The 56,966-nt window shown below is 69.0% G+C and carries 51 protein-coding genes and 1 pseudogene (1 of these 52 only partly in view); 31 read left to right on the plus strand and 21 right to left on the minus strand.

Annotated features, from left to right (window positions below):
- From rpsK to rplQ, 3 genes are all read left to right on the plus strand, one after another.
- Positions 1-41 carry the 3' end of a 30S ribosomal protein S11 gene (gene rpsK, locus HW274_RS02960; RefSeq protein ID WP_003781888.1) on the plus strand. It extends 361 nt beyond the left edge of the window, so only the last 41 of its 402 coding nucleotides appear in the window; its start codon lies off the left edge, out of view; it ends in the stop codon at positions 39-41.
- A gap of 157 nt (positions 42-198) precedes the next feature.
- Positions 199-1,200: a DNA-directed RNA polymerase subunit alpha gene (locus HW274_RS02965; protein ID WP_003789324.1), complete on the plus strand. Its 1,002-nt coding sequence runs from the start codon at positions 199-201 to the stop codon at positions 1,198-1,200.
- Between the two features lie 30 nt (positions 1,201-1,230).
- Positions 1,231-1,947, plus strand: coding sequence for a 50S ribosomal protein L17 (gene rplQ / locus HW274_RS02970; RefSeq protein ID WP_075253463.1), 717 nt, complete (start codon positions 1,231-1,233; stop codon positions 1,945-1,947).
- A 438-nt stretch (positions 1,948-2,385) separates the two neighbouring features.
- Here the strand turns inward: rplQ and HW274_RS02975 are convergent, their stop codons facing one another.
- Entirely contained in the window at positions 2,386-4,215 is a 1,830-nt protein-coding gene (locus tag HW274_RS02975; protein ID WP_075253464.1) for a tetratricopeptide repeat protein, read from the minus strand.
- A 177-nt stretch (positions 4,216-4,392) separates the two neighbouring features.
- Between HW274_RS02975 and HW274_RS02980 the strand changes: the two genes are divergently transcribed.
- Positions 4,393-5,121, plus strand: a complete 729-nt coding sequence (locus tag HW274_RS02980; RefSeq protein ID WP_075253465.1) for an MgtC/SapB family protein — start codon at positions 4,393-4,395, stop codon at positions 5,119-5,121.
- A 45-nt stretch (positions 5,122-5,166) separates the two neighbouring features.
- Here the strand turns inward: HW274_RS02980 and HW274_RS02985 are convergent, their stop codons facing one another.
- The gene (locus HW274_RS02985; RefSeq protein WP_075253466.1) at positions 5,167-5,922 is read right to left on the minus strand and encodes an ROK family protein; all 756 of its coding nucleotides are present in this window, start codon (positions 5,920-5,922) and stop codon (positions 5,167-5,169) included.
- Between the two features lie 48 nt (positions 5,923-5,970).
- Between HW274_RS02985 and truA the strand changes: the two genes are divergently transcribed.
- From truA to HW274_RS03010, 5 genes are all read left to right on the plus strand, one after another.
- On the plus strand, positions 5,971-6,870 hold the full coding sequence (gene truA / locus HW274_RS02990; protein ID WP_075253467.1) for a tRNA pseudouridine(38-40) synthase TruA: 900 nt from the start codon (positions 5,971-5,973) through the stop codon (positions 6,868-6,870).
- A 258-nt stretch (positions 6,871-7,128) separates the two neighbouring features.
- Positions 7,129-7,572, plus strand: a complete 444-nt coding sequence (gene rplM, locus HW274_RS02995) for a 50S ribosomal protein L13 (protein WP_003789346.1) — start codon at positions 7,129-7,131, stop codon at positions 7,570-7,572.
- A gap of 43 nt (positions 7,573-7,615) precedes the next feature.
- Positions 7,616-8,110: a 30S ribosomal protein S9 gene (gene rpsI / locus HW274_RS03000; RefSeq protein ID WP_003789348.1), complete on the plus strand. Its 495-nt coding sequence runs from the start codon at positions 7,616-7,618 to the stop codon at positions 8,108-8,110.
- Between the two features lie 309 nt (positions 8,111-8,419).
- Positions 8,420-9,781 (plus strand): phosphoglucosamine mutase, encoded by a 1,362-nt coding sequence (gene glmM / locus HW274_RS03005; protein ID WP_075253468.1) that lies wholly within the window; start codon positions 8,420-8,422, stop codon positions 9,779-9,781.
- A gap of 102 nt (positions 9,782-9,883) precedes the next feature.
- Entirely contained in the window at positions 9,884-13,081 is a 3,198-nt protein-coding gene (locus HW274_RS03010) for a BTAD domain-containing putative transcriptional regulator (protein ID WP_075253469.1), read from the plus strand.
- Between the two features lie 16 nt (positions 13,082-13,097).
- Here HW274_RS03010 and HW274_RS03015 read toward each other — a convergent pair whose 3' ends face one another.
- The 4 genes from HW274_RS03015 to HW274_RS12760 form a co-directional block, all read right to left on the minus strand.
- A complete protein-coding gene (locus HW274_RS03015) occupies positions 13,098-13,931 on the minus strand; it encodes an ABC transporter permease (protein WP_075253470.1) in 834 nt (277 codons plus the stop codon).
- Entirely contained in the window at positions 13,928-14,968 is a 1,041-nt protein-coding gene (locus HW274_RS03020) for an ATP-binding cassette domain-containing protein (protein WP_185989130.1), read from the minus strand. The genes HW274_RS03015 and HW274_RS03020 overlap by 4 nt, the downstream gene beginning before the upstream one ends.
- Before the next feature lie 58 nt (positions 14,969-15,026).
- Positions 15,027-16,034 (minus strand): ketopantoate reductase family protein, encoded by a 1,008-nt coding sequence (locus HW274_RS03025; RefSeq protein ID WP_185989131.1) that lies wholly within the window; start codon positions 16,032-16,034, stop codon positions 15,027-15,029.
- Between the two features lie 92 nt (positions 16,035-16,126).
- On the minus strand, positions 16,127-16,249 hold the full coding sequence (locus tag HW274_RS12760; protein WP_260679164.1) for a hypothetical protein: 123 nt from the start codon (positions 16,247-16,249) through the stop codon (positions 16,127-16,129).
- Positions 16,250-16,342: 93 nt separating this feature from the next.
- On the opposite strand from HW274_RS12760, the gene HW274_RS03030 reads away from it, so the two are divergent.
- Together HW274_RS03030 and HW274_RS03035 are read left to right on the plus strand one after the other, a co-directional pair.
- Positions 16,343-16,783 (plus strand): helix-turn-helix domain-containing protein, encoded by a 441-nt coding sequence (locus HW274_RS03030; RefSeq protein ID WP_185989132.1) that lies wholly within the window; start codon positions 16,343-16,345, stop codon positions 16,781-16,783.
- 61 nt (positions 16,784-16,844) lie between these two features.
- Positions 16,845-17,876 (plus strand): alpha/beta fold hydrolase, encoded by a 1,032-nt coding sequence (locus HW274_RS03035; protein WP_260679165.1) that lies wholly within the window; start codon positions 16,845-16,847, stop codon positions 17,874-17,876.
- A 428-nt stretch (positions 17,877-18,304) separates the two neighbouring features.
- Here HW274_RS03035 and coaA read toward each other — a convergent pair whose 3' ends face one another.
- Positions 18,305-19,288 carry a type I pantothenate kinase gene (gene coaA, locus HW274_RS03040; RefSeq protein WP_185989134.1) on the minus strand — a complete coding sequence of 328 codons (984 nt, stop codon included), beginning with the start codon at positions 19,286-19,288 and terminating at the stop codon, positions 18,305-18,307.
- A gap of 173 nt (positions 19,289-19,461) precedes the next feature.
- On the opposite strand from coaA, the gene glmS reads away from it, so the two are divergent.
- Positions 19,462-21,366 carry a glutamine--fructose-6-phosphate transaminase (isomerizing) gene (gene glmS / locus HW274_RS03045; protein ID WP_185989135.1) on the plus strand — a complete coding sequence of 635 codons (1,905 nt, stop codon included), beginning with the start codon at positions 19,462-19,464 and terminating at the stop codon, positions 21,364-21,366.
- Positions 21,367-21,435: 69 nt separating this feature from the next.
- Here the strand turns inward: glmS and HW274_RS03050 are convergent, their stop codons facing one another.
- Positions 21,436-21,915 (minus strand): holo-ACP synthase, encoded by a 480-nt coding sequence (locus HW274_RS03050; protein ID WP_185989136.1) that lies wholly within the window; start codon positions 21,913-21,915, stop codon positions 21,436-21,438.
- A gap of 198 nt (positions 21,916-22,113) precedes the next feature.
- Here HW274_RS03050 and HW274_RS03055 point away from each other — a divergent pair, with 198 nt between their 5' ends.
- From HW274_RS03055 to HW274_RS03095, 9 genes are all read left to right on the plus strand, one after another.
- Complete coding sequence (locus tag HW274_RS03055; protein ID WP_185989137.1) at positions 22,114-24,024, plus strand: bifunctional ADP-dependent NAD(P)H-hydrate dehydratase/NAD(P)H-hydrate epimerase; 1,911 nt, start codon at positions 22,114-22,116, stop codon at positions 24,022-24,024.
- Between the two features lie 121 nt (positions 24,025-24,145).
- On the plus strand, positions 24,146-25,462 hold the full coding sequence (gene alr, locus HW274_RS03060; protein WP_185989551.1) for an alanine racemase: 1,317 nt from the start codon (positions 24,146-24,148) through the stop codon (positions 25,460-25,462).
- 80 nt (positions 25,463-25,542) lie between these two features.
- Positions 25,543-26,181, plus strand: a complete 639-nt coding sequence (gene tsaE, locus HW274_RS03065; RefSeq protein WP_185989138.1) for a tRNA (adenosine(37)-N6)-threonylcarbamoyltransferase complex ATPase subunit type 1 TsaE — start codon at positions 25,543-25,545, stop codon at positions 26,179-26,181.
- Positions 26,178-27,227: a hypothetical protein gene (locus tag HW274_RS03070; RefSeq protein WP_185989139.1), complete on the plus strand. Its 1,050-nt coding sequence runs from the start codon at positions 26,178-26,180 to the stop codon at positions 27,225-27,227. Before tsaE ends, HW274_RS03070 begins: the two co-directional genes overlap by 4 nt.
- Positions 27,228-27,236: 9 nt before the next feature.
- Entirely contained in the window at positions 27,237-27,995 is a 759-nt protein-coding gene (tsaB, locus tag HW274_RS03075; RefSeq protein WP_185989140.1) for a tRNA (adenosine(37)-N6)-threonylcarbamoyltransferase complex dimerization subunit type 1 TsaB, read from the plus strand.
- A gap of 23 nt (positions 27,996-28,018) precedes the next feature.
- A complete protein-coding gene (locus HW274_RS03080) occupies positions 28,019-28,624 on the plus strand; it encodes a GNAT family N-acetyltransferase (protein ID WP_185989141.1) in 606 nt (201 codons plus the stop codon).
- A gap of 387 nt (positions 28,625-29,011) precedes the next feature.
- Positions 29,012-29,764, plus strand: a complete 753-nt coding sequence (locus tag HW274_RS03085; protein WP_178384973.1) for a succinate dehydrogenase cytochrome b subunit — start codon at positions 29,012-29,014, stop codon at positions 29,762-29,764.
- A 12-nt stretch (positions 29,765-29,776) separates the two neighbouring features.
- Positions 29,777-31,777, plus strand: coding sequence for a fumarate reductase/succinate dehydrogenase flavoprotein subunit (locus HW274_RS03090; protein WP_075253482.1), 2,001 nt, complete (start codon positions 29,777-29,779; stop codon positions 31,775-31,777).
- On the plus strand, positions 31,774-32,544 hold the full coding sequence (locus HW274_RS03095; protein WP_003789384.1) for a succinate dehydrogenase/fumarate reductase iron-sulfur subunit: 771 nt from the start codon (positions 31,774-31,776) through the stop codon (positions 32,542-32,544). The genes HW274_RS03090 and HW274_RS03095 overlap by 4 nt, the downstream gene beginning before the upstream one ends.
- 91 nt (positions 32,545-32,635) lie before the next feature.
- Here HW274_RS03095 and HW274_RS03100 read toward each other — a convergent pair whose 3' ends face one another.
- The gene (locus HW274_RS03100) at positions 32,636-33,322 is read right to left on the minus strand and encodes an HAD-IA family hydrolase (RefSeq protein ID WP_185989142.1); all 687 of its coding nucleotides are present in this window, start codon (positions 33,320-33,322) and stop codon (positions 32,636-32,638) included.
- Positions 33,323-33,472: 150 nt separating this feature from the next.
- On the opposite strand from HW274_RS03100, the gene tsaD reads away from it, so the two are divergent.
- Entirely contained in the window at positions 33,473-34,519 is a 1,047-nt protein-coding gene (tsaD, locus tag HW274_RS03105) for a tRNA (adenosine(37)-N6)-threonylcarbamoyltransferase complex transferase subunit TsaD (protein ID WP_185989143.1), read from the plus strand.
- Here tsaD and HW274_RS03110 read toward each other — a convergent pair.
- Complete coding sequence (locus HW274_RS03110) at positions 34,503-35,225, minus strand: TetR/AcrR family transcriptional regulator (RefSeq protein WP_185989144.1); 723 nt, start codon at positions 35,223-35,225, stop codon at positions 34,503-34,505. The genes tsaD and HW274_RS03110 overlap by 17 nt on opposite strands.
- 120 nt (positions 35,226-35,345) lie before the next feature.
- Here HW274_RS03110 and HW274_RS03115 point away from each other — a divergent pair, with 120 nt between their 5' ends.
- Together HW274_RS03115 and HW274_RS03120 are read left to right on the plus strand one after the other, a co-directional pair.
- Complete coding sequence (locus HW274_RS03115) at positions 35,346-39,182, plus strand: ABC transporter ATP-binding protein (protein WP_185989145.1); 3,837 nt, start codon at positions 35,346-35,348, stop codon at positions 39,180-39,182.
- Between the two features lie 384 nt (positions 39,183-39,566).
- A complete protein-coding gene (locus HW274_RS03120; RefSeq protein ID WP_185989146.1) occupies positions 39,567-39,812 on the plus strand; it encodes a hypothetical protein in 246 nt (81 codons plus the stop codon).
- A 158-nt stretch (positions 39,813-39,970) separates the two neighbouring features.
- Here HW274_RS03120 and HW274_RS03125 read toward each other — a convergent pair whose 3' ends face one another.
- Entirely contained in the window at positions 39,971-41,203 is a 1,233-nt protein-coding gene (locus HW274_RS03125; RefSeq protein ID WP_185989147.1) for a glutamate--cysteine ligase, read from the minus strand.
- 73 nt (positions 41,204-41,276) lie between these two features.
- Entirely contained in the window at positions 41,277-42,545 is a 1,269-nt protein-coding gene (locus tag HW274_RS03130; protein WP_185989148.1) for a class I SAM-dependent methyltransferase, read from the minus strand.
- 347 nt (positions 42,546-42,892) lie between these two features.
- Here HW274_RS03130 and HW274_RS03135 point away from each other — a divergent pair, with 347 nt between their 5' ends.
- Together HW274_RS03135 and groES are read left to right on the plus strand one after the other, a co-directional pair.
- Complete coding sequence (locus HW274_RS03135; protein ID WP_396027393.1) at positions 42,893-43,543, plus strand: vancomycin high temperature exclusion protein; 651 nt, start codon at positions 42,893-42,895, stop codon at positions 43,541-43,543.
- 251 nt (positions 43,544-43,794) lie between these two features.
- Positions 43,795-44,091 (plus strand): co-chaperone GroES, encoded by a 297-nt coding sequence (groES, locus tag HW274_RS03140; RefSeq protein WP_070661353.1) that lies wholly within the window; start codon positions 43,795-43,797, stop codon positions 44,089-44,091.
- Between the two features lie 183 nt (positions 44,092-44,274).
- Here the strand turns inward: groES and HW274_RS03145 are convergent, their stop codons facing one another.
- Entirely contained in the window at positions 44,275-44,577 is a 303-nt protein-coding gene (locus tag HW274_RS03145) for a WhiB family transcriptional regulator (protein WP_185989150.1), read from the minus strand.
- 436 nt (positions 44,578-45,013) lie between these two features.
- On the opposite strand from HW274_RS03145, the gene guaB reads away from it, so the two are divergent.
- On the plus strand, positions 45,014-46,576 hold the full coding sequence (gene guaB, locus HW274_RS03150; RefSeq protein WP_185989151.1) for an IMP dehydrogenase: 1,563 nt from the start codon (positions 45,014-45,016) through the stop codon (positions 46,574-46,576).
- Between the two features lie 130 nt (positions 46,577-46,706).
- Here guaB and HW274_RS03155 read toward each other — a convergent pair whose 3' ends face one another.
- Positions 46,707-47,489 carry an exonuclease domain-containing protein gene (locus tag HW274_RS03155; RefSeq protein ID WP_185989152.1) on the minus strand — a complete coding sequence of 261 codons (783 nt, stop codon included), beginning with the start codon at positions 47,487-47,489 and terminating at the stop codon, positions 46,707-46,709.
- Between the two features lie 150 nt (positions 47,490-47,639).
- Here HW274_RS03155 and HW274_RS03160 point away from each other — a divergent pair, with 150 nt between their 5' ends.
- The 3 genes from HW274_RS03160 (at position 47,640) to HW274_RS03170 (ending at position 50,192) form a co-directional block, all read left to right on the plus strand.
- Entirely contained in the window at positions 47,640-48,764 is a 1,125-nt protein-coding gene (locus HW274_RS03160; protein ID WP_185989153.1) for a GuaB3 family IMP dehydrogenase-related protein, read from the plus strand.
- A gap of 166 nt (positions 48,765-48,930) precedes the next feature.
- Positions 48,931-49,197, plus strand: a complete 267-nt coding sequence (locus tag HW274_RS03165; protein WP_010614584.1) for an HPr family phosphocarrier protein — start codon at positions 48,931-48,933, stop codon at positions 49,195-49,197.
- A gap of 101 nt (positions 49,198-49,298) precedes the next feature.
- Positions 49,299-50,192, plus strand: a complete 894-nt coding sequence (locus HW274_RS03170) for a GRP family sugar transporter (RefSeq protein WP_185989154.1) — start codon at positions 49,299-49,301, stop codon at positions 50,190-50,192.
- Positions 50,193-50,236: 44 nt separating this feature from the next.
- Here the strand turns inward: HW274_RS03170 and HW274_RS12955 are convergent, their stop codons facing one another.
- From HW274_RS12955 to HW274_RS12965, 3 genes are all read right to left on the minus strand, one after another.
- Entirely contained in the window at positions 50,237-50,506 is a 270-nt protein-coding gene (locus HW274_RS12955; protein ID WP_396027383.1) for a hypothetical protein, read from the minus strand.
- 150 nt (positions 50,507-50,656) lie between these two features.
- Positions 50,657-51,034 (minus strand): hypothetical protein, encoded by a 378-nt coding sequence (locus HW274_RS12960; protein ID WP_396027384.1) that lies wholly within the window; start codon positions 51,032-51,034, stop codon positions 50,657-50,659.
- Between the two features lie 237 nt (positions 51,035-51,271).
- Entirely contained in the window at positions 51,272-51,418 is a 147-nt protein-coding gene (locus HW274_RS12965; protein WP_256692593.1) for a hypothetical protein, read from the minus strand.
- A 155-nt stretch (positions 51,419-51,573) separates the two neighbouring features.
- On the opposite strand from HW274_RS12965, the gene HW274_RS03180 reads away from it, so the two are divergent.
- Positions 51,574-51,852 carry a hypothetical protein gene (locus HW274_RS03180; RefSeq protein WP_260679166.1) on the plus strand — a complete coding sequence of 93 codons (279 nt, stop codon included), beginning with the start codon at positions 51,574-51,576 and terminating at the stop codon, positions 51,850-51,852.
- Positions 51,853-52,000: 148 nt separating this feature from the next.
- On the opposite strand, the gene HW274_RS03185 is transcribed toward HW274_RS03180, so the two are convergent.
- The 4 genes and pseudogenes from HW274_RS03185 to HW274_RS03200 all read right to left on the minus strand — a co-directional run bounded on the left by HW274_RS03185 (position 52,001) and on the right by HW274_RS03200 (position 56,817).
- Positions 52,001-53,293 carry a low temperature requirement protein A gene (locus HW274_RS03185; protein WP_185989155.1) on the minus strand — a complete coding sequence of 431 codons (1,293 nt, stop codon included), beginning with the start codon at positions 53,291-53,293 and terminating at the stop codon, positions 52,001-52,003.
- 146 nt (positions 53,294-53,439) lie between these two features.
- A pseudogene (locus tag HW274_RS03190) lies at positions 53,440-54,620 on the minus strand (IS1634 family transposase); the annotation flags it as partial.
- 193 nt (positions 54,621-54,813) lie between these two features.
- On the minus strand, positions 54,814-55,044 hold the full coding sequence (locus HW274_RS03195) for a hypothetical protein (RefSeq protein WP_060956631.1): 231 nt from the start codon (positions 55,042-55,044) through the stop codon (positions 54,814-54,816).
- A gap of 30 nt (positions 55,045-55,074) precedes the next feature.
- Complete coding sequence (locus HW274_RS03200; protein WP_185989156.1) at positions 55,075-56,817, minus strand: sodium:solute symporter family protein; 1,743 nt, start codon at positions 56,815-56,817, stop codon at positions 55,075-55,077.
- Between the last annotated feature and the right edge of the window lie 149 nt (positions 56,818-56,966).

Below are 56,966 nucleotides of genomic sequence, written 5' to 3' on the forward strand. Positions count from 1 at the left end.
CCTTCAACGGCTGCCGCCCGCCCAAGCGCCGTCGCGTCTGAGCTTCAAGGGACGACGGCGCAGCCGGTTGCTGCGTCGTCGTCTCACCACGTTCCGCCCCCACGGCGGGACGCGGAGTAGGGCCGGCCCGGTCGGGCCGGCTGCTCCACCCATGAGGAACGGCGTCATATAGCGGGCGCCGCGACGAAAGGAAACCACGTGCTCATTGCACAGCGACCCACGCTCACCGAGGAGGTCGTGGTCGAGGACCGCCGCTCGCGCTTCGTGCTCGAGCCCCTCGAGCCCGGCTTCGGCTACACGCTCGGCAACTCCCTGCGCCGCACACTGCTGTCCTCCATCCCGGGGGCGGCCGTGACCAGCGTCCGCATCGATGGGGTGCCCCACGAGTTCCGCACGATCCCCGGGGTCAAGGAGGATGTCGCCCAGATCATCCTCAACATCAAGGAGATCGTCCTGTCCTCGGAGAACGACGAGCCGGTCGTCATGTACCTGCGCAAGTCCGGTCCGAGCGAGGTCACCGCCGGTGACATCACCCCGCCGGCCGGCGTCGAGATCCACAACCCCGATCTGGTCATCGCCACTCTCAACGAGAAGGGCAAGCTGGAGATCGAGCTGACGGTCGAGCGCGGCCGCGGCTACGTCTCCGCCAACCAGAACAAGGACCCCAACGCGGAGATCTCCCGCATCCCGGTGGACTCGATCTACTCGCCGGTCAAGAAGGTCTCCTACTCCGTCGAGGCCACCCGTGTGGAGCAGCGCACCGACTTCGACCGTCTCATCGTCGACGTCGAGACCAAGTCCTCCATCACCCCGCGTGACGCCCTGGCCTCCGCCGGTAAGACGCTCGTGGAGCTCTTCGGCCTGGCCCGTGAGCTCAACGTCGAGGCCGAGGGCATTGAGGTCGGCCCCTCGCCGATCGACGAGGCCTTCCAGCAGGACCTGGCCCTCATGATCGACGAACTCGACCTTCAGGCCCGCTCCTCCAACGCCCTCAAGCGCGAGGGCATCCACACCGTCGGTGAGCTCGTCTCGCGCAGCGAGGCCGACCTGCTCGACATCCGTAACTTCGGCGCCAAGTCCATCTCCGAGATCAAGGACAAGCTGGCCGAGCTGGGGCTCTCCCTCAAGGGCTCCCCGGTCGACTACGTCTCGGACGACGACTACGCCAACCCCACGTTCAGCGACGAGACCCAGGCCTGAGCCGGCTCGTTATTCACCTAGGAGACAACCATGCCTCGCCCCACTAAGGGTCCCCGTCTGGGCGGCAGCGCCCAGCACGAGCGTCACCTGCTCGCCAACCTGGCTACGCAGCTCATCGTTCACGAGTCGATCAAGACCACGGAGGCTCGCGCTCGTCGCCTGCGTCCCTACGTCGAGAAGCTCATTACCAAGGGCAAGCGCGGTGACCTGCACGCCCGCCGTACCGTGCTGAAGAAGGTGACGGACAAGTACGCCGTCTACCGCCTCTTCGAGGAGCTCGCCCCCAAGTTCGAGGGCCGCGAGGGCGGTTACACCCGCATCATCAAGACGACCCCCCGCAAGGGCGACAACGCCCCCATGGCGGTCATCTCCCTGGTGCTGGAGTCGGTTGCCCGCAAGGAGATCGTGGAGGACGCGGTCGCCACCGCCAAGAAGGCCGCCCAGAAGGCCGTCGCCGACGAGGACAAGGCCGAGAAGAAGGCCACGACCGAGAAGGCTGAGGAGAAGGCCGACAAGGCTGACAAGGCCGAGTACGCCGGTGCGGTCCGTCTTGAGGAGGGCGCCACTGACGCTCCCGACGACGACCACCTGGTCAAGGGCAACGAGGACTCCATGAAGTACCACGTTCCCGGCTCGCGCTGGTACGACGCCACGGTCGCCGAGGTCTGGTTCGCCAGCGCCGAGGACGCCGAGGCTGCGGGCTTCGCCCCCGCTGGCGGCGCTGCCGCCCAGAAGGTCGAGAAGTGAGCCAGAGCTGACGCTCTGAGTGAGAACTCCGGGAGGGCCGGTCACCTGATGGTGGCCGGCCCTCCCCGTGTGTGCTGGCGGATGGTGTCGGGTGGCGTCGTCGCCGGCTGGGGCCTGGCGCGCGCCAGAGAAGAATGCGGTTTGCCCGTGTCGAGTCCAGGCGTCAGCGGACGATGACCGTCTAGACATCCCGCGATGGGGTGGGGAGGACGAGGCCAGCGGGAAGCTCAGGGCAGGCCGGTAGATCGGGGCCTTGAGCGTCGGACATCCTGATCGGGGACGTACTTCGCCGACGAGAACTGCGATGTCCTCCAGATCACTGGGGGAAGGCCGCGGTCGTATGGGGGAGAAGTACGTCCTGGGCGCAGAACGCAGTCCTCGATCCGCCCGGCTTCGAGTCCACCACGTGCGCCAGCACCGCCGGGCCGGCGCCGCCCCTCAGAAGCCTCTGATGGAGTCCTCCAAGGCCTTCTGCTCCGTGGCGGCCTCGCTCTCCCGGCAGATGCGGGCGGCGTCGGCCTCCTTGCCCGCCCACCCGAGGACTGACGCATAGGTCCGCAGCGCGCCGGCGAGCCCTTGGTCGAAGTCCTCCGGGCGCCTGCGGACCAGGCTCCGGTAGGCGGCGACCGCCTCCCGTGCGGTCTGCAGGGCCTCGCCCCGGTGACCGGCCTCGGCCAGGCGCTTGGCGAGTCGGTGCAGGCACGGGGCCAGCGCCGGAGCGTGAGTCGCCGGGTCGCGCTCGGCCAGCTCCCGGCGGATAGCCGCCGTCTCCCGGATCGCGGCCAAGGCAGCGGAGCGGTCCCCGACGTCACCCAGGCATGTGGCCAGGTTGTGCAGGCAGGCCGCCAGGTCGGGCTTGTAGGCGGTCGGATCGACCTGGGCCAGGCTCCGGTAGAAGGTGACCGCCTCCTGCACCGCAGCCAGGGCCTCATGCGCGCGCCCGGCTCGGCTCAGGTTCAAGGTGAGGATGTTGAGCGCCCGAGCCAGGTCGGCGGTATGTGGAGCCGGGTTGGTGCGGACCAGCTGCCGGTAGATGTCGATGGCCTCCCAGGCCATGGCGAAGGATTCCTGCAGCTGCCCGGCCGTGTACAGGTAGACGGCCAGGACGTACAGGGACTCAGCCAGGGCCGGGGTCTCAGTGCTGGGGCGGCTGTGCTCCAGAGCGCGTCGAATGCTGACCGCCTCCCGGGCCGAAGCCAGCGCGCGGTTCAGGCTGCCGCCATCACGCAGACAGGCGGCCTGGACCGTGAGGGCGTCGGCGAGGTCGGGCAGGTGGTTGTCGGGGGCGCTGTGGGCCAGAGCGCGAGAGAGGCTGACTGCCTCCTCGACTGCGGCGAGTGCCTCACGATGCCGCCCCACGTCGCTCAGGCGCCGAGCCAGTGTCGCCAGGGCGTGGGTGGCCTTCGGTGAGTAGAGCGCCGGCGTGCGGCGGGCCAGTCCCCGGTAGAGCGCAGCGGCTTCCTCGGCCGCCTCCAGGGCCGTGGTTCGACGCCCGACGGCGGCCCCGCAGGTGGCCAGCACCTCCAGGGCTCCGGCAAGATCGCCGGTGCAGGAACCGATCTCCTCCTTGTCGAGGCGGCGGTAGAGACCCACGGCCTCCCAGGCCAGCTCGAGGGCCTCATCGACATAGCCCACCGTGCGCAGTCTGGGAGCCAGATGGGCCAGGTCCGCCGCGAGTCGGCGCGTGTGTACATCCGGATCAGCCCGGACCAGACGCCGTAGGACAGTGAGGGCCTGCTGGGCGGTGACGAAGGCGTCGCTCGGCCGACGGGACTCACTCAGGCAGCAGGCGAGTGTGACCAGTGCCTGAGCCAACCCGGTCTCGTCGCCGAAGGGATCATCCCGGCGCAGGCTCCGGTAGAGGTCCACGGACTCCTGAGCGCTGGCCAGCGCGTCACGCAGATCGCCGGAAGTGCTCAGGTCGACGGCGAGGCGGCACAGAGCCCGTGCCAGCCCGGAGGCATGGGCGTCGTAGTCGTACCGGGTCAGGCGCCGTCGGATCCGGACCGTCTCCTGTGAGGCCGCAACGCCCTCACGCATGCGACGGGCCTCGCGCAGGCGGTCCGCCATGACGAAGAGCCCCTCAGCGAGATCTGGCAGGTACGTACCTGAATCGAGCTGGGCCAGGTCCCGGAGAACCTGGCAGGCCTCCCGTGCGGCATCCAGTGCCTCCCCCCGACGGCCCGATTCGGCCAGGCGCTCACTGAGCTCCAGCAGCCGACCGGCGCGAGCAGCCCCCTCGGGGGCGGCGTATGGGGAGGGCAACACGTCTGACAAGCCTCAGGAACAGGGGGAAGATGGTGTGCTCACGCTAAACGGTGCCTGTGCGGCGCCGCGATGGGGAGATATCACCAAAGGCGCGCCCTGCCAAGGGCTCCTTTAGAATCGGCGCTGTGCTGGCAGCGGGCCGGCAGGGTGCCGGCGGCTGCCGGCAGGACAGGCACGGTGACGACACGGAAGGGAGCCGGTGTGGACACGCTGTTCAGCCTGAACCACGTGGGGGTTCAGGTCGTCGCGATGCTCGCCACCTTCGTCCTGTGCATGACGCTGGGCGCCGAGCGCCACCTGCGCCACAAGGACGCCGGCGTCAAGACGCATGTCCTGGTGGGACTGGGCTCGTGCCTGTTCACCCTGGTGTCCGCCTACGGCTTCGCCCCGATCACCGGCTCGGATGTCGCGGTGGACCCCAGCCGTGTGGCCGCGCAGATCGTCTCCGGTATCGGCTTCCTGGGCGCCGGGGTCATCTTCGTCAACAACGACACCGTCCGAGGCCTGACCACCGCCGCCACCGTCTGGCTCAGCGCCGCCATCGGCATGGCCTGCGGGGCGGGCATGATCCCCCTGGCGGCCACGGCGGTCGCGCTGGACTACATCGTCGTCCTGTTCCTGGGCCCCCTCACCTCGCGCCTGCAGCGCCGCCGCGGCGAGGTGACCGTGCGCATCGACTACGAGATCGGCAGCGCCGTCATGCCCGAGATCCTCCAGGTCGCCACCGCATCGGGCTTCACCGCCACACTGGAGGAGACCGAGGTGACCCGCGGCGAGCACGGGCGCACCATGAACGCCGTCATGCGCTTCCACGGTCAGCGCCCCGCCGTCAACCTCATCGAGGCCCTCTCCGGCCTCGACGGCGTCGACGGCGTCGAGTGCCTCGAGGGAGGCCGGCTCGACTGAACCCGCTCCAGGGGAGGGCTCCGGCGACGGACGGAGTAACGGGAATTAGGGGCGGGCCATGTCCCAGCAGCGGGCGCCCCCGGTCATGCCGGCCTCGTTGGGGACCACGACGACGTCATCGCCGATCTTGGCCAGCTGGGCCGCCGTGATCCGCCGCGAGTTGCCGCCGCCCAGGTAGAGGCGGTCCCACAGGTACATGGGGCGCAGGGCGTCGACGACGCGGCGCACCCGGCGCGACCAGTGCGCGTCGCCCAGGCGCAGGCGCTCGTGCTCGCCGATGTAGTCGTCGTACGTCAGTCCCCAGCGCACCGGCCCCTGGGAGACCTCCACGTGCGGGGCCAGGATCCCGTTGTCGAAGACGGCGTTGCCCAGGCCCGTGCCCAGGGTCACGATCATCTCCAGGCCGTGGCCCGTGACGACGCCGGCCCCGGCGACCTCGGCGTCGTTGAGGACCAGGGAGGGGATGCCCAGGGTCCGGGAGATGGCGGCGCCCATGTCGAAGCGGCCCCAGGCCTCCACCAGGTCGGGCAGCACCTTGGAGCGCGGGCCGTCCTTGGTGATGTAGTGCGGCGTGGCGATGACGACCCCGTGGCGGATCATGCCCGGCATCCCCACCGTCACCCGGTCCGCGCCCGGCAGCTGGGAGGCCAGCGAGGCGATGGTCTCCACCAGCTTCTCCGGCGGCAGCGGGTAGGGGGTCGGGGTGCGCACGGCGCGGGAGATGATGTTGCCCTCGCAGTCCAGCACCGAAGCCTTGATGCCGCCGCCTCCGCAGTCCACGGACAGAGTCGTTGTGCTCACGGCCGCGAGCCTAGTGGAAGCGCGAAGACGGTGCGGTTCAATGGGGGCATGCCACGCATCCGCCTCGACCTGGCCTACGACGGCACCTTCTTCTCCGGGTGGGCCGCCCAGCCCGGGCTGCGCACCGTCGAGGGGGTCCTCACCTCCGCCCTGGCCACCGTGCTGCGTGAGCCCGTCCGCCTCACCGTGGCCGGACGCACCGACGCCGGCGTCCACGCCGCCGCCCAGGTGGTCCACCTCGACGTGAGCCCCGAGGCCTGGGCCGCGCTGCCCGGACGCTCCGGGCGCCTGCCCGAGGCCGCCCTGCTCACCCGGGTGGCGGGCGTCCTGGCCCGCGAGGCCCAGGAGAGCCTGGCCCGCACGCCGCGCGGGGCCGGCGACGTCGTCGTCACCGGGGCGCGCACTGTGCCGGAGGCCTTCGACGCCCGCTTCGGCGCCCTGAGCCGCCGCTACACCTACCGGATCTCCGACGCCGCCGCCCCGCGCGACCCCGCCCGGCGCGCCACCGTCCTGTGGCTGCCCGATGCGCTCGACGTCGAGGCCATGGACGCCTCGGCCCGGGCTCTGCTCGGCGAGCACGACTTCCTGTCCTACTGCAAGCCCCGCGAGGGCGCCACGACCATCCGCACCCTGCGCACCCTGCAGTGGCGCCGGGCCGAGGCTGGGGCGGACGCAGGGCCGGACGCGGGGCTCGTGACCCTGTCCGTCGTCGCCGACGCCTTCTGCCACTCCATGGTCCGTTCCCTGGTGGGGGCCGGCTTGGCCGTCGGGCAGGGACGCAAGCCGGTCACCTGGCCGCGCGAGCTCCTGGACGCCCGCACGCGCCAGAGCGCCGCCCCCGTCGCCCCGCCGCACGGGCTGACCCTGGAGGAGGTCACCTACCCGGTCGACGACGAGCTCGCCGCCCAGGCCGAGCGGGCCCGCACCACCCGGCGTCTGAGCTGCTGATCGGCGGTCAGGGGCTCACCTGGCCGCGTGGCGCGATTCACGGAACTGGGAAGCCGCACCTTTTGACCCTCCCGCGGGGCGCCCGGTACTGTTGGCAATCGTCGTGCAGCACACGTGTGCGTGTCCGCGGTGCCGTCCCACTCGCCCCGGATCGCCTGTGCTCCGACCACTCACCTGACCATGGTGGTCTCGCCGAACCGCGAACGCTTCACCGCGCTTCGGCGTGCCCACTCGCCAAGAGAAACGAAGGCAACGCCCGTGCGCACGTACACACCGAAGCCCGGCGACGTCGAGAAGAACTGGTACGTCATCGACGCCACCGACGTCGTCCTGGGTCGACTCGCGGCCCAGGCCGCCACCCTGCTCCGTGGGAAGCACAAGCCCCAGTTCGCCCCCAACGAGGACTGCGGCGACTACGTCGTCATCATCAATGCCGACAAGGTGGCTCTCACCAACGGCAAGGCTGACAAGAAGTTCGCCTACCGCCACTCCGGCCACCCGGGTGGTCTGACCGCCGTCTCCTACCGCGAGCTGCTGGCCACCCGCCCGGAGCGCGCCGTCGAGAAGGCCATCAAGGGCATGGTTCCCCACACCAAGCTCGGTCGCGCCCAGCTCAAGAAGCTCAAGGTCTACGCAGGTGCCGAGCACCCGCACGCCTCCCAGAGCCCGAAGACGTTCGAGATCACCCAGGTCGCCCAGTAAGCGCTCCAGCGCTCGGCACCCCGCGACAAGCAAAGGACATATCGTGGCTGAGACCACTGTCGACATTGACGCGCTGGACGAGGAGAACGCCCCCTCCAGCTACACCACCGAGACCGAGGAGTCCGCTCCGGGTCGCGGCCAGTCCATCACCGCACCCGGCTCCGGTCTGGGTCGCCGCAAGGAGGCCGTCGCTCGCGTGCGCCTCGTTCCCGGCACCGGCCAGTGGACGCTGAACGGCCGCTCCCTGGAGGACTACTTCCCCAACAAGCTGCACCAGCAGCTCGTGCGCGCCCCCTTCACCATCCTGGACCTCGAGGGCCGCTTCGACGTCGTCGCCCGTATCAACGGCGGTGGCGTCTCCGGCCAGGCCGGCGCCCTGCGCCTGGGCATCGCCCGCGCGCTCAACGAGATCGACCGTGAGGCCAACCGCGCCACCCTGAAGAAGGCCGGTTTCCTCACTCGCGACTCGCGCATCGTGGAGCGCAAGAAGGCCGGTCTGCACAAGGCCCGCCGCGCCCCCCAGTACTCCAAGCGCTGATCGGGTCAGGTCCTGGCCGAGCCGGCCGGACCTCTCCTCCGCTACGACGGCGGTCGTCCCCTTCCCGGGGCGGCCGCCGTCGTCATGTGTCAGGGGTGGCGGGGAGCCTCCCGGGTGGCGGCGCATCAGTCGATATGCGGCCGACAGGCGTCTGAGGCATGCCGGTGAGGGGCGCGATCTCGGGCGCGAGCCGCCGGGCCGGGGTCGGCGCAGGACATCAGACCTTGTGCGCTGGCTGAAGGTTGGGCCCCGATGTTCGGCGCCCCGTGGCAGGATGGTGCTGTTTCGTCACCCTTCAGGAGGATTTCCATGGCTCGTCTCTTCGGAACCGACGGCGTACGCGGCCTGGCCAACGACCTGCTCACGCCCACCCTGGCCGTACAGCTCGGTGAGGCCGCGGCCCGCGTCCTGACCAAGGACACGTCCGCCGCACGGAGCTCACGCAGCGGCCGCCCCCGCGCCATCGTCGGCCGCGACACCCGCGCCTCCGGAGAGTTCCTCGACCACGCCATCAGTGCGGGCCTGGCCTCCTCCGGCATCGACGTCACCCGCGTGGGCGTCCTGCCCACCCCGGCGATCGCTCACCTGACGGCCACCCAGGACATCGAGCTGGGCGTCATGATCTCCGCCTCTCACAACCCCTTCCCGGACAACGGCATCAAGTTCATCGCCCGCGGCGGCTACAAGCTCGCCGACGCCGTCGAGGACGAGATCGAGGCCCTTCTGGGCACGGTCAACGACCGCCCCACCGGCGCCGACGTCGGCCGCGTCATCAAGGGGGAGACCGTCGCCGACCAGAACTACATCAACCACCTCGTCGACTCCGTCGCCACCGACCTGTCCGGGCTGCGCATCGTCGTCGACGCCTCCAACGGCGCCGCCTCCGTCGTCGGCCCGGCCGCGCTGCGGGCCGCCGGCGCCGAGGTCATCGTCATCAACGCCTCCCCGGACGGCCTCAACATCAACGACAACTGCGGCTCCACCCACCCCGAGCAGCTGCAGAACTACGTCAAAGCGGTCGGGGCGGACATGGGTGTGGCCTACGACGGCGACGCCGACCGCTGCCTGGCCGTGGACGCCAACGGCAAGCTCGTCGACGGCGATCAGATCATGGGCATGCTCGCCATCGGCATGAAGGCCGACGGCACCCTCGGCTCCGACACACTCGTCGTGACCGTCATGAGCAACCTCGGCCTCATCCTGGCCATGCGTGAGCACGGCATCCGCACCGTCCAGACCGGCGTGGGCGACCGCTACGTGCTCGAGCGGATGCTCCAGGGCGGCTACACCCTGGGCGGCGAGCAGTCCGGGCACGTCATCGACACCGTCCACGCCACCACCGGTGACGGCGTCCTCACCTCCCTGCACGTGGCTGCGCGGGTCAAGCGCACCGGCAAGACGCTGGCCGAGCTCGCCAGCGTCGTCACCCGCCTGCCCCAGACCCTCATCAACGTCAAGAACGTCGACAAGGGCGCCGCCAGCACCAACAAGGCCGTGCAGGACGCCGTGACCTCCGCGGAGAAGGACCTGGGCGAGACCGGCCGGGTCCTGCTGCGCCCCTCGGGCACCGAGCCGCTCGTGCGCGTCATGGTCGAGGCCGCCACCCAGGAGGAAGCCGACCGAGTGGCCCGCTCCCTGGCCGACACCGTCAAGAACAACCTCAGCCTATGAGCTGACGGCGGCTTCCTCCCCGGGGCCGGTCGCGGCTGGCGCCACCAGAACGGTGGCCGGCGTCGCGACCGGCCCCCGCATGCGGAACACCGCCTCAGGGAGATGGGTGAGAATAGGCCCGTGACCTCCCCGTACCGCCTGGCTCTCCTGACGGAGCCTCCGACCTGGCAAGGCCGGCCCCTGAACGGAAGGAGCCTTGACCTGCTCGCCGTGCTCGCCGGCAGCCAGGACGCCAGGGTGAGCGACGCCGCCCTCATTGAGGCCCTGTGGCCCGACGACGCCCCGGCCCGGCCGCTGCGGGCGCTTCACGTCGTCGTCTCCCGGCTGCGCACCGTCGTGGGGGAGGGCGTCGTCGAGCGCAGTGGCGACGGCTACCGACTGGAGCTGGCGGAGGCGGAGGTCGACATCCGGGACCTGGCGGGCAGGGCGCACAGAGCCAGGGCCTGCGCCGCCGCCGGCCAGTGGGAGCAGGTCCTCGATCTCACCGGCCGACTGCCCCAGGTGCCCGTTCCCGACGAAGCCGACGACAGTGTTGGAGCAGGAGCCGCCCCTGTGGCCCTCTTGCGAGAGCGGGCCGCAGCCCTGACCGAGGAGGCCTACCGCAACCGGGGGCTCGCCCTGGAGGCCACCGGTGAGCACGAGCGGGCCGCGGATCTGCTGCGCGAGGCCTCCCAGCGCGACGGCGGCGACGAGACCGTCCTGGCCGCCCTCATGCGCGCCGAGTCCTGGGTGCGCTCACCGGCTGCGGCCCTGGAGATCTATGAGCAGCACCGCCGTCGCCTGCGTGAGCTGGGAGCCGTGCCCGGCCCGGCCATGCGCGCCGCCCACGAGGCCGTCCTGGCCGCTGAGAGCCCCGTGCGCCACGGCCTGCAGCCCGAGCCCGAGCACTTCCTAGGGCGCGAGGCGGACGTGACCGGTGTTCTCAAGGCCCTGAGCACCCACCGTCTGGTGACGCTCACCGGCCCCGGCGGGGTCGGCAAGACCACCCTGGCCCAGGCGGTGGCGGCCCGCAGCCGCCGCCCCGCCGTCTACGTCGTCGCCCTCGCCGAGGTGTCACCCGGGGCCGATCTGGCCAAGGTCGTGCTCGACGCAATCGGAGGCTCCGCAGTCGTCAACGGTGACCCGCACCGCGATCTGGCCCCCGCCCTCTCCCAGCCCGGAACCGTCCTGGTGCTGGACAACTGCGAGCACCTGGCCGGCGAGGCGGCCGACCTCATCGGGCCGCTCCTGGTTGCCTGCCCCGACCTGCGCGTCCTGGCGACCTCGCGCCGCCCCCTCGACCTGGCCGCGGAGCACGTCCACCGCCTCGAGGCCCTCGATGCCACCTCCTCCGCCGAGCTGTTCCGCGCCCGCGCTCTGGCCGCTCGCCCCGGCCAGGTCATCGACGATGACGACTTAGGCGAGCTCCTGGGGCGGTTGGAGGGCATCCCCCTGGCCATTGAGCTGGCCGCCGCGCGCACCCGCAGCCTGTCGGTCGGCCAGATCGCCGAGCGCTTGCCCGGCAGACCCGATCTGCTCACTGCCGCTCGCGACGCCCCGGCCCGTCAGCGCACCCTGACAGCGGTTATCGAGTGGTCCTGGAACCTGCTCGACGCCGCCGAGCGTCGCGCCCTGGCCCGGCTGGCCCTGCTCGCGGACGGCTTTACCCTCCTGCCTGCGGAGGCGCTCATCGGTGCGCAGGCCGCCGACCTCCTCGACGCCCTGGTCTCCCACTCCCTGCTCGTGGTGCGCGACCACGGCCTGCCCCGTTTCCACATGCTTGTCACCGTCCGCGACTTCGCTCTGGAGCAGTTGTCCGCCTCCGGCGACGAGGCCGAGGCCCGCGCGGCCCTGCGCCAGTGGGCGGTGGACCTGTGCTCCCAGATCCGTTTTCCCGTGGACGCCGGCGACTTCGGCGACGCCCGTCACCCTGAGGTGCGCCGCCACGACCGCCTCTTCCGGCAGGTCTCCCACGATGAGGCCGTCATCCTTCAACAGCTCGACCGACTCCTGGCACAGGCCGACGGCCACGGCACGGATCACCTGCCGGCGGAGCTGCGCGACGCCATCTGCCTCATCGGTGCCGCCCTCATGCGCCTGTGGAGCGTCACCTGGAGCTATGAGCGCATCGCCGACTACGGTGCGCGCCTCATCGCTTCCGCTGTCCAACCCGCCCAGGACTCACGCGGCAATGAGGCAGGCCTGAGCGTCCTGGCCCTGTGCGTCACCCTCTTCGGGCTCCTGAGCCACGTGCCCGCACAGGTCCGCTCCCTGCTGCCGGCCTCCTTCGACGGAGAGGGACCGTTCAGCCGGGTCAGGCGCTTCCTGCGTGCGAGCGACGAGCAGTGGCCCGAGCTGACCGGCGACGCCGACCCCTGGGTCGCCTGGGCGGCGACCCGCTGCCTGGCCGCCCAGCAGGAGGACGACGGTGATCCTCAAGCCTCCCTGGAGACCATCGAGGCCCTCCTGGGGCGGCTCCATGGCCACGACCTGGCCGGCATTCACCTGCTCGAGCTGCACCTCCACCGGCTGCAGGTGCTCATGTCCCTGGGGCGCTACAGCCAGGTCGTCGACGCCTGCTCGCGCGCCCAGGTGCTCCTGGAACGGGTCCTGCCCAGCTGGGGCGAGTTCTTCCGCACGACACTGCACATGGAGGGGGCCTACTGCGCGGTCTACCTCGATCCGCGCCCCGAGACGGCGGGCAGGCTGCTGGAGAGCCTGGAACCGGTCGACCTGCCGGGAACCATGCGCTTCATCGCCCGCTCCGTGCGCGGCGAGCTGGAGCTCACCCGCGGGAACGTGCGCACCGCCGCCCTCATCCAGCGCGTGAGCCTGCGCTACGCCGGGAACTGGCGCTCCATCCTGGGATCGGGCTCCCAGTGGGAGCTCTACATCCTGAGCATGTGCCTGGTCACCGACGTCGAGCTCAGCCCCGATGACGCCGTCGAGCTCGATGCCCGAGCCGTCCGTGCCCGAGCCACCTCCCTGCTGCGTGAGATCCTCTCCGATCCGGCTCCACGGCAGCGTGACATTCCCACGCTCATGGCTTTCGCGGCGGCCGTCGGCCTGTCCGCCGTGGCTGCTGAGGATGCGGGCTCCGACCGGCGGGCAGTAGGAGGCGAGCTGGTCGCCACCGCCCTGGCGGTGGGCACCAACCAGACCTGCCGCCTGCTCTCCCACGACTACCTGCGCAGCCGCACTGAGCGGCTGGACGCCCGGGCGCTGACGCAGGCCGAGGAGAGGATTCGGTCCCTGGACCGCGGCGGGCTCGTGGCTCACGCCGCCGACCTCGCCGGCCGTCTGGCGGGCGAGGTCGGCTGAGTCCCTGAGGCGCGGCTCAGGCGTTGCGCCGCTGGTAGCGCACGACCGTCAGGGGAGCCATGATGGCCAGGATCAGCAGCGAGCCGATGATCGCGGCCCGCACGTCCCCGGCTGAGCCCGCTGTTCCGTCCAGCAGGTACCGGCCGCCGTCGACGATGTGCGAGACCGGGTTGTGGCGCACGAAGGCCTTGAGCCAGCCCGGTAGCGTCGAGGTGGGCACCATGGCGTTGGACAGGAAGGTCAGCGGGAACAGGACGATCACAGTGAAGGAGGTCACCGCCTGGGCCGAGGAGAAGACCGTCCCCAGGAAGAGGAAGATCCAGGCGATGGCCCAGGCGCAGCCCGCCGCCAGGGCGATGGCGCCCAGCGCCCCGGACCAGCCGTTGGCAGGCCGATAGCCCAGGACATAGCCGGTGAGTACGGTCAGTGAGGTGCAGATGAGGTAGCGCAGCATGTCGGAGACCATGGGCCCCAGGACCGGCGCGATACGGGACATCGGCATGGTGCGGAAGCGGTCGAAGACGCCCTTGTCCATGTCCTCGCGCAGGTCCACGCCCACGCTCTGGCTCGTGGTCAAGGCATTCATGATGATGAGACCGGGGACAATCGTGGGTAGGTAGGCCTTGACGTCGCCGGCGATGGCGCCTCCGAAGAGCTCGCCGAACAGGACGGTGAACATCACCGGCTGGATGAGGATGTCGTAGAACTCTCCGGGGTTGCGCACCATGGTGATGAGTGAGCGCCAGGCCATGGTCATGGTGTCCGGGACGAGCCGGGCCTCGCTGAAACGCCAGACGCCGGGGGAGAGGGAGGTACTGGTTGGTGCGGTCGCGGTGGCGGGGACGGTCATGACTGCTCCTTGACGTCTGAAGGACGGGCGGACGGGGATGCGGGCGAGGCTGCGTCATCGTGCTTGGTGGGCTGCCCGGTCAGGGCCATGAAGACCGAGTCCATGCTGGGGCGGTCCACCGAGACGGTTCTGGGAGACAGACCGGCGTCGCGAAGGGCCACGAGCACCTCGGTGGCCACCGACGCCTCGCTCAGCGGCGCCTGCAGGTGGGTGCCCTGATCGACGGTCACCGGGGCGTGACCGGTCACCCGCTCGATGATGGAGGCGGTAGCGGCCTGGTCCTCGGGGGTCGCCGGCGTCAGCACCAGAGAGCTGCTGCCCACCCGGTCCTTGAGCTCATCGGGGGTGCCCTCGGCGATGAGCCGTCCGGTATCGATGATGCCGACCCGGTGAGCCAGGCGGTCGGCCTCCTCCAGGTACTGAGTGGTCAGCAGGATCGTGGAACCGCCCTCCACCAGGGAGCGGATGACGTCCCACATCTGCTCACGCGTACGCGGGTCCAGGCCAGTGGTGGGCTCGTCGAGGAAGATGAGCGGGGGCCGGGAGATGAGTGAGACCGCCAGGTCCAGTCGGCGCCGCATCCCACCGGAGTATCCGCTCACCCGCTTCCCGCCGGCTTCGGTGAGGCTGAAGGCGGCCAGCAGCTCCTCGGCCCGATCCCGCGCCCGGCGTCGGCCAAGGCCCAGAAGACGCCCGAAGAGGCGCAGGTTCTCCGAGCCGGTGAGCGTCTCATCGACGCTGGCGTACTGTCCCGTCACCCCGATGAGGCTGCGCACCGCGTGGCGCTCGCGGACGACGTCGTGCCCCAGGACCATCGCCCGGCCCAGGGAGGGGGCCAGCAGGGTGGTGATCATGCGCAGCGCCGTCGACTTGCCGGCGCCGTTGGGGCCGAGCAGGCCGTAGACGATGCCGGTGGGGATCTCCAGGTCCAGGCCGTCGACGGCGGTGAAGGAGCCGAAGGTCCGAGTCAGGCTATCGGTCCTGATGGCCGGTGCCTCGCCCGGTGAGAGCGATTCGTTTGCTGTTCGTGTTGCCATGCCGCCAAGGCTGGACCCCGGCGGTTTCACCGCGGCTTCACTGCGACGCCACTCGGTTTCACGCCGTTTCGTTCCGTTCACGGACCATGCCAGGTAGGTGCTGATCGTGACGGGTGGCCTTGTCTCGGGCTGCCTCGTAGCTTCTGTAGAAGATAGGCGCAGAGACTCCGTTGGTCCGGCCCTGCTCGTAGACGGTCCGGCACACGAACAACAGGTCAGCGGTGTTGCCATGCAGTGTCATGATCCGTCGGGTGAGGAGATTCCTGGCGAACATCCGCTTCATGAGGGGTGCGGACACGGCGGTCGGCAGCCGGTAGACGAGCATCTCGCTGCGGTAGCGCCTCAGATCAACGCCGCGCGAGGCCACGATCCTCGATGCTTCCCGGATCGCCTTGACCACCCGGGCGAGCATCCTGGTAGAGCCCATGAGGTGCTCGGCGGCGCGCGTCGTGTCCTCGACGTCGCCGTACATTGCTGCCACGGCACCGACACCGGCGTTGATCGCCATATGCAGCCAGATCCACTCGAGCATGTCATGGGGGCGCTCGAGGCTGATGCCGCAGGAGCCGAACAGCGCCTCCACCCTCTCGTAGCCTGGGAAACGGGCTTTGTCGCGCCGCTCCAGCATGACGTGGTCGAAGACGCAGCAGGTGAGCCGTTCTCCCGTGATGCTCCCGCCCGCCACCGGGTACCCCAGGAGGACATCGCGGCCGGCCATCAAACGGTCGAGCTCCTCGCGTTCTCCCCAGAACCCGCAGAATAGAAGCACAGGTCCCTCTATCCCACCCGTACGGAGGGCGGCCATTGCCTCGGCGATCCTGCCCTGCGGCACCGAGACCACGATGAGGTCGTAGCTCGTGTGTCCCCGGTGGTGAACGGTGTACTGGTCCTGGGACAGCGAGCCTTTCGGGTCACGCCTTCCATCGAGGATCTCGACCTCGAGCGAGCTGACTGAGGCCCTCGTACTGCTTTGCCGCACCAGGTGCTCGACGTGGTGACCGGCCTTCTGAAAAAGGTATCCGTAGGTTGTCCCGATGACTCCGAGGCCGACGACGAGGATGCTCATCGGAGCCGTGCGTGTTCCCTGTGCTGTCATGACCGTGAGTCTGCTGCCCTCCGGTTTCAGACCGCCTTCACGGTGGCTTCAGGGACGGGCGCTCAGGACTTGCGCAGCAGGACCCGGCTCATGCGGTGCTCGGCGTCCTTGGTCAGGACCAGGGTGGCCCGCCCCAGGAAGGTCGTCAGATCAGACTGATGAAGAGTGGGTTCGGTGTGATTCAAACAGGTGCGGATGCCACTATTTTTAACATGCAAACCTCATTGTGTCTGTATTGTTTGATTGACGACCACAGTGTGCTGTTTTATTATTTGTTTATGATTAACAGCAACATCGCCACCTTGCGTAAAAAGCATCGTTGGACTCAGGAAGCGTTGGCGAACAAGGTTGGTGTCTCTCGACAGACCATTGCCAAGTGGGAGGCTCCGGGTGGTAATCCCGACATTTCCTCATGTGTTCGGTTGGCGCATGTGTTCGATGTTTCGATCGACGATCTTGTCAACGGCGACACTTCATTTGTTGCGATGCTAGATCGCCCCGGTAAATACATATTTGGCACCGTTGTGATTGATCGGGACGGGAGACTTACGCTTCCAGTACGTGCCAGAAAGGTTTTCAACATTAAGGCTGGTGATGAGCTCCTACTTATTGGCGACATCGACCGGGGGCTTGCTTTGATGGATACGCAGTTCTTTGTGCAGGCTGCTCTTCATGTGGAGGGGGACCATCGTGCGGCACATGACAATACTGAAAACTAAGCGAAAGAGGGTGCGTGTGCTGATAATAATGTGCGCCGTGCTTGGCCTGCTCGGAGGAGGTGTGACTTATTATGCTCATCGAAATATGACGTATGATCGGGCTGCGGGGGCGGTTGTTCGTCGTGCTGGTTTTATTGAAAGGAAGGTGATGCTGCCGAGTGGTGCGATCATTAACTATGGTGAGGGGCCGAATAATGGTTCGCCGCTCATGTTGGTCCACGGTCAACAAACAACGTGGAGGGACTATAGTGCAGTGCTTGGAGAACTATCTCAACGCTATCACGTGTTTGCGGTCGACTGTTATGGCCATGGTGGATCGAGTAAAAATCCGGCAGATTATACGGCGATAAAGAATGCGATTGATTTCGTGTGGTTTATCCAGCATGTCGTCAAGTCTCCAGTCTTGATCTCCGGCCACTCTTCGGGAGGTCTGTTGGCGACCATCGTTGCCGCCAGGGCTCCACAGCTTGTCACCGGTTTATTGATTGAGGATGCGCCATTCTTTGCGACTGAACCTGGAAGGGCTGAGAAGACATTCGCCTGGCTCGGGTTTCGCGATATGCATCATTTTTTGCGAAGTGGTGAACGAAATTTCACTCGCTACTCGCTTGAGCACACCTATCTTGCGCAAGTTCTTGGGCAAAAGAACTTTGATGTGTTTGTTAAGCGTCCTGCCCTCGATTACATGAGGCGCCACCCCGGAGAAATACCGCGCCTTTGGTACTATCCTCCTGAGCTGCATGTCAATGAGTTCTTCGACTTGACGGCTAACTTGCAGGATGGTTCGGGCGCCTATGATTTAAGATTTGGTGAGACCTTCTATGATTTCTCGTGGTTTGCTGGTTTTAATCAGGTGGAAACGCTGAAGGCTGTTCGCTGTCCGTCAATTATTTTACATGCTGCTCATCCGTCAAATATGCGGGGCTACTATGATGGTCGTGGGGTGCTTCTCGGTGCTATGGATGATCGTGATGCGTCGCGTGTCCACTCGCTTCTCTCTCGTGGCACTCTAGTCGACAATGTTAAAAGTGGTCATGATATTCATTCTGAACAACCTGATGTTTTTATCAAGGCTGTCGATGATCTTCGTTGATCTTGTGGAAGGAGTGGGGTGGGAGTGTTTTCTGGGAATTTAGATCGGTGCCGCTATTGCGGTGTTAACGCTGGGTGAGATCGGCATCCGGTAGGTGAGAATGATCCAAGCCTTTGTCGCCGATGTGGACATCCTTGGCTCCTCGTCGAGTTGCTGACGGCGCACACTTGATGTCGGTTCGGGCATGTTCCTCTTCTGAGGCGGTCTACTCCACGAGGACTGGGATCTACTGACCAGGGGATGTGCGCACTGCACGAAGGTCCCACCTACCGGGAGTGCACCCGACCCTCGTGCAGTGCACGCCCAAGGCCAGTAGGGAGGCTACGGGCGACCCGACTCGCCCCTTCCGGCGAACCGGCTGTCGGCGTCCCACCCCAGACGGCTCGCCCCATGGGAGCCTTGCGCGCGAGGATGAGGAAGACGAGGAATCAGGACTTGCGCAGCAGGACCCGGCTCATACGGTGCTCGGCGTCCTTGGTCAGGACCAGGGTGGCCCGCCCTCGGGTGGGGGCGATGTTCTCGCGCAGGTTGACCAGGTTGACGCTCTCCCAGATCTCATTCGCTCCAGCCAGGGCCACGTCGTCGGGGATCTCGGCGAAGCGGCGGAAGTAGGAGCCCGGCTGGGTGAAGGCCGTGTGCTTGAGGGTGAGGAACCGGTCCAGGTACCAGCGGCGGATGTCGTCGGGGTCGGCGTCGACGTAGATCGAGAAGTCGATGAAGTCGCTCACCGCCAGCGCAGAGGCCCCCGGCCGCGACCCCCGCGGGGCGGGCTGGAGCACGTTGAGCCCCTCCAGCACGAGGATGTCGGGGCGTTCCACTGTCACGTGCCGGTCCGGGACGATGTCGTAGACCGTGTGGGAGTAGACGGGCGCCTGGACGCGCTTGCTGCCGGACTTCACCGCCGCGACGAACTCCAGCAGCGCACGACGGTCGTAGGACTCGGGAAAGCCCTTGCGGGCCATGAGCCCGCGTTCCTCAAGGACTCGGTTGGGCAGCAGGAAGCCGTCGGTGGTCACCAGATCCACCCGAGGCGTGTCCGGGAAGCGGGCGAGCAGGTGGGCGATGAGACGCGCCGTCGTCGATTTGCCCACGGCGACCGACCCGGCCACCGCGACGATGAAGGGCGTGGGCGGCTCGCTCACCCCCAGGAAGGCGCCGGTGCGGTGCGCCCGCTCGCGCGAGGTGGCGATGTAGTCCTCCAGCAGAGCGGTCAGGGGCCGGTAGACGGCGTTGACCTCGGCCAGGTCGATGGGGTCGCCCAGCCCCCGCAGCTTCTCGACATCGGCCTGGGTCAGCGGCAGCGGCGCCGAGGACGCCAGGGCGGACCACTGGTCCCGGTCCAGCTCGATGTAGGGCGAGGCGTCCGGAATACCCAGGTCACTCGGGTCGCTCAGCTCGGATGTCACTGACACAGTGTCGCAAATGAAGGTGCCCGGCGGACAATCTCCGAGGGGTGAATGGGACTCGTCGGGGCGGCGGTGGAGCTCCGGCGGGGAATCGAGGTCACACTGAGATCACACCGAGATCACATCGACGTGTCCCGGCGCTCGTTGTCAACGCCGCGCCAGCATGATTCGATCGGAGCATGTGTGGAATTGTCGGCCACGTCGGCCCTCCGAGTGAAACTGGTTCCTCCCGTTCCCTGACCGTTCTCATGGATGGCCTCGGCCGTCTGGAGTACCGCGGCTACGACTCTGCGGGCGTTGCGCTGGTGGGTCCCTCCGGCCTGGATGTCATCAAGGAGGCTGGCAAGCTCTCCGGGCTGCGCGCCATCCTGGAGGCCACCCCGCCGGCTCCCGCCACCGCGGGCATCGGGCACACCCGCTGGGCCACTCACGGCGGCCCGACGACGGCCAACGCCCACCCCCACCGCGCCGGCCACCTCGCCGTGGTCCACAACGGCATCATTGAGAACTTCCGCCCGCTGCGCGAGGAGGTCGAGGCCGCTGGGCGCGAGCTCCTCTCCGACACCGACACCGAGGTCGTCGCCCATGTCCTGGACATCGACTTCACCTCCCGTCTGCGCCAGGACCCGGCCGCCGCCTCCGACCCGGCCCGGGTCGCCGACCTCCTGGTCGCCTCGATGCAGGCCGTCACCGCCCGCCTCGAGGGTGCCTTCGCGCTGCTGGCCGTCACCGACCTGGCCCCCGCGGCGATCGTCGCCGCCCGCCGCTCCAGTCCCCTGGTCATCGGCCTGGGCGAGGGAGAGAACTTCCTGGGCAGCGACGTCGCCGCCTTCGTCGCCTTCACCAAGAAGGCCGCCGAGGTCGACGACGACCAGGTCCTCCTGCTGACCGCCGATGCCGTCCACGTCTGGGACAAGGACGGTAACGCCGTCGAGCCCAAGACCTGGGAGGTCTCCTGGGACGCCTCCGCAGCCGTCAAGGGCGGCTACGACACCTTCATGGACAAGGAGATCCACGAGCAGCCCGCCGCCGTGGCCGACACCCTGCGCGGCCGCGTCGACGAGCGCGGTGAGCTCCAGCTCGACGAGATGCGCATCGACCCCGCCGTCCTGCGCAGCGTCGACAAGATCATCGTCATCGCCTGCGGCACCGCCGCCTACGCCGGGCACGTCGCCAAGTACGCCATCGAGCACTGGTGCCGCATCCCCGTGGAGGTCGAGCTCGCCCACGAGTTCCGCTACCGCGACCCGGTCGTCAGCGAGAAGACCCTGACCGTGGCCATCTCCCAGTCCGGCGAGACCATGGACACCATCCAGGCCGTGCGCCATGCCCGCGAGCAGGGCAGCAAGGTCCTGGCCATCGTCAACACCTACGGCTCGACCATCGCCCGCGAGGCCGACGCCGTGCTCTACACCCACGCCGGCCCGGAGGTCGCCGTGGCCTCCACCAAGGCATTCCTCGCCCAGATCACCGCCTGCTACCTGCTGGGGCTCTACCTGGCCCAGCTGCGCGGCAACAAGTGGCCCGACGAGGTCGCCGAGTACCTGGACAACCTCGCCGCCATGCCGGACCGCATCCAACAGGTCCTGGACAACCAGGAGGCCCGCGTGCGTGAGCTGGGCACCGAGCTGGCGGACAAGTCCTCCTTCCTGTTCCTGGGCCGCCACGTCGGCTTCCCGGTAGCGCTGGAGGGAGCGCTCAAGCTCAAGGAGCTCGCCTACGTCCACGCGGAGGGCTTCGCCGCCGGCGAGCTCAAGCACGGCCCGATCGCGCTCATCGAGGAGGGGCTGCCGGTCTTCGTCATCGTGCCCACCCCGCGCCGCCCCGTCCTGCACGACAAGGTCATCTCCAACATCCAGGAGATCCGGGCCCGTGGCGCGCGCACCATCGTCATCGCGGAGGAGGGGGATGCCGACGTCGAGCCCTTCGCCGACCACATCATCCGGGTGCCCGCCACCCCCACGATCCTGTGGCCGCTGCTGACCGTGGTGCCGCTGCAGATCTTCGCCGCGGCGCTGGCCGGGGCCAAGGGGCTGGACATCGACCAGCCGCGCAACCTGGCCAAGTCCGTCACCGTCGAGTAGGGCAGAGACGGAGCCGTCGACTCGACCCTCAATGGTGCCGAGCCCGCATCCCGGGCTCGGCACCGTCGTCTACAGGGCAGGGCGTAGAGACTTGATCTGCTGCTTCGTGCGGGCCTGTGAGCGCTGAGAGGACAGAGTCAGGTCGTCGTCGTTGTCGACGTGATCGGCCTGGGCGACGACAAAGGCCTGGGCCATACCGCCGTCGTGTGCCAGGGAGAGATGCCAGTGGCCGATGCCGGCCTGGCGGGCGGCCATCGCGGCCGCCCCGGTCAGGCGCAGGCGCGGTGGGGTGCCGGGCGTGGAGGTCACCTCGATGTCCTGGTACTCCCAGCCCTGGGGCGCGTCCAGCCCGAGCTCGGCGTAGGCCGACCCCAGGGCCTTGAGAACCGCCTCCTTGGCCGCCAGGCGCGCCCCGAGTGAGGCGGCCCGCTTCTGGCAGGCGGCCAGCTCGGCTGGGGTGAAGAGCCGCTCGCGCAGGCCGGGTACCCGGTCCATGTAGCCTTCGAGGCGGGGGATATCAACCAGGTCGGTCCCTACAGCGCGGATCACTCGGCCATTGTGCCGGGTGAGCGGGCAGCGCGAGGGGTGAACGCGCCACCCAATTCTGGAAGAGACAACTTCTTGGTGCCTAGCCGTTGAGGGGCGATGCGGACCAGCGGCCACCCATGAAGTCTTGCTCTGTGAAACTGCCTGTCTCAAAACCGTGTTGGAGGAGCGAGGAGAACGGAGCGGAGGACAATGGGACGGATGAGTGACCTCAACGACCTCCCGTGTTCCCACGACGTCACCGACCCCACCACCTGCGCCTGGCCCGCCCAGGAGATCGCGGCCGCGGAGGCTCCTGTCACCGCGGGCACCGACCGCTACATGAGAGCCGCCGCCCACGCGGTGGCCCGGGCGGCGCTGCGCGAGCTGCGCCAAGGGGCCGGCACTGCAGGCACTGCGGTGGCCCCCGCCCGGCCGGTTCCGGCGCCGTTGACCTCGATGAGCCCCATGGGGTCGGCTGCCACCCCCGCCTCACCGCTGTCCCCGGCGACGCCGCTGGGAGGAGCAGGTGAGGCGGCGGGGACGCAGTCCGGCCCCGGATGGATCTCCGGGGCCCCGGTGCTCCTCCTAGTCGGCGGCGGCCACAACGGTGCCGACACCCTCCTGGCCGGAGGTCTGCTCGCCCACAGCGGCTGCGCGGTCAGCGCCGTGCTCGCCACCGAGCACCCTCATCCCGTCGCCCTGGAGGAGGCCCGCGGCCAAGGCGTCACCATTCACGGCGCCGGCTACCGCAGCCACGACGGAACCGGCCAGGACGCCGCCGAGGCCATCGCCGCTATCGACGCCTTCCTCGTCCACGGCGGACTCGTCCTGGACGGCCTCACCGGCATCGGCGCCACCGGGGCGCTGCGACCCGACGCCGCTGCCCTCATCGCCCCGCTCATCGCCGCCGGGGAGCCGGGGCGTCGCCCACTGCGCGTCATCGCCGTCGACCTTCCCAGCGGAACCGGCGTCGACGACGGTACGGTGAGTGGCCCGGTCCTGGCCGCCGACCGTACCGTTACCTTCACCTGCCTCAAGGGATGCCAGTGCCTGCCCCCGGCCCGGCACCTGTGCGGCGTCGTTGAGGTCGTCCCCCTCGGGCTGCCCGCGCCCACGAGCCGGCCCCTGGCCCGCCGCCCCGTCGACGGCGCCCTGGGCGACTACCTGACGCGCGCCGTTGGCGAGCCCGGCCCCGATGACCACAAGTACACCCGCGGCGTGGTCGGCCTGTGGGCCGGCAGCGAGTCCTACCCCGGCGCCGCCGTCCTGGCTGCCAGCGGCGCGGTACGCGCCGGCGCCGGCATGGTGCGCCTGTCCGCCCCCAGACGCGTGGAGGATCTCGTCCTGGCCGCCCGCCCCGAGGTCGTCCCCGCCGCCGGACGCGTTCAGGCGCTCGTCCTGGGGCCGGGCATCGACCCCGCTGACACCGCCAGGACCGATGAGCTCCGAGCCGTGCTCACCTCCACCCTGGCTCCCTCAGGCAAGGACCGGCAGTGCCCCACCCAAGTCCCCACCGTCGTCGACGCCGGTGCCCTGAGCATCCTGCCCGAGCTCCTCACCGAGGACCTGGGATGCACGCCACTGCACGTGCTGACCCCGCACGCAGGAGAGGCCGCCGCGCTGCTGATCGCGCTGGAGGATAAGGAGACACCGGCGCAGGAGACCCGTCGCTGGAGCCGCGAGCGCGTCGAGGCCCACCCGGGGCTCGCCGCCCGCGAGATCTGCCGCCGCACCGGCGCCACCGTCCTGCTCAAGGGGGCCACCACCCTCATCGCCGCGCCGCAGCGCCCCCTGGTCAGTGTGGACGGAGGACCCGGTTGGATGGCGAGCGCCGGAAGCGGGGACGTGCTGGCCGGGATCCTCGGAGCCGTCCTGGCCGGCGCGGCCGCCCGCTGGGAGCAGGGCGCGCCGGACGCCTCGGGGCCGGCCCCGGTCCTGGACACGCTGGTCGACTCGGTGGCCGCCGGTGTCAGACTGCACGCGCTCGCGGGGGCCTATGCCGCAGCAAGCCCGCAGGGCGCCGGGGGAGCGGGGACCGGCGGGCACCCGATCGCCGCCCTGGACATCGCCGCTGCCCTCGGCCCGGCCCGTCTCGAGCTCAACTGGCTCCAGGCGGTACCCCACGCCTGAGACGCGTCAGCCACGTGGTATCCGTCGGGCCTTCTGACCGGAGGCGTGCGCCAGGAAACAGCGGTGCTACCGGCCCCAGTGCGACAATCGCGCCGTGACCACCTCCCCGGACTCAGCCGCAATGCCCCCGTCCACCGCTCCGCGCCCCGCAGCCGCCCAGTGCGCGCGACCGCCGGCAGCCACTACCTCGCGGGCCGTCATCGACCTGGCGGCCGTGGCCCACAACGGGCGGCGCCTGGCACAGGTGGCGGGCGTGCCGTGGATGGCCGTGGTCAAGGCCGACGCCTACGGTCACGGGCTGGGGCCGGTCGCCCTGACAGCCCTGTCAGCGGGAGCCTCCTGGCTGGGGGTGGCCCAGCTCGCCGAGGCCCTGACCCTGCGCGCCCTTCTGGATGAGGCGGGCGTGAGCCGCCCGGCGGGGGAGCCCTCCGCGCAGGCCCCCCGGCTCCTCACCTGGCTCCTGCCCGTCATGGAGCCTGATCGGGCGGCCGCCGAGGACTCGCCCCTGCGTGCCGCCCTGGCGGCCGACCTGGACCTGTCGGTCTCCACCCTGCCCCAGCTCGAGGCCCTGTCGGCGGCGGCCCGGGCGCAGGGGAGGGCGGCGCGTGTCCACCTCAAGGTCGACACCGGCATGTCGCGCGGCGGTGCCACCGCCGAGGAGCTGCCCGCACTGGCCGCCGCGTTGAGGCGGGCCGCGGATGAGGGAACGGTTGACGTCGTCGGCCTGTGGTCGCACCTGTCGCGCGCCGATGAGCCGGCCAGCGGCTCCACTGAGGAGCACCTGGAGCGCTACCGGCAGGCCGAGCAGGTCGTGCGAGCCGCCGGCCTCAACCCGCCCACTCACCACCTCGCCGCCACCGGAGGACTCCTGTGGCACCCGCAGGCCCGCATGGACCTGGTGCGTGTGGGGATAGGCCTGTACGGGCTGAGTCCCGACCCCTCCGTGGCCACCGGCGCCGAGCTCGGGCTGCGCCCCGCCATGCGCCTGGAGTCCCCGCTGGTGCAGGTCAAGCGCATCGAGGCCGGACAGGCCGTCTCCTACGGGGGGACCTGGAGCGCCCCCACTGATCTCTGGGTGGGGCTCGTGCCCCTGGGCTACTCCGACGGCATCCCGCGCGCCGCCAGCTCCACCGGCCCCGTGGGAGTCGGCAACCTCATGACCTCCATCGTGGGGCGGGTGTGCATGGACCAGGTGGTCATCGACCTCGGCCCGGCCGTGGACGAGACCGGCGCGCCCCTGCCGGCAGCGGCCCGGGTCGGGGACACCGCCGTGCTCTGGGGAGCCCCCGCGGTATCAGGCCAGGAAGCCGTCCCCACCGCGGATGAGTGGGCGCAGGCCTGCGGCACCATCAACTACGAGATCGTGACCCGGTTGGGAGCTCGTGTCCCGCGCTGCTACGTCGGGGAACCCGGCACCGGCGACTACTCTCGACCCTAGACAGCAGACGTCGGATATCGCCGGTCCCCACCGGGCAGACCGGCTCCACCATTGGATCCATGCACGGAAGAGGAGGGAATATGAGCCCAGCGCCGCACACACCGCAGACCGCCCCCGGGATCACCGTCGCCACCGGCGACGCCGACGAGACCCGGGCACTGGGGGCCCGCCTGGCCCGCCTGCTGCGCGCCGGTGACCTCGTCATGCTCTCCGGCGGGCTGGGGGCCGGCAAGACCACGCTCGCCCAGGGCATCGGCGCGGCCCTTCAGGTGCGCGGCCGGGTTTCTTCACCCACCTTCATCATCGCCCGCGTGCACCCCGCCCTGTCTGACGGCCCCGACCTCATCCACGTGGACGCCTACCGGATCACCTCCCTGGAGGAGATCGACGCACTCGACCTGGACTCCTCACTGGAGCGGGCCGTCACCCTGGTCGAGTGGGGCGAGGAGAAGGTCGAGGCCCTGAGCCCCGACCGCCTGGAGATCCAGGTGCTGCGCCCCCACGGAGCCGTGCGCGCCGAGCACTCGCAACCCGAGGACGCCCCCGCCGGGGTGGAGTCTCCCGCCGGCTCAGTGACCGGGGAGCCGGTCGTGGACCTCGGCGAGGTCGACGACGGCAACCGGACGATCATCGTGCGCGCCGTCGGTCCGCGCTGGGCCGACGTCGACCTGAGCCCACTGGGCGCAGACGCCTCCTGCCAGCCTGGAGCGCCGCTGTGAACACTCTCGCCACCGTGGCACCGGTCCGCAACGCCACCCCCATCCGGCCTGCCCGACGCTCCCGGCGTCCTCGGCGCCTGATCCTGCCGGCTGCGGCGGCGACGCTCCTGGGTGTCTGCCTCCTGACCCCGGGGCCGGCCCGAGCCGTTGCCGACACCGGCCCCCGCCTCGCGCCGATCACGTCGGCCGGCGGCGTGGCGGGTTTCCCTGCCGACGCCGACTCGCGCGACGAGGCCAAGGCGCTCATGGAGAGCGAGTGCGTGGCACAGGTGCGTCAGAGCACCGGTGAGCAGGGCGAGATCACGGTGGGCGACCCGCGCAGCGTCTACACCTGGGCCTCCGGCTTCCTCGACGGCTCCCAGCCCTCCGCGCAACCCGTCGACACCGGCGACTGGGCCGCGACCGTCTCCTCGGGCGGCAAGCCGGTCGGTCTTCTCGAGGTGGTCCATGACAAGGGGCACGCCACCTGCACCCCCGTCTTCGACGACGACCTGGCCACCGACGTCGACCAGATGGGCGAGGCCCACCTCGTCCACGACCGCAACGCCAACGCCTGGTACTCGTTGAGCGGCACCACGGTGACGGCGATGGGGGAGGCCGCCACGCGGCGCCTGGCCGGCCCCATCGAGCTGCGCGACTACGGAGAGATCCTGCGTGAGCGCGCCGGGTCCAAGCCCAAGACCTCCGCCGCTCAGGGCGAGGAGCGCTCCACCACGGGGGGCTGGGCGATCTGGGGGCCGGTCCTGGCGGTCGTCGTCGTCGGGATCCTCACCGTCATCATCACGGTTCGTCACGAGCGCAAGGTGACCGCCCCGCTGCGCCAGGCTCGCAACCGCGCCGACATGGCCGAGCGCGCCGACCGGCTCAGCCGGGACGAGTCCGACACCCAGGGTGCCGCAGTACGCCGGGGCATCCCCCGCGCCGCCATCGACCTGTCCCTGCTGGGGGACGGGGCCGAGGACGACGCCGATGCGACCGCCGGAGAGACCCTGGGGGACACGATCCCCGAGAGCCGCGTCAACCTGCCACGAGACCCGAGGGCATAGGCTGGTCCGGTGCGAATCCTCTCCATCGACTCCTCCCTGGGGACTCAGCTCGCGGTCGTCGACGCCACCCCCTCCGCCGCCGGCGCACGCGCCCTGCAGGTGCTGAGCCAGGACGAACAGGCCGATACCCGCCGTCACGCCGAGTCCCTCGGACAGATGCTCTCCCAGGCCCTGTCGGCCCCTGAGGCGGCCGAGCGCCCACTGGACGCCGTGGTTGCCGCCACCGGGCCGGCCCCCTTCACCGGACTGCGTGCGGGGCTGGTGACGGCCGGGGTCGTCGGGCGCACCAGGGGCGTCCCCGTCCACGGGGTCTCCAGCCTCGACGCCGTCGCCCGCCGCGCCCTGGACGAGCTCGGGTCCCACGAGGCACAGACGGGGCCGGTCGTCCTGGTCGCCACCGATGCCCGCAGGCGCGAGGTCTATACGGCACTCTTCCGCGCCAACGGTCCCGACGACGTCACCCGCCTGACCGAGATCATCGTCTGTCCCCCGGCCCAGGTCGCCCAGCGCCTCGCTGAGCAGGCACCGGGACCGGGTGGGGGGAGTGGAGGCATCGACGTCGTGGCCGGCTCCGGCGCCTCCCTCTACCCCGAGCTGGCGGAGATGGCTTCCTACCAGAAGGCCCTGGCCCCCGTCTCCGGCGACGCCCTGACCCAGGTGCGCATCGCCCTGGCCCGCCTCGAGCGCGGCGAGGAGCTGAGCACACAGCCGCTCTACCTGCGCCACGCCGACGTGCAGATGCCCGCCGCCCGCAAGCGCGTGCGCTGACCCGGGGCGAAAAGGACACTGAGATGCCCGAGGTGACGGGAATCGGCCGGGCCCCCGGGCTGCGGGAGATGGCGGCGGGGGACCTGGAGGCCATCGCCCGCCTCGAGAGCGAGCTCTTCGGGGCCGAGGCCTGGAGCCGCGACCTGCTGGCCGCCGAGCTGGCGGCCTCCCACGGGCCGATGGCGGACCGCCGCTACGTCGTCGTTGATTCCCAAGAGGGCGATGGCGATGGTGACGCCGATGAAGCCGCGGATCGTGCCGCCGGGGCTGGGCCGAACGGGCCGCGGATCCTGGGCTACGCCGGGCTCTACCACGCCGGCGGTCTGACCAGCGCGGACCTGCTGACCATCGCCACCGTCCCGGCGGCGCGCGGGCGAGGGATCGCCTCCTTCATGCTCACCGAGCTCGTCTCCACCGCCCGGGAGGTGGGCTGCCCCGATGTCCTGCTGGAGGTGCGCCAGTCCAACGAGGCCGCCCAGCGGCTCTACGCCAGGCACGGGTTCGTCCCCATCGGCCGGCGCCGCCGCTACTACCAGGCGCCTCCGGAGGACGCCGTGGTCATGCATCTGACCCTGCGCCCGCGCCCGGGGCCGGTCGGTGCCGAGCCCGGTGATCCGGGCGAGGCCTGAGCCCGCGGGGCGACTCACCGGGAGCAAGCCCTGGTGTCCGACTGGACGGATTGCGCTGGAGCCGTAGAGGCAGATAGGCGCCACAACGGCCGGAGATAAACACGGACCGTGGGGAGAGAAGCGGTGAGTGTTGGCCACTTCACAGATTTGTCTGACACCCCCGTGACGAAAAGGAGGCCTCAGACGTCGGCGTCAGCATATTCCGCGGCGTTGAATGACGAATCGAGACCCGGTGAGATCCCCAGGATTCCGCGGATCGTCTCCCCAACATCGCTGGTGGAGCACAGATCGCGCCTACGGGAGCCGGTGCCCGGCTAGCCTTTTGCCGTGGCCAAAACATCTGCTCCTTCCTTGAAGAGGCGGACCGCCTTCTCCACGACCGTCTTCATGAAGCGCATGATGGCGATCTCGGGACTGGTGTTCCTGTTCTTCGTCCTCTTCCACGCCTACGGCAACCTGCACTACTTCGAGGGTGAGGTCGCCTACGATCACTACGCCGTGTTCCTGCGAGCACTGCTGGTACCGATCATGCCTTACGGCGGTGTCCTGTGGATCCTCCGCCTGGCTCTCATGGCCTGCCTCCTGGCTCACGCCGGCAGCGCCTTCCACCTGTGGGCGCGCAACAAGCGGGCCCGCGGCAACGACAAGTACGCCGTCAAGAAGCCCGGCGCCGAGTACTTCGCCTCCCGCTACGCCATGCGCACCATGCGCTGGGGCGGCGTCATCCTCCTGCTGTTCATCATCTGGCACCTCCTGCAGTACACCACCCTGTCACTGACGCCGGGGGGACACTACGTGCACGGACGGGCCTACCTGAACATGTACTACGGCTTCCAGCTGTGGTGGGTGTGGCTCATCTACGCGATCGCGCTGGCCGCCCTGTGCCTGCACGTGTGGCACGGCGTGTGGTCCGCCCTGCAGACACTGGGCGCGGTGCGCGGAAACACCATCCCCTTCATCCGGCTGATCGCCTTCGTGCTGGCCTTCGCGCTGTTCGCCGCCTTCATGGCGGTTCCGACGGCGATCCTCTTCGGCTATGTCGATGCCCCCATGGCCACTGGCGACTACTACCCGCAGTTCTGTGACGCGATCGGCTCCTCCGCCGAGCACTTCGCCGAATGTGCTACGGCGACCCACTGAGAGTGAACGACTATGACTGAACTCATCGACGGCCTGTACTACGAGGGCGAGAAGATCGCCGACACCAAGGCCCCCCACTCCGTCCCGATCGACCGGCGCTGGGAGCAGCGCAAGTTCGAGGCCAAGCTGGTCAACCCCGCCAACCGCCGCAAGCTGGACATCATCGTCGTCGGCTCCGGCCTGGCCGGCGGCGCTGCGGCCGCCTCCCTGGGCGAGCAGGGCTACAACGTCAAGGTCTTCTTCTACCAGGACTCGGCTCGCCGGGCGCACTCCATCGCCGCCCAGGGCGGTATCAACGCCGCGAAGAACTACCGCAATGACGGCGACTCCGTCTACCGGCTCTTCTACGACACGGTCAAGGGCGGTGACTACCGCGCCCGCGAGGACAACGTCTACCGCCTGGCGGAGGTCAGCGCCAACATCATCGACCAGTGCGTGGCCCAGGGCGTCCCCTTCGCCCGCGAGTACGGCGGCCTGCTGGACAACCGCTCCTTCGGCGGCGTGCAGGTCTCCCGTACCTTCTACGCCCGCGGCCAGACCGGCCAGCAGCTCCTCATCGGCGCCTACCAGGCCCTTGAACGCCAGGTGCACGCCGGCACGGTCAAGGAGTTCCGCCGCCACGAGATGGTCGAGCTCATCATTGTCGAGGGCCGCGCCCGTGGCATCGTCACCCGCGACATGGTCTCCGGGAAGATCGAGACCCACCTGGCCGACGCCGTCGTGCTGGCCAGTGGCGGCTACGGCAACGTGTTCTTCCTGTCCACCAACGCGATGGGTTGCAACGCCACCGCCGTGTGGCGCGCGCACCGCAAGGGCGCCTACTTCGCCAACCCCTGCTACACGCAGATCCACCCCACCTGCATCCCGCAGTCCGGCGACTTCCAGTCCAAGCTCACCCTCATGAGTGAGTCCCTGCGCAACGACGGACGCATCTGGGTGCCCAAGAAGGCTGAGGACTGCGACAAGGACCCGCGCGACATTCCCGAGGAGGCGCGCGACTACTACCTCGAGCGCATCTACCCGGCCTTCGGCAACCTCGTGCCGCGTGACATCGCCTCCCGTCAGGCCAAGAACATGTGCGACGAGGGCCGCGGCGTGGGTCCGGCCATCAAGGAGCGCGACGCCAACGGCAACGAGCGGATGATGCGTCGCGGCGTCTACCTGGACTTCTCCGAGGCCATCAACCGCCTGGGCAAGGACGCTGTCTCGGCCCGCTACGGCAACCTGTTCGAGATGTACCAGCGCATCACCGGGGACGACCCCTACGAGGTCCCCATGCGCATCTACCCAGCCGTGCACTACACGATGGGTGGCCTGTGGGTGGACTACGACCTGGAGTCCAACGTCCCTGGCCTCTACATCGCCGGAGAGGCCAACTTCTCCGACCACGGCGCCAACCGCCTGGGTGCCTCCGCCCTCATGCAGGGGCTGGCCGACGGCTACTTCGTCCTGCCCGACACCATGAACGACTACCTGGCGGACATGCTGCGCCTGGGCAAGGTCGACCCCAACGCCCCGGAGATCGCCGAGGCCAAGCGCTCCGTCGAGGAGCGCGTCGCCCGCCTCATGGCCCTGCGCGGCACCCGCAGCGTGGACGACTTCCACATGGCCCTGGGCCGCATTATGTGGGAGTACTGCGGCATGGAACGGCGCGACGCCGGGCTGCGCGACGCCATCGGGCAGATCCGGGCCCTCAAGGAGGAGTTCTGGCGCGACGCCCGTATCACGGGTCAGGCCGACGAGCTCAACCAGGCCCTGGAGAAGGCCGGCCGACTGCTGGACTTCTTCGAGCTGGCCGAGCTCATGTGCATCGACGCCCTGCACCGGCGGGAGTCCTGCGGCGGCCACTTCCGGGCGGAGTCCCAGACTCCCGAGGGTGAGGCCCTGCGGCACGACGACGAGTTCCTCTACGTCGCCGCCTGGGAGTGGGGCGGGGAGAACCAGCCGCCGATCCTCCACAAGGAGGACCTCGTCTACAAGGACATCGAGCTCAAGCAGCGGAGTTACAAGTGAACATCAAGCTCAAGATCTGGCGCCAGAAGAACCAGGACTCGAAGGGCCACTTCGAGGAGTACGCCATGAGCGGGATCGAGGAGCACATGAGCTTCCTCGAGGTCCTCGACCTGCTCAACGAGCAGCTCTTCGCCGAGGGCAAGGAGCCGGTGGCCTTCGACTCCGACTGCCGCGAGGGCATCTGCGGTCAGTGCGGTGTGGTCATCAACGGGCAGGCCCACGGGCCCATCCGCTCGACCACCTGCCAGCTGCACATGCGCCACCTGGCGGAGGACCCCTCCTTCAAGGACGGCTCCACCATCACGATCGAACCGTGGCGCTCCACCGGCTTCCCGGTGCTGCGCGACCTCATCGTGGACCGCTCCGCCCTGGACCGCATCGTCCAGGCCGGTGGCTACATCTCGGTCAACACCGGTGGGGCCCCGGAGGCCCACTCGGTGCCCGTGCAGAAGGAGAAGGCCGACGCCGCCTTCGAGGCGGCCGCCTGCATCGGCTGCGGTGCGTGTGTGGCGGCGTGCCCCAACGCCTCGGCCATGCTGTTCACCGGTGCGAAGATCTCGCACCTGGGTCTGCTGCCGCAGGGCCAGCCCGAGCGCCTGGCTCGCGTGGTGAGCATGCTCAACCAGCACGACGCCGAGGGCTTCGGCGGCTGCACGAACATCGGCGAGTGCGCGGCCGTGTGCCCCAAGTCGGTTCCGCTCGAGGTCATCTCGCGCCTCAACCGGGATCTCGGCCACGCCCTGTGGAAGGGCCAGCACGCCCACTGATCCATCCGCCTCACTTCATACCGAGCCGGGCACGTCTCGCGTTGCCCCACAGACATTCTGTTGGGGGTCGCGAGACGTGCCCGGATCGGCGTTAATGGGTGGTGACGGTGATCCCGGTGAAGTCCGCGATGCGGGGGACGTGGGAGTCAGCCTCGGGGACGCCGTCGCCCACGAGGAGGACCTGTGCGCCCGCGCGCCGGGCGGAGGTATAGCCCGAGGGAGCATCCTCCAGCACCAGGCAGGAGGAGATCGGCACCCCCAGGAGCTCGGCGGCCTTGAGGTAGGGATCGGGATCGGGCTTACCGCGCTCGACGTCGCCGGCGGAGACGGCCACCGGGGGAATGGGGACGCAGGCTTCCTCCATGCGCACCCGCATGAGTTCGATCGGCGCGGAGGTCACCAGGGCCAGCGGAACGCCGGCATCGATCAAAGCCGCCATGAAGGAAGCGGCGCCGGGAATCTCTGCCATCCGCCCTGCGGTCTGCGTGATCTCCTCACGAGCGAGGCACTGGTAGACGGCGTCCCGCTCTTCATCCGTCAGCTCCGGCAGGAACCGCCGGATCGTGTCGAGCCCGGTGCGGCCGGGGGAGTAGGCCATGATCTCGTCGAAGCGCTCACTCATGCCGTGGTCGCGGGCGAAGGAGGCCCACATCGACTCCACGACTGCCGAGGAGTCCACCAGCGTGCCGTCCATATCGCACAGAAGGGCCTCGGCGCTGCTCAAGGGCGCCTGCCCCTCGGTGGCCCTTCCCGACGATGACCACAGCTGAACGGACATGACGCCTCCTGGGACGGAATCGACGTGAGCAACACTGTCAGCCTATCGAAGGAGGCGTGAACCTGCGCCGCGACGCGGTGCTCAGCGAGTACCCGAGGCCTCGATGGGCGCCTGTTCGGCGTCCGTCTCTCCAGGCGATAGTCTGGTCCCGTGAGCGCTCCCCTCATTCTCGGTATCGAGTCCACCTGCGACGAGACCGGCGTGGCCCTCGTGCGCGGCCGCGAGCTCCTCGCCGACGTCACTGCCACCTCCATGGACCAGTACGCGCGCTTCGGCGGCATCATCCCCGAGATCGCCTCACGCGCCCACCTGGAGTCCTTCCTGCCGACCCTCGACGCCGCGCTGGAGAAGGCCGGTGTCGACCTCGGTGAGGTCGACGCCGTCGCCGTGTGCGCCGGCCCCGGACTCATCGGCTCCCTGACCGTCGGCATCTCCGCCGCCAAGGCCCTGGCCGCGAGCCTGAACCGGCCGATCTACGGCGTCAACCACGTCATCGGCCACCTGGCGGTCGATGAGCTGGTCGACGGCCCTCTGCCGGAGCGCTTCGTCGGGCTCATCGTCTCCGGCGGCCACTCGAACCTCCTGAGCATCCGTAACATCGCCACCGACGTCGTCGAGCTCGGCGGCACTCTTGACGACGCCGCCGGCGAGGCCTTCGACAAGGTCGGCCGCCTCCTGGGCCTGCCCTACCCCGGCGGCCCGCACGTGGACCGACTCTCCCAGGAGGGCGACCGCGGCGCCATCCGCTTCCCCCGGGGGCTGGCCGCGGGCAAGGACAAGGAGCGTCACCGCTACGACTTCTCCTTCTCCGGCCTCAAGACCGCCGTGGCCCGCTATGTCGAGTCCCTGGAGGACTCCGGCCGGGAGGTGCCCAGTGCTGACGTCTGCGCCGCCTTCTCCGAGGCCGTCAACGACTCCCTGACGGCCAAGGCGGTCCAGGCCTGCCTGGACACCGGCTGCGACACGCTCGTCGTCGGGGGCGGGTACTCGGCCAACTCCCGCCTGCGGTCCCTGGCCGCCGAGCGCTGCGAGGAGGCCGGCATCACCCTGCGCCTGCCGCCGCTGCGCTTCTGCACTGACAACGGCGCCCAGATCGCCGCCCTGGGGTCAGCGGCCGTGCGGGCCGGTGTCGCCCCCAGCCCCATGGACTTCGCCCCGGACTCGGGGATGCCGCTGAACGTCAGCGTCGCCCACTGACATCGCCCCCTGACGCCGGCTTCCCTCCCGTATCCGTTGCGCTCGGGGCCAGGCCGGCGGCCACTCCCCGGATGATGATCTCGATCTTGCGGTCCAGGCCGCCGCGCTCCAGCCAGCTCTCGTTGGGTGTCAGCGCCTCGGGCAGGGCCGGCCTGTCGGCGGCGGCTGCGAAGCGGCTGGTCTCCTCCAGCCCCGTGGGTCCGCCTGGCCCCGAGGGGGCCACGGGGGAGCGCATGACCTCGATCTGCGCGTGCGTGGAGATGACGGTGTCACCGACGAAGTCCAGAACCACCCCGGCCTCCTCCACCTCTAGGCCGCCGTCGACCAGGACCTGGCACGCCTGAGCCACAGGGGCGGCGAAGAGCTGGTGGGCCCACGGCACCCCCATGATGACTCCGGCCAGGCCGGGGTAGCGGTCCAGCATCACCCAGATGGCCTCGGCGTGGGCCCGCACCGCATCGGGCCAGCGCCTCCCGGCCGCTGGGACATCGACCTTAGCGGCGATCCTCTCCAGGCAGGCGGCCAGCAGATCCTCGCGCGAGGAGATCGTGCGGTACAGCCCGGAGACCGCCACCCCCAGGTGCTTGGCCACCGCTGTGAGCGTGAAGTCCGCGATGCCGATCCCGAGGGCGGCATCGACGACGTCGTCGCGCGAGAATCCCGGTCTCGGTCCGGTCGGTCGGCCCAGTCGCGCAGGTCGTGTCATGGCAGCACCGTAATGGTCCGCGGGGGCTGTTGCTCGAGGTTCAGCGGTGAGAGTAAGGTGGACCTCACTAAGTTCTGAAAGCCATTCAGAATTAGGGTCGACGGAAGGTTGGGACACCTGATGAGCACGCGGACACAGTCATCAGCTCCGGAGGCCTCGTCGCACTCATCGCCCGAGCTGTCGTCTCCGCCCTCAGCCGGCGCAGCAGCGCCTGACAACGCCGCTGAGCCGACCCCTCTGGGCAACGCCCAGCGCTCGCGCGAGGGGCAGGCCGCCATCGCCCGCCTCGGCGCCCCCGTGCGCACCCGCCTGCGGATCGGTCAGGTCCTCGTCCTGCTCTCCGCGGTCCTGGCGGTAGCCCCCTACATCGCGCTGGTCCAGCTCGGCGACATCCTGCTGCGCGCCCACCGGGCGGGGCTGAGCCCGGACACCCAACAGGTGTCAGGCGTGGTCATGGTGCTCGTGAGCGCCTACTCCACCCGCCTGCTGCTGTACTTCCTGGCGCTGCTCATCACCCACCTGGCCGACCTGTCCCTGCGCGACCGCCTGCGCCGCGACATCGTTGCGCGCATCTCCCACGCCCCGCTGTCCTGGTTCACCGCCTCCACCTCCGGGCGCCTGCGCAAGGCCGTCCAGGACGACACGACCCTCGTCCACACCGTCATCGCTCACGGCCCCGTCGAGCGCCTCAACGCCATCGTCACCCCGCTGGCCCTGCTGGGCTGCGCCTTCTGGATCGACTGGCGTCTGGCCCTGCTGGCCGTCTCCACACTCGTCCTCTACGTGCTCACCTACTCGGTGTCCATGCGCGGCATGAACGAGAAGACCGTGGAGATGGACCGCAAGCTGGCCGCCATCTCCTCGGCCATGGTCGAGTTCATCTCCGGGATCGGCGTGGTCAAGGCCTTCGGACGCGTGGGACGAGCGCACTCGGCCTACCTCGCCGCCGCGGACGAGTTCTCCGCCTTCTACCGCGCCTGGGCGATGCCCCTGGTGACCGTCACCTGCCTGTCCTTCACCTGGGTCTCCATCCCCGTGCTGCTCCTGGTCAACCTCGGCGGCGGGGCGCTGCTCATCCACGCCGGGGCCGTCACCCTGCCCCAGGTCCTGGCCACGACCCTCGTCGCCCTGGTCCTTCCCGCCGCCCTCATCACCATTGCCTCGATCTCCTGGTCCTACCAGCTTGCCGGCGCGGCGGCCCTGCGGCTGTGCGAGGTCCTCGACACCCCCGTCCTGCCCGCCGCCGACCGGCCCGGACGGCCCCGCGAGGTGCGCGTCGAGATCGACCACGTCTCCTTCTCCTATGGGGAGGTTCTCGCCGTCGACGACGCCTGCCTGACCCTGGAGCCGGGAACCGTGACCGCGCTGCTGGGCCCCTCCGGCTCGGGCAAGTCGACACTGGCCACCCTCATCGCCCGCTTCGCCGACCCCGACGCCGGCGCCGTCCGTATCGGCGGGGTGGACCTGCGGGACATGGACGAGTCCACCCTGTACTCCACCGTCTCCTTCGTCCTCCAGGACGTCCAGCTGCTCGCCACCACCGTGCGCGAGAACATCGCCCTCGGGCACCCCGAGGCCGATCTGGCGCGGGTGCGCGCCGCCGCCCGTGTGGCCCGCATCCACGACGAGATCATGGCGCTGCCGCAGGGCTACGACACCGTCCTGGGGCAGGACACGGCACTGTCCGGTGGACAGGAGCAGCGCATCGCCATCGCCCGCGCCATCGTGCTGAACACCCCCGTCATCGTGCTCGACGAGGCCACCGCCATGGCCGACCCCGAGTCCGAGGCCGAGATCCAGCAGGCACTGAGCGCCCTGGTCAAGGACCGTACCGTCCTGGTCATTGCTCACCGGCCGGCCGCCGTGCGCGGCGCCGACCGCATCGCCGTCATGGACGGTGGACGCATCGTCGCCGGCGGCACCCATGATGACCTGGTCGATGAGCCCTACTACCGGGCCCTGCTGCGCCAGGCCGGCGAGCTCGAGGGTGCCACGGGATCGAACGTCCACGAGACCACCACCGAGAAGGAAGGCCCTTCACTCGCCGACGGTGCGACTGACAGCCCGGATGACGGTGTGGCTGACAGTGCGGCTGACGTCAGGGTCCTGGCGACGTCGCCCTCCCGCATTGATGATCGGGATGGGCGGACGGGGGCCACGCGTCCGGTGCCCTCCATCCCCGGCGAATCCTCCCGGCCGGTGGACTCCCTGCTGTCCCGCTTCCGCCGGCTCATGACCGACTCCTCCTGGCGACAGACCCGAGGGTGCATCGCCCTGGCGGGAGTCAACGGAGTCCTGTCGGGACTGGCACTGCTGGTGCTGCTGCCCGCCTTTGTGGCTCTGGCGACCGGTGTGCCCCGATGGGGGCTGTCCTTCGGCGGCTGGCTCATCGTGCTGGTCGTTCTCGGTCTCGGCGCGGCCGTCTGCGACTTCCAGGGGCGGCGCATGGGTATGTCGGGGGCGCTGGGCTTCATGCACGACGTCCACCACGCAGTGGGCGACCGGATCGCGCGCCTGCCCCTGCGCTGGTTCACCGCCGACTCCGCCGGCACCCTGTCGCGGGCCGTGAGCCAAGAGATGGTGGCCCTGGGGGAGTCCGCCGCCCACTTCATGTACCTGCTCACCTCCACCGCTGCCGCATGCGTGGTCGTCGGGGTCGGCTCCTGGGCTTGGGACTGGCGCCTGGGGCTCCTGCTGACGCTGGCCGCGCCCCTGTTCGCCGGACTCGTGGGCCTCTCGCGCCGTCTGCTGGACCGAGGCAAGTCCATCTCCGAGCCCGCCGAGCGTGAGCTCGCCACCCGCATCGTCGAGATCGCCCGCTGCCAGGGGGCTCTGCGCTCCTGCCGGGCCGCCTCGGGCTACAGCCGCCTGACCGCCGCCTTCGACGACGGGGTCCGCGCCTCCAGGCGCGCCCTGTGGTGGGAGTCCGCCGGCAACCTCGTCAACGGCGCACTGAGCCAGATCGTCGTCGTCGCCATGATCGTCCTGACCTCCTCACTGGCCGCCTCCGGCGCCATGGAGCCTCTGGTGGCCATTGCCGTCATCGGCATGTGCCTGCGTTTCACCACCATGCTCGACGACATCGGAGCAGCCGTGATGGGCGTGGAGGAGCGGCGCCAGATGATGAACCACCTCGACGCCGTCATGGACGCCGAGCTCATGGCCGAGCCGCAGGAGCCCAATGCGCTGCCCGAGCCGGGCGCCGTCGAGCTTGACGACGTCGTCTTCGGCTACCGCCCCGACGCGCCCGTTCTGACCGGGGTGTCGATGAGCGTGCCCGCACGCACCATGTGCGCCATCGTGGGCCCCTCAGGCAGCGGCAAGACGACCATCGCCCGCCTCGTCGCCCGCTTCTGGGACGTGGGCTCGGGGGCCGTGAGAGTCGGCGGCGCCGACGTGCGCGACATGCCGACCTCCCAGCTCATGGAGCAGCTCTCCATGGTCTTCCAGGACGTCTACCTCTTCGACGACACTCTGGCCGCCAACATCCGCATCGGCAATCCCGCGGCCGACGACGCCCAGGTGCGCTGGGCCGCGGGGCTCGCCGGCGTCACGGAGATCGTCGACCGCCTTCCCCATGGCTGGGACACGCGCGTGGGTGAAGGCGGGCGGTCCCTGTCCGGTGGGGAGCGTCAGCGCGTCTCCATCGCCCGCGCCCTGCTCAAACGAGCCCCGATCGTCCTGCTCGATGAGGCCACCAGCGCACTGGACGCCGAGAACGAGGCCAATATCGTCGCCGCGATGCAGGAACTGCGCCGCACGTCGACCCTCATCGTCATCGCCCACAAGCTCGAGACGATCGCCGCCGCCGACCAGGTCGTCGTCCTCGACGACGCCGGGCGTATCGCCCAGCAGGGACACCACGATGAGCTTGTGTCCGTCGAGGGGCCCTACCGCAGCTTCTGGGAGCAGCGCACCCGGGCCCGCGGATGGGAGCTCGTATCGAGGCAGGAATGATCGCCCCGGGAATCACTGATCGTCGGGCGAGACTCGGGACCGTGCCGACTCGCAATAGCAGTGGGGAACGGGCCCGGATGTCAGGCTGACCTCTCAGTTATCGGCGGACTTAGCGGCTCAGGGGACCCATGAGGCCGTCAGAGGAGGACCGAGAAGGAAATGAGGTCAAGGGTGCGAATGTGGGATGCGCTTTATTGAAGCACAATGTTTTAGAGAATTATGGCGGCAATGGCGTGATGACTTGGAAGGTATGTGCTGCGGGCGGAGAGGAAAATGCTCTGATGTGCTCCGGGCATTGAGCTCCATGTTCTGTTAAGACGTCAGCGCATGTTGTTCTCTCTTGCATTCTCCGTTGTTCGTTCCACAGGAGGATAAGGTGAATTCGTGTCCACCTCCTCCGCTGCGGCGCACGTCGATCCCTCCGCCTGGGTCCTCACCGCCTCCTCGGCAGTGCTCCGAGCACAGCTCGGAGCACTGGTCGTGTTCGTGGTCGCCTGGATCGTGAGCATGTGCCTGTGGGCGGGGTACCCGGTGGGGCTCATGTCGCAGCACCGCAGGCTGCCCGTGATCGCGATCATGGGCATGGTCGACCGCGCTGTCGGACTGCTGCTGAGCCTGGCTGACCTGTAGGGATACCTCTCCGTCCCCAAGCCGATCCTGGCGATCGACTCCGCGGGTGGTGCGCAGGCGGGAGAGGAGGTTCTCCCACAGTCACACGAGGATCCCGCTTCCCGCCCGGCTGGGGAGCCCCGACGCCACCGACCACAGGTGGGTCGCCGGCGCTTCGCTCAGGACTTGGCCGCCAGCGAGAGCACCTCGGTGGGACGCAGGGGCCTGCCCGCCCGGGCCTCGGCCAGCAGCAGCCTGACGGCCGCCTCCCGCTGTCCGCCGTAGGCCCTGACGGCGGCGATCTGACGCTGGTAGGAGGCCCCCGTCTCCAACGTGGTGCGCACGGACTCCAGCTCCGCGGCGCAACCGAGATCCTCGGCGACGGGAGCGAGCTCGGTGAGCATCCGCTCAACCGTGTCTCCCACCAGCTCCTCCTCACCGGCGGAGTTGACGATGAGGATCGCGTCCATGCCGTAGCGGGCGGAGCGCCACTTGTTCTCGGCGACGTACCAGTCCGGCAGCGCATCGAGCTCCTCACCCCGGTCCAGGGTGCGGGAGAAGGACTCCACGAGGCACTGGGTCAGTGCCGCCATCCCGGCCAGCTCGGTCAGGTTCGTGGCGGCATCGCAGGCCCGCACCTCGATGGTCCCCAGGCGCGGCGAGGGGCGCACGTCCCAGCGGATCTCGGTGAAGTCCTCGATGACCCCGGTGTGGACCAGGTCCCCGGTGTAGCTCTCCAGCTGCTCCCAGGTGCTGAACTGCTCGGGGGCGCCGGCGGTGGGCAGCTGCTGGAACATCATGGCGCGGTTGTCCGCGTAGCCCGTGTCCGCCCCCGCCCAGAATGGCGAGGAGGCGCTCAGGCACTGCAGGTGGGCGGTACGCGTGAGCAGGGCCTTGAGGATCGGAAGGACCTTGCTCCGGTCCTCGACGCCGACGTGGACGTGGGTGCCGAAGATGAGCATCTGGTGACCCCACAGCCGGGTGCGGTCCACCAGGCGCGCGTAGCGCTCGGCATTGGTCACCTTCTGCACCAGCGGGTCGGCGAAGGGGTGGGTCCCGGCCGAGGCCAGGTCCACGCGCAGGGGATCGGTGACGGAAAGAACGCGGTCGAAGGCGAAGGCGATGTCCTCCATGCACTCGGCCACGGTCCTGCGGGCCCCGGAGACCAGCTCGATGGTGTTGAGCATCATCTCGCCGTGCACATGCGGATCCTGGCCCACCTTCTGGAGGATCTCCTCGGCGCACTGGCGCAGGTCGAGGCTGTCGCGGTCGATGAGGGCCAGCTCCCACTCCACCCCCAATGTGGAGCGGGCCGAGCCGGCGAAGGGGAGGGACTGGGGGCGGTGGGCCGGCGACGGCTGAGCGTCGGCGGACGCGGCGCTCGGGCCTGTCGTGTCAGTCGTGTCCTGCATGTCCTGGTCTCCTCGGGTTCCTCGGGGCTTTCGCGGGTGCTGACAGGGGTCTGTTGTCGCGGGAAGGGTTCTGTTACGTCGGTGAGTGAGCCGACGAGACGCCGGTGATCGGTTCGACGACGAGAACGGCGCCCTTCGCCTTGTCTCCCACCCGGGTCAGAATCCAGGTCTCCGACTCCTGACCGCTGAGCCTCAGCGAGGCGCGCAGGGCGTCGGGGGAGACGTCGACTCCGCGCTTGAGGATCTCCAGACGCCCGATACCGAGCTCGCGGCCACGGGAGCGCAGGGCCTTGAGCCGTAGCGGCAGGACCTCGGTGAGACGGAAGGAGCGCACGAAGGGGGCAGTCGCCTCATCGGGCAGGCGCTCTCCCGTGAGGTAGCCGATCCGGGGCCCCACCGGCCTGGCGTCCAGGGTCTCGCACAGGTGGGCGATGAGCCCTGCTCGCACGGCGGCGCCGTCGGGAACGTGGATGATGCTGCCCAGTTCATCGGGCGAGCCGATCGGGTCGACCTGGACCGGCGGCTGCGAGGGGTCGGTGGTGCTTGGATCGACCAGCGTGCAGGCGTTCGTGCCGCCGCCCCCTGAGCGCAGGATCAGTGCGGAGCGCCCGGGACCCTCCGGCGCCAGCGGCCCGCACCAGATGGCCGCCTCGACGACGTCGCCGTCCACGCTCACCCACTGGGTGTGGGAATCCGGCGGCAGCGCGGCGTGGTCGATGCCGGGAGCGACCTTGACACCGACAGCGGGCACGGACTCGCGCAGCGCGAGCACCTGAGACAGGGGCGGCGACCACTGCTCGGGGTCGGTGATGCGCCGCCCGTCGGCGCGGCGGGCGGGATCGGCGAAGACGGCGTCGACCCCGCGCTCGACCAGGTCGATCTCCATGGCGTCGGCGCACTCGACGCTCGCGTGGGGGAAGGGCATGAGGTTGATGGTGGCCAGGGCGGCCGCGGCCTCATCTCGGTCGACGGCGAGCACCGGCAGATCGAGCCCGGCCAGGGCGACGGCATCGCCCCCGATTCCGCAGCCCAGGTCCGCGACCTTCGACACGCCCGCGGCCGCGTACCGGGCCGCATGGTGAGCCGAGACCACCAGCCGGGTGGCCTGCTCCAGGCCGTCGGTGGTGAAGAGCATCTGCTGGGCGAAGGGCCCGAACTTCGCTGCGGCCCGCTCGCGCAGGCGCTGCTGCGTCAGCGCGGCCGCCACCAGGGCGGGGGAGTGTCCCTCCTCGCGCAGAGAGCGGCCCAGGGACAGGGCCTCGGACGGGTCGTAGGGGGGCAGGGAGGACAGAAGCTCCCAGCCCTCGGGGGTCAGCAGGAGCGCGACGTGGTTCTCAGCCATCACCCCCGATCATTCCATGGAGAGCCTGCCAGTGGGCGTGATGTTCACTGGGTGGAGTGGGAAGGGGAGGAGGGGGTCAGGAAGGGCCTGAGAGGGAGTGAGGGAGCCTGCCCGGTGGGCGGTGAGTAGGGTTGTGGCCGAGACTCCGCCCGCTGGTGGAGTCGACAGGCGCTGGACGGGAAGGCGGGCGACTGATGACTGAGGAGGAGCCTCGACTCGGTGCCACTCAGGGGGCCGAGGCCGTCGCGGCGCACAAGGACGATGAGGTGAAAGCCTCGCAGGGTCCCGGCGCTGCGGGCCGTCCCCGGGCGCTTCTCGGGCGGCTGGTGCGGATCTCGCTGGCAGTCATGGGGGTGGTGGCACTCCTGGCGGCCGGGGCCAGTGTCTGGGCATGGACCGTCAGCGCCGGGCACATCGAGATCGCCGGTGGGAGCAACAGCAACGGTGAGGCGGCCAGGGCGCCGGTGGCGATCGTCCTGGGAGCGGCCGTTCACGCCGACGGGCAGCCCTCGCCCTGGTTGGCCCACCGCCTCGACGTCGCCGCTGACCTCTACACCAGCGGCCGCGTCGAGGCGATCCTGGTCTCTGGGGACAACCGGCGCGCCGGCTACGACGAGCCCACCGTCATGCGCAGGTACCTCCGCTCCCGGGGGATTCCCGACCAGGCGATCGCCATGGACTACGCGGGCTTCGACACCTACGACACCTGCGTGCGGGCGCGCAGGATCTTCGGGATCGATCGGGCCCTGCTCGTGACCCAGGACTTCCATGAGCCGCGCGCCGTCGCCATCTGCCGCTCGGTCGGTGTCGACGTCGACGGTGTCGGCGACTCCCGGGCCCGCAGCGACCGCATCGGGTGGGCGGTCAGTTGGATGCGCGAGCGACCGGCGGCGATCAAGGCCGTCATCGATGTCGTCTCCCGGCGGGACCCGACCCTGGGGAGCCGGGAGACGAGCGTCGGGGAGGCCGTTGTCTGGACTCGGGAGCACCGACGCTGACGAGGGCTGACGCCCACGGCGAAACCGCCGCCACGCTTTGGCACTCGCGTTGACTGAGTGCTAACGCCGTCGTAGATTCTCCGTCAGGCGCAGCGGAGTGCCCGCCCAGTCCTGGGACGCAGGCGGGCACCTTCTGCGACTCGCACTCCTGCATCGTGCCGGACCGACTCCCGCGACGGCGGTCGGGCGCGTCTGGGGAGGGCGAACAAGCCGTTCTACTGCACGTTGAAAAGAGGAGGAGGAGGTCTCCAATGTCGATCTCCATCAAGCCGCTCGAGGACCGCATCGTCGTCCAGACCGCTGAGGCCGAGCAGACCACCGCATCCGGTCTGGTCATTCCCGACACCGCCAAGGAGAAGCCCCAGGAGGGCAAGGTCGTGGCCGTGGGCCCCGGCCGCGTCGACGACTCCGGCAACCGCGTGCCCGTTGACGTCGCTGAGGGCGACGTCGTCATCTACTCCAAGTACGGGGGCACCGAGGTCAGCTACGCCGGTGAGGACTACCTCATCCTGTCGGCGCGTGACGTCCTGGCGGTCGTCACCAAGTGACCCGTTGAGCTCGTGCGCGCCGCCCGGCGCCACGGCACGTTGAAAGGGGAGGCACCTCAGGGTGCCTCCCCTTTCAGTATGCGCTCACAGAGTCTGCTGCATGTGTGCGCCATGTCCGGACTATTGTCTGGATGTTGAGTTGGGAACGTCTGTGCGGTCGATTCCCTGAAACAGGGCGGAGCATTAGGCCGGTTCGTTGGCGAAGCGGCGCGCCTGCCGCTCGTAGTAAGCGCGCCGTTCCTCCTCGCTCATGCCTCCCCAGACGCCATAGGGCTCGCGAGTGCTCAGGGCGTGGTCCCGGCACTCCTCCAGGACGGGGCAGTCCTGACAAATGGCCTTTGCTCGTTCGTCCCGTCGTCGACGGGAACCGCCTCTCTCTCCTTCGGGGTGGAAGAAAACCGACGAGTCCATGCCGAGGCAGGCTCCCCGGTACTGCCACTCCCAGAGGGTGGAGATCGGACCGGGCAGACGCGATGAGTCGTGCATTGCCTCCCTCCCCTCCTTTGGATATGGCGGTCGGGCGCACCGAACTCGATGCGCTATATCTAACGATAAGATCGCGCGGTGCGTTAATCAAGAAGAATCATTCTATCTCACAATGAAATTTTCTCCAGATTTGCTGGGTGTCTACGTTCTTGCTGTCTGAAAACGTGCGCCAGAATATGGCGTTCGAATAGCAGAAACGTTTTGTGAATGATGTTTGTCTGAAGTGTCTCTTTTTTCTGAAACGTTCCGCATTCATTGTTGCTTTATTTTTGGGATGCGCGTCACGTCGCCGCGGTGGTCTCTCCGCAGGGGCGGGTGCTGAGCGGCTGCCGGGTGGAGTGCCCGGCCTCACCCCTCCGAGCGCATCGGCGCCGGGCGGCTCGATGGCGCGGGCGGGCCGGTGGTCGGTGGGCTGGACAGGCCGGTGCCGGCGTATATGCACAGGGCGGTCAGCTCGTCCTACGATGTCCCCGTGAGCGACTCGATCACCAGCCCTGACGTCTTTGCCCCCACCGGACTCACTTACGACGACGTGCTCCTGCTTCCCAGGCTGACCGACGTCATCCCCTCCGAGGTCGATACGGCCTCCAGGCTGACCCCGAGGATCAGCCTGGCCACCCCGCTGCTCTCGGCCGCGATGGACACGGTCACCGAGTCGGACATGGCTATTGCCATGGCTCGTCAGGGTGGTATCGGCATCCTCCACCGCAACCTGTCCATCGAGGATCAGGCTCAACAGGTGCGACGCGTCAAGCGCTCGGAGTCCGGCATGGTCACCGACCCGGTGACCGTCGGACCGGACGCCACCATCGCCCAGCTCGACGAGCTCTGCGGCCACTACAAGGTTTCCGGCCTACCCGTCGTCGATGCGGGAGGCAACCTTCAGGGGATCATCACCAACCGCGACCTGCGCTTCGTCCCCCCGGAGCGCTGGGCGAGCCTGACCGTGCGCGAGTGCATGACGCCGCGTGATCGCCTCATCACCGGCGAGACCGGCATCTCTCGGGAGGACGCCAAGGCGCTCCTGGCTGAGCACCGCATCGAGAAGCTGCCCCTGGTCGATGCCGAGGGGCGCCTCACCGGTCTCATCACCGTCAAGGACTTCGTCAAGACCGAGCAGTACCCCCACGCCACCAAGGACGCCGAGGGGCGCCTCGTGGTGGGCGCCGCCGTCGGCTACTGGGGAGACACGTGGGAGCGTGCCAGTGCCCTGGCTGAGGCCGGCGTGGATGTCCTCATCGTCGACACCGCTAACGGCGGCGCCAAGCTGGCCCTGGAGATGATCTCCCGCCTGAAGTCCGATTCCGCCTTCGGCGGCATCGAGGTCATCGGCGGAAACGTCGCTACCCGTGAGGGGGCTCAGGCGCTCATCGACGCCGGGGCCGACGCCGTCAAGGTCGGGGTGGGGCCGGGCTCCATCTGCACCACGCGCGTCGTCGCCGGCGTGGGTGTGCCCCAGGTGACGGCCATCTACGAGGCGGCTCGCGCCTGCAAGCCCGCCGGGGTCCCCCTCATCGCCGACGGCGGCCTGCAGTACTCCGGTGACATCGCCAAGGCCCTGGTAGCCGGTGCGGAGACGGTCATGCTCGGCTCTCTGCTGGCGGGCTGCACGGAGTCTCCCGGCGACCTCGTCTTCGTCAACGGCAAGCAGTGGAAGCGCTACCGCGGCATGGGGTCGCTGGGGGCCATGAGCTCACGCGGACGCACCTCCTACTCCAAGGACCGCTACTTCCAGGCCGACGTCTCCTCGGACTCCAAGATCGTCCCCGAGGGCATTGAGGGGCAGGTCCCCTACTCCGGAGCGCTGGGCGACGTCGTCTACCAGCTCATGGGCGGGCTGCACCAGTCCATGTTCTACGTGGGTGCGCGCACGATCCCCGAGCTCAAGGAGCGCGGGCAGTTCGTGCGGATCACGAGCGCCGGTCTCAAGGAGTCCCACCCCCACGACGTCAAGATGACCGTCGAGGCCCCCAACTACACCGGGCGCGACGGGGTCTGAGACATCGCAGCCCGTTGACCAGACAGGCTCAGCAGAACCTTGCCGCGTAGGGAGCCGGCCGGAGTGATCCGGCCGGCTCTCTACGTATGGGCGTGCCTGCCGTTTGTGCGGCAGGGGTGCTTGGAGGGGCTCAGTGCGTGGGGGAGTCCGGCAGCGGCCAGGCGGTCTGGGCCGGGGTCCGTGAGGGGTTCTTGCGTGCCAGCCACTCGTTGAAGGACTCCGCCCAGGTGCGGTGGGCGCGGGCCTGGTAGGCCACGAGCTCATCGGGGCTGAGCTCTGAGAGCTGCGGGTGGGCCGCGGCCAGGGCCTCGAGCACATCGAGTGTGGCGGCCACGTCCACCTCCGCGGTGTGCAGGGCCTCATCGACGTGCACGCCGTAGACCTCGCAGAGGTCGCCCAGGCGGCGCTTGCCGCGGCGGTAGCGATCCACGGCGCGGTCCAGGACCAGCGGGTCGGCGATGGGGCCCAGCTCTCGGCCAAGGCGCGAGCGCATCGTGGGCAGCTCGTGGCGAGCAAGCTCGGCCTCCATGAGAGTCAGGTCGTAGGAGGCGTTGAAGGCGACGACCGGGGTGCCGGCTGCCATCGCCGCCACCAGGTGCTCACTGACCTCCGCCAGCACCTCGCACGCCGGCCGCCCCTCGGCGCGGGCCCGCTCGGTGGTCACGCCGTGGACCGCGGAGGCTGCCTCGGGGATCTCCACGCCGGGGTCGGCGAGCCACGTGGTCACCGACTGCGCCCGGACTCCGTCTGCCTGAGGCGCCGCCCGCCAGACGAGCGCCGCCGTGACCAGGCGGTCGCCGCAAGGATCCACTCCGGTGGTCTCGGTGTCGAAGCCGAGCAGGGGACCGTGGGGCCAAGAGGAGGAGACGGTGGTGGTGTCGTCGGACACGGAGGAGGAGTGCGGGGTGCTCATGGGGCCAGCATGCCACCGGGGTAGGACATCAATGCGTCAGTAATGAGTCAGTGCCGGCGCCTCTCGGCCGACGTCGGGGCGCGCTCGTGCGCGCGGCTGCCCCGCCGGTCGCTCCGGTGGATGCCGGACCGGCCCCACTAGGATCGGGCCATGAGCACAGAGGTCGAGATCGGACGCTCCAAGCGTGCCCTGCGCGCGTACTCCTTCGACGACATCGCCCTGGTGCCGGCCCGTCGCACTCGGGACACCTCTGAGGTGCGCGTGGGCTGGCATATCGACGCCTACCACGTGGACCTGCCGGTCATGGCCTCCCCCATGGACTCGGTGATGAGCCCCGAGACCGCCATCATGGTGGGGCGTCTGGGCGGCATCGGCGTCCTGGATCTGGAGGGTCTGTGGACCCGCTACGAGGACCCCACCGAGGCCCTCGAGCGCATCCGCCGGGCCGATCCGTCCTGGGCCACCGGTGTCCTGCAGGAGGTCTACCGCGCCCCGGTCAGACCCGAGCTCATCACCGAGCGGCTCAGCCAGATCCGCGCCTCCGGCGTCGTCGTCGCCGGGCGGCTCAGCCCCGCCCAGACGCAGCGCCACTGGCGCACCGTGGTCGAGGCGGGCGTGGACCTCATGGTCATCCGCGGATCCTTCGTGTCGGCCGAGCACGTCTCCGGATCCGTCGAGCCCCTCAACCTCAAGCGCTTCATCTACGAGCTCGACGTGCCCGTGGTCGTCGGCGGGGTGACCACCTACACCGCCGCCCTCCACCTCATGCGCACCGGCGCGGCCGGGGTCCTCGTGGGGCAGGGTGGCGGCGCCTCCTCCTCCGTGCGCCAGGTCCTGGGGCTGCACATGCCCATGGCCACCGCCGTGGCCGACGTCGCCGGGGCCCGGCGCGACTACCTCGACGAGTCCGGGGGCCGCTACGTCCATGTCATTGCCGACGGCTCGGTGGGCAACTCCGGCGACGTCGTCAAGGCCATCGCCTGCGGCGCGGACGCCGTCATGCTCGGGGCCGCCCTGGCCCGGGCCGAGGAGGCTCCCGGCGGCGGTTACCACTGGGGCGCCGAGGCCCGCCATGAGCGCCTGCCGCGGGGCTTCCGCAGCCACGTGGGCACAGTGGGCACCATGGCCGAGATCCTCAACGGCCCCTCCGACCGCGCTGACGGCACGCTCAACCTCATGGGCGCCCTGCGCCGCACCCTGGCCACCACCGGCTATGCGGACGTCAAGGAGCTCCAGCGGGTCGAGGTCGTCCTGGCGCCATACACCGGTTCTTGAGGAGGCCTCCTCGACGAACCGTGATTTTGAAGGGAGGAACAGTGCAACAGAGCCGTGATCTCGGGTAGTCTCGGCCGGGACAGCAGCCGCTGCGCTGCTCAGTTCGGTGTGGGGGCATGATCCGCTTCCCACACTGTTAGCCCCCACATGTCACAAGGAGCTTCACATGGCCCAGGTCACCGCCACCATCGCTTCCAAGGTCGGTCTGCACGCCCGTCCTGCTGCCACCTTCGTCAAGGCCGTCGCCGAGAAGGGCGTCCCGGTCACCATCGCCAAGGAGGGCGGCGCTGCGGTTGACGCCTCCTCCATCCTCGGTGTGATGACCCTGGGCGCCGGCTTCGGCGACGTCGTCACCCTGGCCTCCGACGCCGACGGCGCCGAGGCGGCCCTCGAGGACCTCAAGGCCCTCCTGGAGACCGACCTGGACGCCTGAGAACAAGCCCAGCCGGACGGGGCGCGCTCCACTGCGGGGCGCGCCCCGTCCGCGTTGAAACGCAGACAAGTACCCGTGTCGAAGAGCGTTGCGGACCCGCCATGAGCATTGCCATCGCCCTCGTGCCCTCCCTGCTGTTCGGGGCACTGTCCCTTCTTCTCGGAGCCTTCCCCACCGACATCCGCCGCCAGAACACCGCGGTCATGGTGGGAGCGGGAGCCGTCTCGCTCGGATGCGCCGCCATGCTCGGCTCGCCCTGGTCCCTGAGCGCCACCGTGTGGGGCGTGGCCTGCGGACTCATGTGGACCGGTGGGCAGGTCTCCGTCCTGTGGGCCTTCCGCGCCTGGGGCGTCAGTCGCACCATGCCTCTGACCACCGCCCTCCAGCTCCTGCTCAACGCCACCCTGGGCGTGAGCCTCTTCGGTGAGTGGCGCGCTCCCGGGGCCCTGATCCTGGGGGTGGTGGCGCTCGCGCTCATCATGCTCGGCGCCGCCGCTTGCTCCTGGCAGGAGCGCACCGGCCCCGGTCCCACGGCCGCGCAGCGACGTGACGGTCTGCTGGCCACCGCCGCCTCAGCCGTCCTCTACGGCTCCTACCCCTCGCTGCTGCGCGCCGTCGAGGTGCCTCCGGCCCACGCCGTCGGACCCATGGGGCTGGGGCTGCTGGCCGGTGCCGGACTGTGCGCCCTCATCCTGCCGCGGCACGCGTCCCTACGGGGCCCGCGGATCGTTCCGGCCGCGCTCGCCGGGGGCCTGTGGGCGGTCGGTAACGCCCTCATGCTGCGCTCGACGGCGGCTGTGGGTGTGGCCTCCGGCTTCACCCTCTCCCAGCTCGGCTTCGTCCTGGCCACCGTCGGCGGCCTGACCATCCTGGGGGAGAAGCGCACTGGCCGGGAACGCGTGGGTGTGGCCGCCGGCGTCGCGGCAGCCGTCGTCGGCCTGGTCCTCATGGGGCTGGCGACCGGCATGGACACCGGCGCGTCCCCCTCACAGTAGCCGGTGCTCTGGAGGCGGATCTTCTGACCTGAGTTGCACAGTTTTTAGTGCCCTGTTGGGATGCTCAGGGCGGTGAGGATTTCTTCGGCTTCGGGGGTCAGGGGGTCGGCGGCGGTGAGGTGGTGGCCGTTGAGGTTGATGGTGACGTCTTGGAGGGGCTTGAGGGCACGGATGATGCGTTTGATGCTGATCCCGGTGGCCTCCTGGAGGTGCCGGGCTATGGCCAGGGAGGCCATGACCACGGTCAGGTGAGCCTCGATGGCATCGCGGGTGTGGTGGAACACGGGGCGGGCTCTCAGGTCGTGCTTACTCATCCGGAAAGACTGCCCGGGCGTGCCACAGCTCGTGATACGAGGAGACCACCTCACCAGCGCCCATCAGGCGGGACGGAACGAAAGGTGGCGTAGCCCTTGAGTCCCACCAGGGAACGGGCCCTGGCCAGGGAGGCCTCGTCCAGGGTGGTGTCACCGGCGTGGGTGGTGACAAAACGCGTGCCCTTGGGACGCTTCTCGCCGGCGACGGATGGCCCTGGCGCGGTTGGCCTGGGCGGTCAGGGTCTGGTTGTCCCTGGCGGCGCGCTTCTTGGAGTAGACCCAGATGGCCCTCCATGAGCCCGGGTGAGTGTCCGGGTCCCAGACGGGCTCACGACGCTTGCTGACGTCGCGCTGGCTCCTGGAGCCTTTCTTGGGGGTGATGGTGTCGATGACCTGGCCGTCGGTGAAGGCGTCACCTTCCCAGTGGAAGTGGGCCTCCAGGTCGCCTGGGGCCCGGACCTGGCGGGCCCCGACAATGAAACGTAGCTGCGCCTTGTCCAGGGTCGTCAGGTTGGCGGCCGAGAGCATGCCGGCGCCCGTTGACGATGATGAGGTCCTCGATGCCGTGGGCGGCCTGGAAGGCCTCCACGATGGGGATGATGGTGGTGGTCTCAGCCTTGTTTCCCTCCCAGCAGCCGACCTGGAGGGGGAAACCATGGCGGTCGACCAGCAGGCCGACGATGATCTGGGGGGCGACCCTCCGCTCTTTGGAGTAGCCGACCCGCCGCAGGTCGTCCTCACGCTCAGCCTCGAAATAGAGCGTGGTCACGCCTGCAGGCACAGGGCCAGACCGGAGGTGTTGGTGACGTGCTCGAACAAGGCCCCAGAGATCGCCTGGCGGTAGCCCCGCTCGATGCAGCGGCCCAGGGACGCGTACAGGGTGTTGCGGTGAGCCGGGAACGACCACCCCACCCCCACAATCCCAACGAAAAACCCCACCCTGAAACACAAACCACCCCAACCTGTGCAACTCAGGATGGAAGCATCTACGGCCCATTCGCCGCTATTACTGCTGGCTCATCTCGAAGATAGAGGGCTTCCCGCCGACGCCGCTGACCATGGACACCATGCCGTTGTCATCCGTCGAGTGCGCCTACCTTCTGGCGGAGCAGAGGCGGCTGCGCCGTCCTGATCTACCACCCGCTGTGGGGCCGGTGCCCGACCCGTCTTCCAATGAGCGGTTCACCGTGCTGGAAGTGGATAGCCGGGTCGATATGGCCGAGGCGTTGAACTGCCTGTATCGGGAATACCTCGAGCAGTCCAGAAGGGCCGGGCTCATTCCTCTCGCCGATGCTCCCGAGGAGGATGCTCCACCGGATGGCGGTGCGGACGGGCGGCAGCGCTGATCGGGCGGAGTGCTGCGGGTCCTCCGGGGCGGCGGTGGTCGACTGTGGTGGGCAGCGGTCGGCGGCGGGCCTGCCGCTCAGGACACCGGGGCCGTCTGTGCTCGTGCCGTGCTCGCGGGGCTTAGCATGCTCGCTGTGCTTAACCTGCTCATGCCGACAGACGCTCCTTCATGTGGTGATGCCCCACGGTCTCCACGCCGGCCACGTTAATCCATGGTGCCAGGACGATGACTGCCAGGCAGGCTGCGAAGGGGACGCCGGCCAGGGACAGGAGCACCGACCCGGCCAGGGCCGCGATGGTCAGGCCCAGCATGAGTTGGTAGATGCGCCCCAGGGCGCGCAGGTTCACCGCGACCACGAGTGCGTACAGGATGATGACGAACACGGCCACGGGTACTGCGACGCTCAGGACGGCGCCGGTGGACGAGATCACTGCGTGTCCTTCCTCGCGCAGGGCGGCGACGTGCAGGCCCGTCCCGATCGCCGCCAGGGAGGCGAAGAGGATGAAGTGGACGTAGGCCACCGTCACGGTCCTGGCCGGGTGCTCATGGAGGATCTGGCCGAAGGGTACCTCGAAGTAGACCCACCACAGGCCCAGCGCGATCGAGACCCCTGAGGCCAGGACCACGACCGTGGAGGCAGACCATCCGTGCTCGGTGTACAGAGCGGTTACGGACTGCGCGGTTCCCACCAGCACCTCGCCCAGGGTGATGATCGTCAACAGGCCGAAGCGCTCGGCCAGGTGATGAGGGTGCCAGCCCATGTGGTCGTAGCGGCGCACGAGGTGCATCGGCACCGCCAACTCCATGGTGAACAGCAGGACCGAGACGATGAAGAGCGACAGGGCGTTAAGGTGGACGAAGAGCGTGCCGACCCACAGCACCTGGGCCAGTGCGATCCACAGGGCGTGGATCCGGCAGGCGCGGGCCTGGTCCGGGTTGGCCCGCGCGGCCCGCAGCCACAGCGCGACCAGTGAGACCCTCATGACCACGTACCCGGCCACTATGGTGCCGCTGTGCAGCTGCCATCCGTGCTCGAAGCCCTCGTAGAGCGCGGGGATGCCCGTGGTCATCATGATGATGCCCACCATCTGGACCGCGACTCCCGACCGCACGCCCCAGTCGTCGGTGTCGTAGGAGGAGGCGAAGCTGGAGTAGCTCATCCAGGCCCAGATCGTGCAGAACTGGACGAAGCCGAACGCCGCCAACCCGGCCGCCACATGCCCGGAGGCCAGGACGTGCGCCATCTGGACGCCGTTGACGCCGAAGGCGATCACCAGGGTCAGGTCGTAGAGGAGTTCCAGGGTGGTGGCCACCCGGTGCTCCTCGTGCGGGTCGCGTGAGCGCATGGGCGTCAGGGAGTGCAGGAAGCGGCCCGCGGTCGCAGAAGGGGGTACTGCAGTGGCTGAACGGGGTGCGTCGGTTGCGCTGGTATCGGTCATGAAGAGTGTTCCTGTCGGCGACATGCGGGCGGGCGGTTCTCGGGCGGTGCTGAAGATATCCGCTGTTCGACTACTGGGCGTCAGCAAGGTTATGGTGAGCAGCATATTGTGCGTCCCAGGGAAGTCGAACCTGAGTTGCACAGTTTTTAGTGCCCTGTTGGGATGCTCAGGGCGGTGAGGATTTCTTCGGCTTCGGGGGGCAGGGGGTCGGCGGCGGTGAGGTGGTGGCCGTTGAGGTTGATGGTGACCTCCTGGAGGGGCTTGAGGGCACGGATGATGCGTTTGATGCTGATCCCAGTGACGTCCTGAAGATAGCGGGCGACGGCCAGGGCGGCCATGACCACAGTCAGGTGCGCCTCGATCGCGTCACGGGTGTGGTGGAACACGGGGCGGGCTCTCAGGTCGTGCTTACTCATCCGAAATGACTGCCCGGGCGTGCCACAGCTCGTGATACGAGGAGACCACCTCACCGGCGCCCATCAGGCGTGCAGGAATGTTGGTGACGTAACCCTTGAGGCCCACCAGTGACCTGGCCCGGGCCAAAGAGGCCTCGTCCAGGGTGGCGTCACCGGCGTGGGTGGTGACGAACCTGGTGCCCTTGGGACGTCTCTCGCCAGCGACGGATGGCCCGGGCCCGGTTGGCCTGGGCGGTCAGGGTCTGAGTGTCCCTGGCGGCGCGCTTCTTGGAGTAGGCCCACACCGCCCGCCACGACCCCGGGTGAGTGTCCGGGTCCCAGACGGGCTCACGACGCTTGCTGACGTCCCGCTCGCTCCGCGAGCCTCTCCTGGGGGTGATGGTGTCAATGAGCTGCCCATCAGTGAACGCGTCACCGGCCCAGCAGAAGTGGGCCTCCAGGTCACCTGGGGCCCGGACCTGGCGGGCCCCGACAATGAAACGTAGCTGCGCCTTGTCCAGGGCCGCGAGGTTGGTCGCTGAGAGCATGCCGGCGCCCGTTGACGATGATGAGGTCCTCGATGCCGTGGGCGGCCTGGAAGGCCTCCACGATGGGGATGATGGTGGTGGTCTCAGCCTTGTTCCCCTCCCAGCAGCCGACCTGGAGGGGGAAGCCGTGGCGGTCGACCAGCAGGCCGACGATGATCTGGGGGTCGACCCTACGCTCTTTGGAGTAGCCGACCCGCCGCAGGTCGTCCTCACGCTCAGCCTCGAAATAGAGCGTGGTCACGCCTGCAGGCACAGGGCCAGACCGGAGGTGTTGGTGACGTGCTCGAACAAGGCCCCAGAGATCGCCTGGCGGTAGCCCCGCTCGACGCAGCGGCCCAGGGACGCGTACAAGGTGTTGCGGTGAGCCGGGAACGACCACCCCACCCCCACAATCCCAACGAAAAACCCCACCCTGAAACACAAACCACCCCAACCTGTGCAACTCAGGTCTGAAGCCCGTGCGCAGCCACGCCGACGGCGCCGCCGCAGCGCAAGGCTGCGGCGGCGCCGTCGATCGGAGGGTAGGTGATGGGCGAACGGCCCTCACTGGTACGGGCTCAGCAAGGCCCGATCAGTCTCAGCCCTGCTCGCCCCCGGAGGGATTTGGCTTGATCCACCACCACAGGCCCATGCCCGCGGCGATGGCCAGCAGGCCCAGGCCCGACCACAGGTTGGCGTTGATGCCGCCGGTCTTGCTCATCTCCTCGGCGCTGTTGAACAGGACCGAGCACACCACCAGGTAGAGGCCGATGAGCCCCAGAGCCCCGGTGATGACCGCCCGGATGTCCGTGAGTGAACGATTGCTCATGAGTGTTCTCCTTCGTGTGTCCGGGCCGGACTAGTGGAAGATGCTGTTGAGTACGATGACCAGGACCCCGGCGATGATCCCCAGCGGGATCGGACGGCGGTACCAGGGCAGCTCGTGCAGGTGCGGGTCGGTGCGCTCGCTCTTGGGGGTCAGGGCGTAGACGAAGCCCTTGAGCTCGGAGTCGGGCTTGGGTGCAGTGGCCATGGAGACCAGCACCGTGATGACGACGTCGACCGTGAAGGCCACGCCCGCCGCCAGGAAGGCGCCGCCCTGTCCCGGCATGACCAGGTGCTTGGTCCAGATGAGGATGTTGACCCCCAGGGCGCCCAGGGTTCCGCTGATGAGGCCGATCCAACCGGCGTGCGGGGTGGCCCGCTTCCAGAACATCCCGATGATGAAGGTCGCGAACAGGGGAGCGTTGAACATCGAGAACAGCGTCTGGAGGTAGTCCATGAGGTTGGAGTAGCTCGACGCGATGATCGCGGTGAGGATCGCGACTACGGAGGCCGTCAGGGTCGAGAGCTTGCCGACCATGAGGTAGTGGGCATCGTCGGCGTTCTTCTTGATGTAGTGCTGGTAGATGTCCACGCCCCACACGGTGTTGAAGGCGGAGATGTTCGCCGCCATGCCCGCCATGAAGGAGGCCAGTAGACCCGTGATCGCCAGACCCAGCAGACCGTTGGGCAGCAGGTCGCGCATGAGGTAGAGGACCGCGTCGTTGAACTGGTATCCAGCCCCGGAATCTGCCTTGAGCTGTTGGATCTCCGAGACCATGACGCCGGCGACCATGCCCGGGACGATGACGAGGAAGGGCACGAACATCTTGACGAAGGTGCCGATGATCGGGGTCGACTGGGCCGAGGAGATCGAGTCCGAGGCCATGGCCCGCTGCACCTCGACGAAGTTCGTCGTCCAGTATCCGAAGGACAGCACGAAGCCCAGGCCGAAGACCAGGCCGACGACGGACAGCAGGTTGGAGTCGAAGCCGGAGATCGAGTTGCCGGGCCAGGAGTGCAGCTGCTGAGCCGCGACCTTGGCTGCCTCGCCGGCGTCGTCGGGGTGGGCGGCCGTGGCAGCGGCAGTGATCTTGCTGGTCAGGCCGTGCCAGCCGCCCACACGGTGCAGGCCGATGAGGGTCAGGGGCAGCAGGGCCGCCACGATGACGAAGAACTGGAGGACCTCGTTGTAGATCGCCGCGGAGAGCCCACCCATGGTGATGTAGGAGAAGACGATGACGGCTGCCACGATGAGCCCCACCCACAGGGGCCAGCCCAGCAGCCAGTTCATGATCTTGCCCAGCAGGTACAGGTTGATGCCGGCGATGAGCAGCTGGGCCAGGGCGAAGCTGAGCGCGTTGACCAGGTGCGCGGCGGTGCCGTAGCGCTTGAGCATGAACTCGGGCACCGAGCGCACCTTGGAGCCGTAGTAGAAGGGCATCATGACCAGACCCAGGAAGATCATGGCCGGGACCGCGCCGATCCAGAAGTAGTGGAAGGTCGGCATGCCGTACTCGGCGCCGTTGGCCGACATTCCCATGATCTCGACGGCGCCGAGGTTTGCCGAGACGAAGGCGATACCCGTCACCCAGGCCGGCAGGGAGCGGCCCGAGGTGAGGAAGCCATCGGCTGTGGCCGCCTTAGCGCGGGCGATGAGTCCGACACCGATGACGAAGGCGAAGTAGATCGCGATGGGGATGTAGTCGTACCAGCGTGCGGCGATGAGCGTGCTGGATGCCGCTGACGAGGTTGATAAAGCGTTCAGCGTGGAGGACATCGGTGTACCTCTCAAGGGATAAGTGTTCACATGGGCAGGGTCGTTCATGCCCGCCCGGCAGGCTAACACAGTCCGTCCTGAGCAGGGCTTTTGCGGCTGGCTGCACGCCAGGGAAGATCGTGCGAGTTCGCTGAGTGAGGTGTGTGTCC

Origin of the sequence: Actinomyces sp. oral taxon 169 (assembly GCF_013394715.1) — a bacterium.
GTDB lineage: Bacteria > Actinomycetota > Actinomycetes > Actinomycetales > Actinomycetaceae > Actinomyces.

Bases quoted from the DNA above. Each gene is read 5' to 3' on its own strand.
- alr (WP_185989551.1), top strand. From the start codon at position 24,146: ATGCCCCCGTCCACCGCTCCGCGCCCCGCAGCCGCCCAGTGCGCGCGA.
- HW274_RS03185 (WP_185989155.1), bottom strand. From the start codon at position 53,293: ATGACCGATACCAGCGCAACCGACGCACCCCGTTCAGCCACTGCAGTA.
- HW274_RS03015 (WP_075253470.1), bottom strand. From the start codon at position 13,931: ATGACCGTCCCCGCCACCGCGACCGCACCAACCAGTACCTCCCTCTCC.
- glmS (WP_185989135.1), top strand. From the start codon at position 19,462: ATGTGTGGAATTGTCGGCCACGTCGGCCCTCCGAGTGAAACTGGTTCC.
- groES (WP_070661353.1), top strand. From the start codon at position 43,795: ATGTCGATCTCCATCAAGCCGCTCGAGGACCGCATCGTCGTCCAGACC.
- HW274_RS03025 (WP_185989131.1), bottom strand. From the start codon at position 16,034: ATGAGCATCCTCGTCGTCGGCCTCGGAGTCATCGGGACAACCTACGGA.
- HW274_RS03030 (WP_185989132.1), top strand. From the start codon at position 16,343: ATGATTAACAGCAACATCGCCACCTTGCGTAAAAAGCATCGTTGGACT.
- guaB (WP_185989151.1), top strand. From the start codon at position 45,014: ATGCACAGGGCGGTCAGCTCGTCCTACGATGTCCCCGTGAGCGACTCG.
- HW274_RS12960 (WP_396027384.1), bottom strand. From the start codon at position 51,034: ATGCTCTCGGCCGCCAACCTGACGACCCTGGACAAGGCGCAGCTACGT.
- HW274_RS03110 (WP_185989144.1), bottom strand. From the start codon at position 35,225: ATGACACGACCTGCGCGACTGGGCCGACCGACCGGACCGAGACCGGGA.
- rplQ (WP_075253463.1), top strand. From the start codon at position 1,231: ATGCCTCGCCCCACTAAGGGTCCCCGTCTGGGCGGCAGCGCCCAGCAC.
- HW274_RS03090 (WP_075253482.1), top strand. From the start codon at position 29,777: ATGACTGAACTCATCGACGGCCTGTACTACGAGGGCGAGAAGATCGCC.
- HW274_RS03170 (WP_185989154.1), top strand. From the start codon at position 49,299: ATGAGCATTGCCATCGCCCTCGTGCCCTCCCTGCTGTTCGGGGCACTG.
- HW274_RS03160 (WP_185989153.1), top strand. From the start codon at position 47,640: ATGAGCACAGAGGTCGAGATCGGACGCTCCAAGCGTGCCCTGCGCGCG.
- HW274_RS03195 (WP_060956631.1), bottom strand. From the start codon at position 55,044: ATGAGCAATCGTTCACTCACGGACATCCGGGCGGTCATCACCGGGGCT.
- HW274_RS03010 (WP_075253469.1), top strand. From the start codon at position 9,884: ATGGGTGAGAATAGGCCCGTGACCTCCCCGTACCGCCTGGCTCTCCTG.
- HW274_RS03145 (WP_185989150.1), bottom strand. From the start codon at position 44,577: ATGCACGACTCATCGCGTCTGCCCGGTCCGATCTCCACCCTCTGGGAG.
- HW274_RS03130 (WP_185989148.1), bottom strand. From the start codon at position 42,545: ATGGCTGAGAACCACGTCGCGCTCCTGCTGACCCCCGAGGGCTGGGAG.
- HW274_RS03080 (WP_185989141.1), top strand. From the start codon at position 28,019: ATGCCCGAGGTGACGGGAATCGGCCGGGCCCCCGGGCTGCGGGAGATG.
- HW274_RS03180 (WP_260679166.1), top strand. From the start codon at position 51,574: ATGCCGTTGTCATCCGTCGAGTGCGCCTACCTTCTGGCGGAGCAGAGG.
- HW274_RS03165 (WP_010614584.1), top strand. From the start codon at position 48,931: ATGGCCCAGGTCACCGCCACCATCGCTTCCAAGGTCGGTCTGCACGCC.
- HW274_RS03135 (WP_396027393.1), top strand. From the start codon at position 42,893: ATGGGGGTGGTGGCACTCCTGGCGGCCGGGGCCAGTGTCTGGGCATGG.
- HW274_RS03085 (WP_178384973.1), top strand. From the start codon at position 29,012: ATGAAGCGCATGATGGCGATCTCGGGACTGGTGTTCCTGTTCTTCGTC.
- HW274_RS03115 (WP_185989145.1), top strand. From the start codon at position 35,346: ATGAGCACGCGGACACAGTCATCAGCTCCGGAGGCCTCGTCGCACTCA.
- tsaE (WP_185989138.1), top strand. From the start codon at position 25,543: ATGAGCCCAGCGCCGCACACACCGCAGACCGCCCCCGGGATCACCGTC.
- HW274_RS03100 (WP_185989142.1), bottom strand. From the start codon at position 33,322: ATGTCCGTTCAGCTGTGGTCATCGTCGGGAAGGGCCACCGAGGGGCAG.
- glmM (WP_075253468.1), top strand. From the start codon at position 8,420: ATGGCTCGTCTCTTCGGAACCGACGGCGTACGCGGCCTGGCCAACGAC.
- HW274_RS03020 (WP_185989130.1), bottom strand. From the start codon at position 14,968: ATGGCAACACGAACAGCAAACGAATCGCTCTCACCGGGCGAGGCACCG.
- HW274_RS03055 (WP_185989137.1), top strand. From the start codon at position 22,114: ATGAGTGACCTCAACGACCTCCCGTGTTCCCACGACGTCACCGACCCC.
- truA (WP_075253467.1), top strand. From the start codon at position 5,971: ATGCCACGCATCCGCCTCGACCTGGCCTACGACGGCACCTTCTTCTCC.
- HW274_RS03155 (WP_185989152.1), bottom strand. From the start codon at position 47,489: ATGAGCACCCCGCACTCCTCCTCCGTGTCCGACGACACCACCACCGTC.
- HW274_RS12955 (WP_396027383.1), bottom strand. From the start codon at position 50,506: ATGAGTAAGCACGACCTGAGAGCCCGCCCCGTGTTCCACCACACCCGC.
- HW274_RS03200 (WP_185989156.1), bottom strand. From the start codon at position 56,817: ATGTCCTCCACGCTGAACGCTTTATCAACCTCGTCAGCGGCATCCAGC.
- HW274_RS03125 (WP_185989147.1), bottom strand. From the start codon at position 41,203: ATGCAGGACACGACTGACACGACAGGCCCGAGCGCCGCGTCCGCCGAC.